This window comes from Cetobacterium sp. (assembly GCF_977044495.1).
Genome location: NZ_CDRRQU010000020.1, coordinates 1 through 44278 on the forward strand (window position 1 = coordinate 1; position 44278 = coordinate 44278).

A 44278-nucleotide genomic window follows, 5' to 3' on the forward strand; every position below is an offset into this window, starting at 1 on the left:
GCCAGGATCAAACTCTTCATTCAAATATATTTAAAGTCCAAAGACTTTACGTTTACACCATTTATTGGTTTGCCATTTCTGGCATTTTGTTATTTTCATAACTTCTGACTATTTTCTCTATTCGGTTGCTAATGTCCTTCAATAATTCTTGCCGGCGGTGTTTCCCGCTGACAAAAATTATAGTACCATAAATTTTGAACTTCGTCAACAAGTTTTTTTATTTTTTTCTTAAATATAAAAAAAAGATAGAAAATTATTATCTTTTCTACCTTCAAAATCATTTTTTATTTTCTTAAATCGTCAATCAACTTTGTTTTTTCGTCTGTTTTCTCATCTTTTAATTTTACAATTTTAGCAGGATTTCCCGCTACAACAGCACCCGCAGGAACATCTTGTAAAACAACAGCTCCTGCCGCTACAACAGCACCTTTTCCTACTCTCACTCCTTCAATTATAACCGCATTCGCACCAATCACAACATCATCTTCCACTATCACTGGTTGAGCTGATGGTGGCTCTATTACACCAGCCAATACCGTTCCTGCACCTATATGACATCTTTTTCCTACAATAGCCCTCCCGCCAAGTACAGCGTTCATATCTATCATAGTTTCTTCCCCAATCTCTGCTCCAATATTTACAATTGCGCCCATCATTATGACAGCATTATCACCAATTTTTACTCTATCTCTTATTACTGCACCTGGTTCAATTCTTGCGTTTATATTTTTAATATCAAGAAGAGGAACTCCTGAATTTCTCGCAATATTTTCTACAAAATAGTTCTTTATATTTTGTTTATTTTCTTCTATTACAGCTTCAATCTCTTTCCAATCTCCAATTAAAATGCTACTCTCTTCGCCTTTAAATAAAAAAATATTGTCATTTTTAAATTCTATTACTCCATTTATATAAGCCTTCGATAGCGTTTTTTTCTGAGAATTTTTTATAAAACTTATCAACTCTTCGGATGTTTCTAATTTCATTTTTGTACCACTCTCCTAATCAAAAATATCTTTCATTGTATATAATTCTGGTTGTTTTCCTATAAGAAATTCGGCACATTTTAAGGCACCAACTGCAAATATTTTTTTAGATAAAGCCTTATGTGATATCTCCACTACTTCATCTTCTCCTGCAAAAATAATTGTATGTTCGCCTACAATCGTTCCACCTCTCACTGAATGAACACCAATCTCTTTCTTTGCTCTTTTACCCACACCCTCTCTACCATAAATAACACTATATTTTTCACGTAAAGAGTTCTGAATATTTTCTGTAAATGTAACCGCTGTTCCGCTAGGCGAATCTATTTTTTTATTATGATGTTTTTCTATTATTTCTATATCGAAACTTTCTTCTAATTTTTGAACCAATTCTTCCAACACATCATTTATAGCGGCGATTCCTAGAGATGTATTGGATGATAATAATATAGGTATCTTTTTGGAGGTTTCTATAATTTTTTCTAAAACTTCCTCGCTATATCCTGTTGTGCATATCACTAATGGATACCCTCTCTCCACACATCCATCCAATAAATCGTTTATCTTACTAAAATGTGAAAAATCTATAACAACATCTATTTTTTTTTCAATATCTATCTCTTTGATATCATCTACAAAAGCAACTATTTTATCCGCTCCAACCTTTTTAAGAATTTTTCCCATTGCCCCTGTCCCGTGTACAGCTACTTTCAAAGCATTTCACCCACTTCTCCAAGTTCTTTTCTCAATATAGATATGTTCTTTTCATCCATATCACCTAAAGGTAAACGACATTTTCCAACATTTCTTCCTAAAATATTCATTGCTTCTTTTACTGGAATAGGATTGACCTCTACAAATAATGACTTAACTAAACCGTTGTATCTCAGCTGTATTCTTTGTGCTTCTTTTACATCCCCATTAAAAAAACTATAGATCATATTATGAACCACTTTAGGCTCTATGTTGGCTAAAACTGAAACTGCTCCAACAGCACCAATTGACATTAAGGGTATAATTATATCATCATTTCCTGAATACAATGCCAACCCAGGTACTGATCTTGCAACTTCACAAGCATATGATATATCACCACTAGCCTCTTTTAAAGCTACTATATTTTTATGTTTGGCCAACTTTTTTAATAGATTAATTGACAAGTTAACCCCTGTTCTTCCGGGAACATTGTATAGCATTATTGGTAAGTTCACAAATTCAGCTATAGATACAAAGTGTTTATATATACCATCCTCATTCCCTTTATTATAATAAGGAGTTACCAATAATAATCCATCAACACCTAATTTTTCATATTTTTTTGCTATCTCTATCGCTTGAATTGTGTTATTACTACCTGCTCCAACTATTATCGGTAGTCTCTTTCTATTTACTTCTATCACAGTTTCCACTATTTTAACTTTTTCATTATCTGTGAGTGTACTCGCTTCTCCTGTTGTTCCCAGTATTATAAGAGCATCTGTATTATTTTGACAATGATATTCCACTAATTCTGACACTTTTGAATAATTCACACTCATATCTTCATTAAATGGTGTTACCAGCGCTACTCCTGATCCTTTAAACATTCGTCTACCTCCATCACTGAATTATTCTTTACCACTATCCTTATCTTATCTTTTATGTTTAAAAATTTCAATTCATTTCTCACTTTTTTCTTACTCTACTATATAAGTTCCTTTTTCACTCCCAAGGCTTTCACCCACAAAAATTGGAACTCCATACTTTTTGCCGATCATTACCGCCTTTGCTTCCATAACTTTCGCACCATTTCTTGACATTTTTGCCATCTCATCATAAGATATTTTTTCAATTTTAGTAGCTAAACTATTTTTTTTTGGATCGTCAGTATAAACTCCATCTACATCTGTATAAATTTTACACTCACATCCTAAAATTCCGGCTAGAGCTACTGCTGTTGTGTCTGACCCACCTCTTCCCAAAGTCGTTATATCTCCACTTTCATTAACCCCTTGAAATCCAGCTACTATAACTATCTTTTGCTCTTTTAATTGATTTTCTAAGAACTCTTTATCTATACTCACAATCTCACTGTTACCATGTTCACCAAATGTTTTTAAACCAATCTGATATCCTGTATACGAAATAGCATTACATCCTATCGAATTTAAAGACAGCGATAATAACGCCGCACTTTGTTGCTCTCCTGTACTTATCAACATATCAATCTCTCTTTTGTTAGGAACACTCGCCAAAGAATATGCTTTTTTTAACAATTCATCTGTTGTTTTTCCCATTGCTGAAACCACTACCACTATTTCATCTATTTTTTCTTTCAATTCCTTTATATAATTCGCTATCTTTGATATCTTTTCCAAAGTAGCTACCGAACTTCCACCATATTTTAATACTATCCTCACAATAAATTCACCTCTTTTGCTATTTTCTATATTTTACTTCTTTTATGAGTGATTTTTAATTTATCAATTTTTTATTTTTTTTGTTCTATTTTTTTACTCTAACCGTTTTTAATAACTATATCTACAATCTCTAATCAGTTCATAAAATATGAATTATTAATATATATATTTGTCTTTATAAAAAAATAATACTATTATTTAAATAATTATACAGAGGAGGTAATTATGAATTTCTTGTTAGATGAAATTACAAAATATAGAAGAGACCTACATCAAATCCCCGAAATAGGTTTTAAAGAGTTTAAAACTCAAGAGTATATAATAAGTACATTAAAAAGTATGGGATATTCTCCAAATACAATTTGTGAAACTGGTGTTTACCTATATATTCCAGGAATAAAAAAAGAGTGTATTGCTTTTAGGGCTGATATAGATGCACTTGCAATTCAAGAGGAAACTAATTGTACGTTTACTTCAAAGCACAACGGTTTTATGCACGCTTGTGGACATGATGGACATAGCGCTACTCTTTTGACTTTTGCCAAATATTTAACAACAAAACCAACACAAAACTATAGCATCTTATTGATATTTCAACCTGCTGAAGAAGGACCAGGAGGAGCCAAATTCATATGTGAAAGTGGAATTTTAGAAAAATTCAATGTTAAAGAAATATATTCTTTCCATCTATTTCCAGATTTAGAAGAGGGAACTATTTCAACTAAGGCAGGTCCTTTTTTTGCTCAAGCTACAGAATTTGACTGCAGAGTTATCGGGAAAGGTGGTCACGGAGGAATGCCTCAAAAAACAATCGATCCTCTTATACCTTTCACTAAAATTATAGATTCTTATCAAAGTATTATTTCTAGAAATCTCTCTCCATTCAATGCTGGAGTCATAACGGTTGGTAAAATAAACGGTGGAACAACCAGAAATATAATCTCTAGCTCTATAGATTTTTATGGTACAATTAGAACATATTCCCAAGAAGATACCGATTTGATCATAGAAAGAATGAAAAAAATACATAACGGAATTGAAATCGCATTCAACATTAAAATAGAGGAAGAATTTAGAGTTCTTTATCCCCCTGTTATAAATGATGAAACTCTTTATAATAATTTCCTAAAAATTTCCAAAAGTTTTAATTTTATTCAAGGAGAAACTTTAGCTTTAGCTGAAGATTTTTCTTTTTATCAAGAAAAAATCCCCGGAATATTTTTTCTATTAGGAACTAGAAATAAAGAGAAAAATTTTATTTCACCTTTGCATAGCTCATCATTTAATTTTGATGAAAAAGTTCTTCTTGAAGGAGTTAAACTCTTTATAAAACTTTTGGAGGATAAAAATGAAATATAAAATGATTGTTAGTGACCTTGATGATACTCTTTTAAATTCTCACGGTAAAATATCTGATAAAGATAAAGAAGCCATAATAAAAGCTCAAGAAAATGGAGTTATATTTGTCCTTGCTTCTGGCAGACCTACATATGCAATGAGGGATTTAGCACAAGAATTAAAACTGGATAAATTCGGTAGCTTTATTCTTTCCTATAACGGTTCTATTATAACTAATTGCAAAACTAATCAAAATATTTCAGAAGAGACTCTCACTAAAGAAGACATCCACCTTCTGTATGATTTCAGCAAAAAAAATAATGTTGAAATAATTACCTATTTGGATGACTCAATTGTCTCTGAAGATTATAGCTCATATATTGAGGTTGAAGTTGAACTGACTAAAATGCCCTTTGAAAAAGTAAAAAATTTCAAAGCTACTATCGATAAAGATTGTGTTAAATGTATTTTACTAGCAGAACCAAAATATTTAAAACAGGTTGAAGAAAAATTAAAAGATGAACTTGGAAATGAATTTTCTATTTCTATATCTAAACCCTTTTTTTTAGAAGTCACAAAACTTGGTATTGACAAAGGCAGTTCACTACTCAAACTAGCTAAAAAATTAGGTATAGCTCAAAATGAAATAATTGCTATAGGTGATTCTTATAACGATTTACCTATGCTTAAAATAGTTGGTATGCCTACGTGTGTTGGAAATGCAAAATCTGAAATAAAAAATATTTGTAAATTCATTTCAACTTCGAATAATAATAGTGGAGTAGCGGGAATTATAGAAAATTTAATATTCAAAAAATAAAGTGGATTATCACTTTATTTTTTTATAAAAATACTTTGATAATAAAAATAATTGACATTTAAAATATGTTGTGTTAATATTTATATATCAAATTTTTGGAGGTAATCTATGGAAGTTTTTATTCATCATATATATGAATTTGAAAAAGGGATAAGAAATCTAATATTACACACTATTTCTGAAGACTTATTAAGTTTTGTAGAAAACAAATTAGAGACAAAAAAGATTGCTTATAAAATATATAAATTGAAAAATGGGAGATACAACGTTTTTTTTGGTGACGAATCTTGTATCAATGTTATAAAAAAGATTGACAAACCTAATTTATCTGAATATTCAGCTGAAGAAGACTTTATTCTTGGAATAATGTTAGGATATGATAGAAAAAAACAATGCGATAGATATATACAATTTAAAAATAAAAAGAATATAAAAGTTTCATAAAAAAGGGAGGTAAAGGAAATGATTGCTATTGTTGGTGGCTTAAAAAGGGGAGAGCGAGAGTACTTAGAACTATTAAAATCTTATAATTTAAAAGGAAAAGTTTACAATACTCAATGTCCAAATTTCTGTAAAAAAATTAAAAATTGTGAAATGTGCATAATCTTTACTAACTTAGTTAGTCACAATCTTTTAAATAACTGTAATAAAGTTTGTAAAACTCAAAATATACCAATCGTACACTTAAATAATAACAGCATCTCAAAACTAAAAGAAAATTTAGATAAAATGTATAAATGAAAAAATTATAAGTAAATGACTGTCAAATTATAAACATTTGATAGTCATTTTTTCTTTTTTTTGAACTAGTTTGTCCAAAAGACTTACTCATCAAAAAAACCCACACGTATTAAAGCTTCTAAAAACTCGTGTTCTCCATCAGCTTCTAACTTTTCTTTAAAAACTTTATTAACTTCGATTACTTCATCCTCTAAAAAAATATCTTTTTGGCATAAAGAGTTATAATAAAGTTGATACTCATTAAATCTGTTCTTATTCTTTAAACTTACCTCTATTTCTTGGAGTTTACCTTGAAAATCTAATTCTACAAATTTATCCACTATAAAACCTCCTTTTTTAATAAAGTATTTATATAATAAACAGCTTCATAATTACTTATACTATAATCTTTTTTTCAATTTTTTCAACAAATTTATCGTAATTATTATTAAAACAATTTTCTGTGGCTTTATTCGAGTATTTTCCTTTTAACAATATTAGGGCGAGAAGTCTCTCGCCTCTAGATGAACCTTCTTGACACCCGTTTGTATTAATGCTAAAATCAGTTAAAAAGTAAAAATAGAAAAAAAGTAATTAAAGTGCTTCCAGTAAACTCATAAAATAGGGTAAGAATTCAAGCAGAAACCTCTATGGGTTATAAAGTTGCTTATGAAATAGATGGAGGAAAAAATGTCAAGTACACAAAGAGCTGAATTACAATCACAAATTTGGAAAATAGTCAATGCTGTTCGTAGTTCAACAGGTGAAATCGTATGAGTAAATTGGAACAACTTATCAACAAGCTTTGTCCTAATGGAGTTGAGTATAAAACTTTATCAGATGTTCTTAAAATAAAAAATGGAAAAGATTACAAACAATTTAAAGAAGGCAATATTCCAGTTTATGGTTCTGGAGGTATTATAGCATATATAGATGTTTTTGTTTTAAATAAACCATCAGTATTAATTCCTAGAAAAGGGTCTATAGACAAATTATATTATGTAGAAAAACCATTTTGGACAGTAGATACAATTTTTTACACAGAAATATATACAGATATTGTAATTCCAAAATTTGTTTTTTATTATCTGCAAAAAGAACATCTTGAGAAATATAATATTGCTGGTGGAGTACCAAGTTTGACACAAGCAGTGTTAAATAAAATTTCTTTTCCAATCCCACCGCTACCAGTACAAGAGGAGATTGTGCGTATTTTAGATACATTTGCTGAGCTTACAACTGAGCTTACAACTGAGCTTACAATGAGAAAACAACAGTACGAATATTTTGAAACAACTCTTTTATTTGATTCAAAATATCCAAGAGTTTTATTAAAAGATGTTTGTACTGTTAATCAAGGATTACAAATACCAATAAATCAAAGAAAAACAGAAAATGGAGAGAATAGGTATTTTTATATAACAGTTCAATTTCTTAAAGGCGATAACGAAGACAAGTACTATATTGAAAATCCTAATGAAAGTGTAATTTGTATCTTAGTTACTCGTACGGGGAGTACAGGAAAAATTATAACTGGGGTTCATGGATGCTTTCATAATAATTTCTTTAAAGTAAATTGTTTTAATACAATTAATAAAAGGTATATGTATTATTTTTTAAATAGTCAAGTGATGTTTAGAAAATTATTACATACTGCATCAGGAGGTACAGTTCCTGATTTACCCCATAACAAATTTTATAAGTTAGAAATTCCCTTACCCTCTCTTGAAGAGCAACAGCGTATTGTGGATATCCTTGATAGATTTGATACTCTTGTAAATGATATTAAAATAGGATTACCGGCAGAGATAGAGGCACGTCAAAGACAATATGAGTATTATCGTGATAAGTTACTTACCTTTAAAAAATAAAAAGATTGCACTAAATATGCAATCTTTTTTTTATCAATCCAATCCAACTTAAAATTCTCTTATTTTTCAATACAATAAGTATAGAGAAATATAGAATTCCATATATTACAGGAACTGTTAATAAAGATACTAAATTTCCAAAATTTCTGATGTATCCAACTTTTAAATATATTCCATAGGCTATTGCAATTCCAACAAGAACTGTAATAACTCTATCTTTTGTCAAAAGTTTATAATCCTTATACAATTTCTTCATTTTTCTAACTTTGATTAATGCAACTATTATTTCAGTGATCAAGGTTGCTAAAGCTGCTCCATTCCTCAAGTAAACTGGAATAAAAAAATAGTTCAGTCCTATATTTAAGATTACACCAAGTATGGATATTATCAATATATCTTTTTCTAAATCATTTGGTAATAAAACCTGTCCACCAATAAAAGAACCCAAGGCTAAAAAACCTAAACATGGCGACATTATAATCATTGTTTCTATTGCCCCTTTAAAATCTGGACCAGAGAATAAAAGTGTGAACTCTCTGGCTAAAATCATCATTAATAAAGTCGCTGGAACTCCAACTATAAAGCAGTAATCTATAAAAATATCCATATTTATATATATATTCTCTTTTTCCTTTTTCTTGATAGCTCCAATTATTCTAGGCGATAACACTGTCCCTAAAGTTAAAATCACTGGTAACACCATCTTATACATTTTAACAGCTGCCGTATACAATCCAACTTCACTATCGTCCACCATAATCCCCAACATTGTTGTATCAATACTTCCATATATACCTATCGTAAAAATATATAGAAAAATTATTAACATACTCTTCGTATGTCTTTTGAAATTCAAATTCTTAAAATAAAAATATTTTCTCATACTAATTACATCTATGATTCTTGCCAATACCTCTGGAACCACTAAAAGTGAAGCATATAGATAATAATCCTTTGGAGTTTTTATAAAATAAAACAAAAATCCCAGTGATAAAATTCTAATTGTGAATGATCTTATTAATCTTCTTTTATGATTTTCCATAACAACAAAAAAATGATTTATATGAAAACACTCAAACAAGACTTGAATTGCAAAAATATAAAATATTAATCTCTCTTGATAGAACTTTCCATATATTTGAACTGTGATTAATAAAAGAGCTAAAGAACCCACACTGCTTAAAATTGTCATTACAAATAACTCTGTAAATATTTTTTTAAATTCGAGCCAATCTCCGATTCCTCTAGCTTTAGATAACTCCTTTATTCCATAATTTGGAGCTCCCAAGACTGAAAGGATTAAAAAATAGGCTACAACACCTTGTACAAAGTATACCTTTCCCAAGTACTCCGGCATCAATACCCGAGATACATATGGAAAAGTTATTATTGGAAAAATTGTATTACTTATTATTAGTAGAACGTTATAAAGATAATTTTTAGAAACTGACATCTGACATCTTCCTCTTTACGATTCTTTTGGATTATAAAATATATATATCACTGTAAATACACCCAGTATCATTTGATACCATAACAATGGTATTATATCAAACGGAGAAACTTTGCCTCCTGCAAAACTCAGCATTATAAGCATCTGAGCTCCATAAGGAATCGCTCCCTGAGCAATACACGAAAATATATCTAAAACTGACGCACTTTTTTTAGGGTCTACCCCATATTTATCAGATATCGTCTTAGCTATTGGTCCATTTATTATTATAGCTACGGTGTTATTTGCTACAGCCATATCCGTTAAAGTAACCAACAGAGCCATTCCTATTTGGGCACTTTTGACTCCTTTTATTCTTCTTTCAATTGCACTCATTATCCAATCTACTCCACCAGCTTTTGTCACCAATGAAGCCAATCCACCCGTCAAAAGAGATAATAAAAATATCTCCGTCATCCCTGTGAACCCATTGTAAATTTCCTTGGCATATCCCAACCAAGTAAAGTCTCCGTAGAATAATCCTATAGCTCCAGACAGTGCTATTCCTGCTGTCAACACCACAAAAACGTTTATCCCTATTAAAGAAAGAGTTAAAACAAATATATATGGTAGAACTTTTATTATATTAAAAGCATATACCTCAGTTTCTGGAGCTATTTCAGGTCTTCCAAAAATTATTAGAAGTATCAACGTCAAAATTGCTGCAGGTGCTGCAATTTTTATATTTACTTTGAATTTGTCTTTCATATCAACGCCTTGAGTTCTTGTTGCAGCAATTGTTGTATCAGAAATTATTGAAAGGTTGTCTCCAAACATTGCTCCACCCATTAAAGCTGCCAAAACCAATGACATTGAAACTCCACTTTTTTCTGCCAATCCAACAGCTATCGGTGCCAAAGATACAATTGAACCCACAGATGTCCCTGTGGCTGTTGAAATAAATCCGGCAATTACAAATAATCCTGGAGCTATATAATGAGAAGGTACATATGTCAATCCTAAGTTAACTGTTGAATCTACTCCACCTATGGATTTCGATACAATTGCAAAGCCACCAGCTAATAAATATATTATACACATTGTTATAATATCCTGATGCCCACACCCTTCTAAAAAAGTTTCAAATTTCTCTTTTATGCTACCTCTGAACAATAAAAAAGCTACAACTATTCCAGGAAAAATAGCAATTGGTGCTGGCAATTGATAAAACGCCAACTCTACACCCATAGAATCTAAAATAATTCCACTTCCTAAATAGAGTCCAACGAAAACTAAAAAAGGAATCAATCCCGTAAAATTTCCCTTCGTCTTTGTGTTCATTTTTTCCCCCTTTTTTTATTTTTTGTATATTTTTATGAGTATACATTATTTTTTATAATTTATCAAACTTTTACTAAAAAAAAGTTCCAGCAGAACTGGAACTTTTTTAATAGCTATTACCCTCTTATTTCGGCAACAGTCTTAATTTTATAATTTTTAAATACAATTGATCCCACATATCCTGTTGCTATACCAGCTACCGCACACAATCCAGCTGTTATTAATACCTCTTTAGCAGGATTAAATCCAAACATTACTGCGAATCCAGCGATTGGTGTAGCTGTTCCAGTTGCATTGTTGATTAATCCAAAGTAGTTTACTATCATACCAGCTATTCCTCCACCAATGAAGTTTGTAGCAAACACTGGAATTGGATTTGCAGAAATTATATCTGCTTGAGTCAATGGCTCAATAGCTACTGCTATTGTTATCGATCTATCTCCAAATTTCATTCTATCGAAGAATACATAATTCATAAATGACGATGCCATTACTGACAATGCTCCTATTGCCATTGGTAAACCAGTTAATCCTAACATTGCTGTTAAAGCCATTGAACTTATTGGAGCTGTAGCAACCACTGTTATAACTCCTCCCAAGATAAATGCCATTACGTACGGACTAGCCGATTGAGCTGCTATAATTATATCTCCAATCGTTTGTAAAGCAAATGTAACTCCCGGAGAAACAAACTGAGCTATTCCTCTTCCTAAAGGTGCTGCTAAACAAATAATTACTATTAAATCCAATCCATCAGGAATTTTTTCTTCTAATTTAGGAATAATAAATGACATTACATATCCGGCAATAAATCCAGGGATGATTCCCATTCCTCCACAAACTACACCTAACATAACGGCATAAACTGGGCTCACTCCTAAAGCTAATGGTACTAAAGTTGCTGCTGCAACTCCTCCCATTGATCCTGCTGACGCCCCAACCTCTCCTAAAAATTTAATTCCTAAAAGATCTCCACCAACATATAATTGAAAAGCTTCTACTAAGAAACTTGCTGTCGCTGCTCCTGCTAACGCTCCCATAGCTTTCATTCCTTTTGGTGCTTTTAAACTAAATCCAGTAAAAAATGCTAAAACCAATAATAATAATACTGTACCTTTTAATAATTCCATTTTCCCTCTTTCCTTCGATATACTTGTTAAAAAAATAACAATATATCAATTTTGACTTTTTTCTCACAGAATTGATTATACCTTACATTTTATAAAAAGTAAAGTATTTTTTTAAAATTTATGTTTATTTTTAAAACATTTCAACATATGTTTAACACATTTAATCTATACTTTACATTATTATTTCTTTTCAGTTTTTTATCTGAATATTTTTTATAAAAACATGAACCTTTCTTCACAAACGTTATTTCTATACCTCCTACAAATTAGTATTTTGTAGGTTGTTTATGTAATAATTTTATGTTAGAATTTGATTATCTAAATTTAACTGGGAGGTATTTATAATGAAAAAAGTTATCAACACTAGCAAAGCTCCTGCAGCTATTGGTCCTTACTCACAAGCAATCGAAGTAAATGGGACACTATATGTTTCTGGACAAATTCCATTCGTCCCTGAAACTATGACTATCGTATCTGATGATGTTAAAGAACAAACTAAACAGTCTCTAGAAAACGTTAAAGCAATTTTAGAAGAGGCTGGATACTCATTAAAAGACGTTGTTAAAGCTGGAGTTTTCATTAAAGACATGAACGATTTTGCTGCTATCAATGAAGTTTACGCAGAATATTTAGGAGAAGTTAAACCTGCTAGGGCGTGTGTTGAAGTTGCCAGATTACCTAGAGATGTTAAAGTTGAAATTGAAGTTATCGCTGTAAAGTGAAAAAGATGAGGAACCCCTCATCTTTTTTATATATTTTGAATATTCATTTTTATAGCAGAGAACTTACATTTATCATAGCACAACTGACAACCTATACATTTTGATTGATCTATTTTGTACTTCTGCTTAATCTCTCCCTCTATACACTTCATCGGACAAACTCTGGCACAAGCAGAACAACCTATACATTTCTCCTCAATTATCTCTGCCTTCTTTATCTCTTTAACTTCGCTATTGATAGCTTTAGTTGGACATTTTACAGCACACAGTCCACACTCTACACATTTCTCTGGATTTATTCTCGCCACATTATTTTTTATTTCAATTGCATCTACCGGACAGGCTTTTTGACAAAGTCCACAAGCTATACATGCAACTGTACAAGATTTTCTAGCAACTACACCCTTATCTCTTGACATACAATTAACCGTCACTCTTTTATCCAACGGTAACATCTCTATCAATCTTTTTGGACATGTTGTTACACATTTTTTACATGATACACACTTCTCTTCATCTATATTTACAATCCCTTTTTCGGTAACTGTTATCGCATCTACTGGACAAACCTTAACACAATCCCCATATCCCAAACAACCGTATTTACAAGATTTATCTCCGCCTGCATACAAATTTATCGCAGCACAAGTTGTTAGTTCTCCTTCAAATTCATATGTTTTGCTTGTTCTTGTACAGTCACCCTGACATAGTAACTTTGCTACCATTTTGGGTCCAGATGTGTCAACCGTAGCCCCCATAACTTTCGCTATTTCCTCTGCTACTGCCGGTCCTCCTGGCGAGCAGGCTGTCATTTCTGCACCATTTAAAGCGATAGCTTCAGCATAACCAGAGCACCCCGGATATCCACACGCTCCACAATTTATTCCGGGAAGTATCTCTTGAATAGCTTCTACCTTTTCATCAACCTTCACTTCAAACTTCTTAGAAGCATAGGCTAAAAATAGTCCCATTGCTAACCCTGTTCCTCCCAATGATAAAACAGGAAATAATATCGATTCCATTAACCTACCTCCAATCTATATTTGCATTCCGCTGAATCCCATAAAAGCCATTGCTAAAAGTCCTGCTGAAATAAATGCAATAGGAACTCCTTTAAATGGTCCTGGAATAGCTGCATATTCTATTCTTTCCCTTATTCCCGCCAATAGCACTAAAGCTAATGTAAAACCAATTGCTACAGCTGCTCCATTTATAACAGATTCTATAAAGTTATATTCCTGTTGAATATTTAAAATGGCAATACCTAGCACCGCACAGTTTGTTGTTATAAGTGGCAAGAAAACACCTAGAGCTTTGTATAAATTTGGTGAAGTTTTCTGAATTGCCATCTCCACAAATTGAACCAATGAAGCTATTATCAATATAAAAGCTATTGTCTGTAAATACTCCAATTGTAGTGGTACTAACAAATAGTTATAGATTGTCCAAGTTACTCCAGAAGCTAATGCCATAACAAAAGTTACTGCCATACCCATTCCAATTGATGACTCTACCTTTTTAGAAACTCCCATGAACGGACAAATTCCTAAAAATTTAGCAAATATTATATTTTGAATAAAAATTGCTGTTATTATTAAACTGAATATTTTTGCAAAATCCATTTTTTATTTCACCCCACTCTTTTTAGCTTTAATATAATTCTGAGTAGCGATTATAAAACCAATTGTTATAAACGCACCAGGTGCCAATATAAATATTAAAGCTGGTGTAAAGGACGCTGGTGTTACAGGTATTCCAAATGCTGTTCCATTTCCTAAAATTTCTCTGATTGTTCCTAATAGAGTTAGAGCCAATGTAAATCCTAATCCTGCCCCAATTCCATCCAATATTGATTTAAAAACAGTATTTTTTGAAGCGAAACTTTCAGCTCTACCAAGTACAATACAGTTAACAACAATCAAAGGAATAAATAGTCCTAAAACTTTATATAAATCTGGCAAATATGCTTTCATAACCATTTCCACTATGGTAACCAATGACGCTATTACCATAATAAAGGCTGGTATTCTAACCTTATCAGGAATAAAACTTTTTATCATTGATATTAACATATTTGAAAAAATTATTACTGACATTGTTGCAAGCCCCATTGCCATACCATTTATTGATGATGATGTAACACCTAATGTTGGACACAACCCAAGTAAAAGTACAAATACTGGATTTTCTTTTATTATTCCATTTAATAATATCTCTTTATTTGACTTTGCCATTATTTTTTATTCACCCCACTATTAAAGCTATTTAGAGCTCTTTTAATCCCTGTATAAACGGCACTTGGTGATATTGTTGCTCCTGCAAATCCATCTGCTGATTTATTGAATTCATAAGAAGCATCCTTTCCAATAGCTTTCTTTTGCCATTCTGAATCTAATATTTTTGACCCTAAACCTGGTGTCTCTTGGCTACCTATTATATTTAATCCTGTTACTCTTCCTCTTCTGTCAATTCCCAATACGAAATCTATATTAGCAGCGTATCCCGGCTGAGAAACTGTAACCACATATCCCACAGGTTTTCCATCCGATCCATTTCCAGGAATAAATTCCAATTCATCTACTTTCACTGTTGCATTTTCATCAAATGATTCAGCTTTTGGTAAAACCATTATTCTCGCTGCATTTACTGCCGCTCTTTCATTTTCTTTTATAACTTTCTGTGTTGCCCCATTGACTACGGATAAAATTCCAGCAGAAATTGACGCTATAAGCGTTAAAACGATACTATAATGTATAAATCTATTTCTTTCCATTATCTTACCTCCCCAAATTTTTTAGGGCTTGTATATCGATTTATTAATGGTACAAATCCATTCATTATAAGAATTGAGTATGCTACTCCTTCCGGGTAACCACCTTTAAATCTAATTAATGACACCAAAACTCCAATTCCAAAAGCAAAAATAGCCCTTCCTTTAGTCGTATGTGGGGAAGTTACCATATCTGTTGCCATGAAAAACGCTCCTAAAAATAATCCTCCCGAAAAAATATGTAAAAATGGATTTGCTCCTGCTATTAAAGAAGCTATAAATACTGTTCCAATCATTATTGTTGGAACTTTCCAATCTATCTGTTTTTTATAGATTAAATATAACCCTCCTAAAAGAATAGCTAAAACAGATGTTTCTCCTAAACATCCACCCATTCTACCTATAAATGTATTCAAATATAGGTTTCCTCCCTCTATTAAAGCACTATCCGTCGCTAGACCTCTTTTCATTGCATCTAAAAGGGTAGCTCCCCCCACATCATCATACATAAATGTTGTTATTGCAACTGGCCAAGAGGCTTGAACAAATGCTCTTCCAACTAAAGCTGGATTAAATATATTATGTCCTAATCCACCAAACACCATTTTCCCTAGAGCTATCGAAACTACTGCTCCAACTACAACATATATTAAAGACATATATGGTGGTATTACAAAAGCATATAAAATTCCTGTTATAATGGCACTTCCATCAAAAATTTGTACGTCTTGTTTCATTAACTTTTGACACACAAACTCAGTCACCATACATGATAGAATAGATACCGCTGTTACCACTATCGCCCTAATTCCAAAAAAATAGCATGCCGCTAAAAGTGCTGGAAGTAATGCTATTATTACATCATACATTACATCATCAACAGTTTCCTTAGTTCTTATATGAGGCGATGGCCCCACCTTTAAAATTTTCGCCACTTTTTTTTCCTCCTACTTTTTCATTGTTCTAAGTTTAGCTTTTCCAATTTTTATCGCTTCTGTCAATGGTCTATTAGCTGGACATATATAAGCACAAGAACCGCACTCTATACAATCCATCAAATGATACTTCGCCATCTCTTCCCACTGTGAAAACTCAGCTAATCTAGCATACATTACTGGTTCTAATGACATAGGACACGCATCTATACACTTTCCACAACCTATACAAGACTTAGGCTTACAGTAATTTATTTCTTGTTTTGTTAAAGCCAGTACTCCTGAAGTCCCTTTTATAACAGGAACTTCTAAAGTCAATTGAGCCATACCCATCATAGGTCCGCCCATTACTATTTTTTCCACTTCATCTTCTTTATATCTACAATTTTGCAAAAGTGCTGATATAGGTGATCCAATAGCCACTTTTAAATTTTTAGGCTCTTCCACAGCTTTTCCAGAAACAGTTACAACTTTATCTATCAGTGGTAACCCATTTACAACCGCATCATATATTGCCGCTGCTGTCGTTGTATTATTTACAACAACACCAACTGCTGAAGGTAGCTTTCCTGATGGCACCTCTTTATTTAAAATAGCTTTTATCAGTGCTTTCTCTCCACCTTGTGGATACATAGTCTTCAATGACATAACCTCTATATTCGTTCCTTGGCAAGCTTCTTTCATAGCTTTTATTGCCTCTGGTTTATTATCTTCAATTCCAATAATAGCACGGTTTACATTCAATATATGTTTTATTATTTTTATGCCTTCTACTATTTTTAAAGGTTCTTCAATCATAACTCTATTGTCAGAATTCAAATATGGCTCACATTCAGCACCATTGAGTAATAGTGTCTCTATTTTTACATCCGCTGGTGGATTTAATTTTACGTGCGTTGGAAAAGCTGCTCCACCAAGTCCTACAACTCCCTTAGCTCTTATCACTTTTAGCAGCTCATCTTTTGTTAAACTTTCCCATTTTGGAAACTTCTCTAAATCTATCCATTCATCTTGCTCATCATTTTCAATTACAATTGTTTGCACATTTCCCATTAATGGAAATGGTAAATTTTCAATTTTTTTTACTATACCACTCACTGACGCATGCACAGGAACCGATAAAAAAGCTTCTGAGTTAGCGATCATTTGCCCTTTTAAAACTCTTTCCCCTATCTCTACGCAAGGCGTTAAAGGAACCCCTATGTGCTGAAGAAGTGGGATGAAAATCATTTTTGGTGCTATTAAAATCTCTACGGCTTGATTTTCTGTTTGGATTTTATTTTCAGGTGGATGTACTCCCCCTTTGAATCCGAAGAATTTCATAAAAATATTCCCTCCTTTGTAGTTAACAAACTATATTCCATTGTTAGAATAACATATTTATTTGTATTTAACAACTTTTTTGAACTGTTTTTTTGCTTTTTTGTGTTACTTTTTGTTATATTTCTGCATAATTTTATCCATTTGAGTGTTTTTTAATACATCATCAAGTAGAGATATCACACTTAAAAACATAGGTGTTATCGCTTCTGACTCCTCTTTTGTAAATCTACCTAAAACAAAATTGATGTTTTCGTCTTTATTTTTTGCTTTTCCTATCCCGCACTTTACTCTTACAAAATTTTGACCCAAATGCGAGATTATAGATTTTATTCCATTGTGACCACCAGCACTTCCATTCACTTTTACTCTTAATTTTCCCAGAGGTAAATCCATATCGTCATAAACTACCACCAAATCTTCTACTGGATTTATTTTATAAAATTTAACAACTTGAATTATTGAATTACCACTCAAATTCATATACGTTTGAGGTTTTAATAAAATAACTTTTTCTCCATTCATCATTTTTTCTGATAGCAGTCCTTGAAATTTTTCTTTGAATGGATTAAATCCATTTTTCTTAGCAAAATCATCAACTATATCAAACCCAATATTATGTCTTGTTCCCTCGTACTCTTTTCCGGGATTTCCCAATCCAACTATTAATTTCATTTTTCCTCCTCAATATTAACTACAAAGAAAGAGAGAATCATAGATTCTCTCTTTCTAAAGGTTCTATTAGCAATTACCATCAAAATGATATTTTGCAAGTCCTCCTAGAGAAGTTTCTTTATACTCCTCCTTTAAGTCTCTTCCTGTCTCTCCCATAGTCTTTACAACTTGATCAAAAGAAATACTATGTTTTCCATCTGTATATAAAGCATACTGTGCCGCATCCAAGGCTCTTACTGCCGCTGCTGCATTTCTCTCTATACAAGGAATTTGAACATACCCTCCAACTGGATCACATGTCAATCCTAGATGATGCTCTAACGCCATTTCAGCTGCATACTCTATTTGCTCCAATGATCCACCTAGTATAAAACATGCCATTGCTGCTGCCATAGCACAAGCCGATCCAACTTCTGCTTGGCATCCACCCTCTGCTCCAGATATTGTAGCATTTTCTTTTATAATATTACCGATTAGTCCAGCTATAGCAAGACCTTTTAATACTTCTTCATTCGTTAAGTTATACTCCTCTTTTAAAGCATACATCAGTCCAGGAATTACCCCAGCAGCTCCACAAGTTGGGGCAGTAACAACTCTACCTCCCCCTCCATTCTCTTCTGACACAGCCAGTGTATAAGCAAAAATTCTTCCAACAAATCCACCTCTTGATTTATCATTTCTTGCTTTTCTGTAGAATGATTGAGCTCTTCTTTGTAATCTTATCGTTCCCGGTAAAATACCATTTTTAGAGAGCCCTGATTGAACAGACTCCTCTAATGCTGTTCTTATTTGATCTAAGAAGTACCAAATTGATTCCCCTTCACTTTCAGTGACAAACTCCCATAACTCTTTTTTATTTTTTTCACACCATGACATAATTTCAGTCATTGTTCCAAAAGAATAAACTTTTGATCCACCCTGTCTTTGTTGTCCTTCCTCCATTATAGTTCCTCCACCAACAGAGAATACTAACCAAGAATTTAACTCGTTTCCTTCATTATCTAAAGCAATAAACTTCATACCGTTAGTGTGATACGGATGAACATACTCTGGCATCCATACTATTTCTGTAGATTTTGGCTTTAACGTCTCTATTATTATAAAATCTGTTAAGTGCCCTTTCCCTGTTAATGCAAGTGACCCATATAATTCCACTCTAAAACTCGTTGCATTTGGGTTTTCTGCCTTAAATCTTTTTGCTGCTCTCTCTGGCCCCATTGTATGAGAGCTTGATGGTCCATTTCCAACCTTAAATAATTCTCTTAGTGAATCCATTTTTCCTCCTGAACTTTTAATTAAAAATTTTACTGTCTAATCTCTCCATTGTAGTTTTTAGCTATCAATTTCAAGATATTATCAACAGTTATATTGATATCGCTTTCCTCAAGAGTTCCATCCTTCTTTCTTAAAATGATGCTTATAGCGACTGATTTCTTGTCAGCCTCTATTTTCTCTCCTTGGTAAACGTCAAATATAGCAACGCTTTCAATTAGATTTGATGACTTCTTGATATCTTCTAACATCTTACCAACTAGTACATCTCTATCTAAAACAACTGCTAAGTCTCTAGTAACTTCAGGATATTTTACAATTCTCTCATACTTAACTTTTTTAGCTCTATAGTTTAATAGAGTAGTTAAATCAAGTTCAGCCACATATGTTCTTTCTCTTTTAATGTCCATATTTTCTGCTAACTCTGGATGAATCTCTCCAAAAGTTCCTATTTTAACTTTTCCTATTCTTATATCCGCACTTCTTCCCGGATGGAAGTTAGTATCTTCTGATCTATCTAATTGGTATCTGTTTACTCCCATATACTCTAAAAACTTTTCAACAAATCCCTTTATAGTGTAGAAATCCATTGCTTCTGGCTTTGGATTCCACAATGTCTTAAAACTCTTTCCTGCAAGAGCTATTGAAGCTCTCAATGTTTCATTTGCCAGTCCATCCTCTTTTGGAGTAAACACTCTAGATACTTCAAAGAATTTTAAGCCATTTTGATTTCTATTTAAGTTATCTCTTATATTTGTTAATAAGCTATAAATTAGCGTTGGTCTCATAATCGCCATATCATCACTGATTGGATTTGTTATCTCTAAAACTGGTTCTGTTATTCCTAACATCTTTATCGCCTCTTTTGAAATAAAACTATAGTTTATTACTTCTTGTAGACCTAACTTTGCTAATATCTCCTTGGCCTCATCAACTATAACTGTCGTTGTATCTTTAACTCCAGGTCTTATATTTTCTTCTGGCATTTTGTTTTCTATGTTATCAAAACCATGCATTCTTATTATCTCTTCATAAAGATCTGCTGTTCTAGTCAAATCTCCTCTATAAGATGGCGGTGTTGCTATTATTGTTGTCGAATTTAATGTTTTTATATTTATTCCTAGATTAGTTAGTATTTTTCCTACTACATCAATCTCTATATTTTTCCCCATAAACTTTCTCAATTTTTCAATATTTAAAGGAATCTCTATTTTTTCATATTTTTCAATATATTTATCAATATATCCCTCTAAAACTTCTCCACCTGTCAATTGAGAAATTAAATCTGCTGCTCTTTCTAAAACTTCAGCAGTATTTTCTATATCTAATCCTCTTTCAAATCTATAAGAAGAATCACTTGATAACCCTAACTCTTTAGATGTTTTTCTTATATTTTCTGGAGTAAAATATGCACATTCTAAGAAAATTTCAGTAGTTTCCTCTGTCACTTTACTTGATTCTCCACCCATTATTCCAGCTATTCCTAAAGGTTTTTCAGCATCTGCAATGACAAGTTCACCTTTATTTAACTCTCTTTCAACTCCATCTAGTGTTACTATTTTTTCACCATTTAAGGCTTTTCTCACAACTATTTTTCTGTCGTTGATTTTTGTTAAATCATAGGCATGTAGAGGTTGGTTACATTCAAATAGAATATAATTTGTCGCATCCACAACATTGTTTATTGGTTTTAGTCCCATTGAAATCAATCTATTTTTTAACCACTCTGGCGACTCCTCTACCTTTATATTTCTTATAACTTTCCCTGAGAATCTTTTACATCTCTCTTTATCCTCTATTCTTACATCTATATGTCCCGTATTTATACTCTCTATAATTTTTTTAGATTCAAACTCAGGACATTTTATTTTTCTTCCATAGTAAGCTGCTATCTCCCTAGCTATTCCTATATAAGATAAACAATCTGGTCTATTAGGTGTTATTTCTAATTCAAAAATTACATCATTTAATTTTTTATAAACTCTGTATTCAACACCTAATGGTGCATCTTCTGGAAGAATTATAATTCCATCCCCATCATTTCCAAGTCCAAGTTCTACCTCAGAACAAAGCATTCCTTGGGACTCTATACCTCTTATTTTACTCTTTTTTATTTTGAAATCTCCAGGTAAAACCGCTCCAATGGTTGCTACAACAACTTTGTCTCCTAGCTTATGATTTGTAGCTCCACATACTATTTGTAGTTCCTCTTCAACACCTATATTGACTTTTAAAAGCGTTAACTTTTCAGCTTCAGGATGTTTTTTATACTCTGTTATCTGTCCTATAACTACTTTTGCTAATTCTTTCCCTTGCTCTTCTACAGCTTCAACCTCTTGACCAATCATAGTCAAAGTTTTTTCTAGCTCTTTTATGTCCTCTTTTATATCGACATATTGCTTCAACCAATCCAACGAAATTAACATTATATGCCTCCACCTTCTATTTAAATTGCTTTAAGAACCTTACATCATTTTCAAAAAATGCTCTTAAATCATCAATACCATATCTTAACATTGCAATTCTCTCTATTCCCATTCCAAATGCAAATCCCGATACTTCTTCTGGGTCATATCCTACACCTTCTAAAACAGCTGGGTCAACCATTCCACATCCCATTATTTCTAACCAACCACTATGTTTACAAAGTCTACACCCTTCACCTTTACAAATTACACATTGAACATCCATTTCAGCACTTGGCTCTGTAAAAGGGAAAAAATGGGGTCTAAATCTAACTTTAGTTTCACCAAATACTCTCGTCACAAACTGTTCTAGCATAGCTTTTAAATTAGCAAAAGATACCTCTGGACCAACCATTAATCCTTCCATTTGATGAAACATTGGTGTATGAGATATATCGTAATCATTTCTATACACTTTTCCCGGACAAACCATTCTAAAAGGTGGATGATTCTTTTCCATATATCTAGCTTGTACTGGTGATGTATGCGTTCTTAAAACTACATTTTCACTCATATAGAATGTGTCCTGCAAATCTCTTGATGGATGCGTTTCTGGGATGTTTAATGCCTCAAAATTATATGAAGTAAATTCTACTTCTGGTCCTTCAGCGACATCAAATCCCATCTCCACAAATATATTTTTTAAAAAATTCATAGTTTCTGTTATTGGATGTAATCCACCCGTAGAAACTTCTCTTCCTGGTAAAGAAATATCCAATGTTTCAGTTTCTAATTGTTCTTTTTTTACTTTATTTCTAATCTCTATTGTTTTCTCTTCTATTAAAGTTGTTATAATTATTTTTACATCATTTACCATTTGTCCAAAAGCAGGTCTTTCCTCTGGTGATAACTCTCTCATAGACTTAGAAATTTCAGTGAACTCACCTTTTTTTCCTAAATATTTAATCCTAATTTCATCCATTTCTTGTAGTGTTACTGCTTTTTGGATACTTAAACCAGCTTCATCCTTTAAAGCATTCAGCTTATTTTTCATTTGTTTCCTCCTAAAACAAGGCTTATTATTTTATCTCTCCATAACTAAAGATTATCTCTTTATTTTCAATTGACAATATACCATACCTATTATCTTTCAAAGCTCCCGGGTTAAAATATTTTATTTTATTCTTCTCTTTGTAATATGGCACATGAGTATGTCCAAAACAAACAACATCCACGCCATATTTTTCAGCTATCGCTTCCAGAACATCCATATCTTTTTTTACATTATAGAGATGTCCGTGCGTTATAAATATTTTTACTCCATCTATATCCAATATTTCATTGTCATTAAATTTTCTGTCAAAAATGTCACAATTCCCTCTGACAATATAAAACTTTATATTTGGGAAAGCGAAAGAGCACTCCTCTGCATCCCAACTATGATCACCTGTCCATATTATTGCATCAGGTTTTTCATCTGATATTATATCATAAATTTTATTTGTGTTTCCATGGGAATCTGTAATTATTAATATTTTCATATTCATTCTATCCTATAAATATTGATGTTTGAGATTTTTCCATAATATTTAATCCTTTTTTTCCTGTAATTTTTTCAAAGAAATAACCCCTACTCAAATTTCCCATAATTAAAAGGTCTAAGTTATCAATCTCCTTCAAGTACTCTTCTTTAGCTGTTTCTCCATCAAAATTTTTCCATTCTACAATTTTCCCTCTCTCTTTTAAATATTTTAACAGTGTATTGTCCTCTATTTTATATAACAAAGTCAACATTATAAAGTTTTTTATCTCTGGAAAAATATTTATAAAAGAAAACATACTTTTATTTATTTTTACACCATCATCACTTGAAATTCCAATTTTTTCTAGAGATGTTATAGCTTTTTCTCCTATCATAACAATGGGCTTAAAATGATTTTTTAGTACTGCCACCGCCGACTCCGATAGAGCTTCACCCTTTTCAAACATCAATAAATCTGCAAGTTTCATATAGTCTTTAATTATATCCCAAGGAAAGCCAAACTCTACATTTAATGTCGAATTTATTCCTCTTATTCTCAATTTTTCTTGTAAATGTTTAACCTCTTCCTCTTCAAAGGTATCCCTTTCTTGTGAAAAGGAATTATTACTTAAGTTTACTATCATTCCATCCATTGTTGCTGGTATAATCTCATCCCTTCTAACATCTTTCACATATAGTGGGACTATCTCGTATCCAAATTTCTCTTTAAAAAATATTGCACTGTCTATTAATACATTATTTTCTGTTCCTTCTCCAAATACAACTAAAACTTTTTTCATAATAATTCCTCCTCCTATAGATTTAAATTATTCTTGAGTTGATTCTTCTGACTCCTCTTCTTTAAAACTTGCTATCGATACAACTTTTTCCGATTCTGATTCATTTACTCTCATAATTTTTACACCTTGAGTTGCTCTTCCGATTATTGAAATTTGATCTACCGAAGTTCTTATAACAACTCCTGATGATGTTATTACCATTAGCTCCTCTTCATCTTTGACAGGTTTAACCGCTACAACTTCTCCATTCTTATCACTACATCTTATATTTATAACGCCTTTTCCACTTCTAGATTGTAATGGATACTCATCTACTCTTGTTCTTTTTCCATAACCATTTTCTGTTATAGTTAAAATAGTCTCATTTGCTACATCATCTATCAGTAGCGCCGATATAACTTTATCCTTAGCTCTAAGAGATATCCCTTTCACTCCACTCGTATCTCTTCCAGTTGCTCTTACATCATCTTTTGAGAATCTGATTGAATGTCCTAATTTTGTTGCTAAGAAAACCTGCTCTTTTGAATCGATTGGCAAGATTCCAACAAATATTATGTCATCTCCATCTCTTAGTTTAATCGCTTTTAATCCAGCAGTATTTATATTTTTGTACTCACTTAGATTTGTTTTTTTAACCATTCCATCTCTAGTTACAAATACAAGCTCTTTGTCTTCACTAAATTCTCTTATTTTTATTATTTCTCTAACTTTTTCATCTTCCTTTAATTTGATTAAGTTTCCTATTAATCTTCCTCTAGCTTGTTTTGAAGATTCTGGTATCTGGTAAACTTTCAAATGGAACACTCTTCCTTTATCTGTGAAAACCATCATTGTATCTAAGTTTGACATAACTTCCATTCTTTCAACAAAGTCATCTTCTATAGTATTTTGAGTTGAAACGCCTTTTCCACCTCTTTTTTGAGCTTTATATTTATCTAGCTCCATTCTCTTTACATACCCTCTATTTGTTATAGTTACAAGAACACTATCATCTTTTATTAAATCTTCTGGTCTTATCTCTAATCTCTCTTTTTCAATTGTTGTTCTTCTAGGGTCATCATATCTATTTTTTATATCGTTTAACTCTTCTTTTATAATTTCATAAACTTTATCATCATCTGCTAAAATCTTATTCAATTCTATTATTAAAGTCTTTAGTTCCTCGTGTTCTTTGTCAATCTTCTCTCTTTCAAGTCCTGTTAATCTTTGTAATCTCATATCTAGTATCGCTTTTGCTTGTTCATCACTGAATCCGTATTTATCAATCAAAGCTACCCTAGCCTCGTTACCGTCAGCCGAACCTCTAACTATTTCAATTACTCTATCAATATTTTCAAGAGCTATTATAAATCCTTTCAAAATATGGGCTCTTTTTTCAGCTTTATTCAGATTGAATTTTGTTCTTCTAGTTATAACTTCAAATCTATGTTTTAAATATTCATCTAAAATCTCTTTTAAATTTAATACTCTTGGAACATTATTTACCAACGCTAACATAATTATTCCAAACGTCGTTTGAAGCTCTGTATATTTATATAGTGAGTTTAGAACTAATTCAGCTTCTTCACCTTTTTTTAACTCTATCACTACTCTGATACCATCTCTATCAGATTCATCTCTTAAATCCGATATCCCAACTATCTTTTTTTCTTTCACCAAATTTGCTATTTTTTCAATTAAAGAGGCTTTGTTTAACTGATAGGGAATCTCTTTTATTATTAAACTTTCTCTACCATTTTTTCCCTCTTCTATTTCAATTTTTCCTCTGACTCTAACTCTTCCTCTTCCAGTTGTATATGCGTCATAAATTCCTGCTTCTCCATCAATTATTGCTCCAGTTGGGAAGTCTGGTCCTTTTATATACTCCATCAATTGTACTGGCGTAATATCTTTATTATCTATTAGAGCTAAGATTCCATCCACAACCTCACCTAAATTATGAGGTGGAATGTTAGTCGCCATTCCTACTGCAATTCCAGTAGCTCCATTTAATAAAAGGTTTGGAAGCTTTGCTGGTAGCACAATAGGTTCATCCAACGAGTCATCAAAGTTTTTTCTAAAATCTATCGTATCTTTATCGATATCCTCTAGTAATTCATTACTTATTTTTGACATTCTAGCTTCCGTATATCTCATTGCTGCAGCCGAATCTCCATCAATAGATCCAAAGTTTCCATGTCCATCTACAAGCTCATATCTATACGCAAAATTTTGAGCCATTCTAACCATTGTATTGTAAACTGCAGAATCTCCATGTGGATGATATTTTCCTAAAACTTCTCCAACTATTCTTGCTGACTTTTTATATGGTTTATCACTTGTCATCCCCATTTCATTCATAGCAAATAAAATTCTTCTATGCACTGGCTTCAATCCGTCTCTTACATCTGGTAATGCTCTACTAACTATTACACTCATAGAGTAATCTAGATAGGACTGCTTCAACTCTTCTTCTATATATCTATTATTCATATTAGACATTCTTTATTCCTCCTAGAACATTATTTTTATTATTGTACCTATACATTTATATATCCAGATTTTTTACAAACTCTGCATGTTCTTCTATAAACTCTCTTCTAGGTTCTACTTTATCTCCCATCAGTTTATCAAATAGTATATCAGCTTCTCTTGCATCATCAATTGTAACTTTCAATAGAGTTCTTGTGTCTGGATCCATAGTTGTTTCCCAAAGTTGTCCAGGATTCATCTCTCCTAATCCTTTGTATCTTTGAAGAGTATATCTTTTATCTTCACCTTCAAGCCCAGCTATAATTTCTTTTAACTGTCTATCAGTATATGCGTACGATATTGTTCTACCCTGTGTTATCTTAAATAATGGTGGTTGAGCTATAAATACATTTCCATTGTGAATTAAGTCTACCATATATCTATAAAGGAACGTCAATATTAAAGTTCTTATGTGAGCTCCATCCACGTCCGCGTCTGTCATTATTATTATCTTACCATACCTTCTTTTTTCAATGTTAAAATTATCTCCGATACTAGTTCCAAAAGCTGTAACCATTGCTCTTATCTCTGCATTTTCTAGAGCTTTATGTAACCCTGCTTTCTCCACATTCAATATTTTACCTCTCAGCGGTAAAATAGCTTGAAATGATCTATCTCTACCTTGTTTTGCCGACCCTCCTGCCGAATCTCCCTCAACTATATAAACTTCGCATTCATCTGGGTTTTTTGAAGAACAATCTGCTAATTTTCCAGGCAATGATCCAATATCTAAAGCTGATTTTCTAAGTACTAATTCTCTTGCTCTTTGAGCTGCTTCTCTCGCTCTTTTTGAATTTAATATTTTTTCAACTATAACTTTTAAATCATTAGGTGCATCTTCTAAGTACATCTTTATCTGAGCTCCCGCTACAGTAGAAACAATTCCCGTTACTTCGCTATTCCCTAATTTTGTCTTAGTTTGACCTTCAAATTGTGGTTGTGGTACTTTAACTGAAACAATTGCCGTTAAACCCTCTCTAATATCTGACCCTTGAAGTTTTCCATCTTTATCTTTCAAAAGTCCCGTAGTTTTTCCTAAATCATTTATTACCCTTGTCAGTGCTGTTCTAAATCCACTTACGTGAGTTCCACCTTCATGGGTATTTATATTATTAACAAACGAATAAATTGTCTCTCTTTGATTTGTGTTATATGTCATCGCTATTTCCACAGAAACATTGTCAACTTCTCCACTCATATAAAAAGGAGTTTTAATTATCGGTGTACTATCTTTCTCAATCTCTTTTATATAATCTAAAATTCCACCTTCAAACTCTAAACTTACAACTTTTGCAGGCTCTTTTCTCAAATCAGATAAAACTATAGTAAGTCCCTTATTCAAATAAGCTAACTCTCTCAATCTTGTTTCTAGTATTGAAAAACTATACACTAATGTCTCAAAGATTTCATAGTCCGCTTTAAATCTAACTGTAGTTCCGCTATCCTCTGCAACTCCAATTTCTGCTACATCTTTTTCCGGTACTCCTCTATTGTATTTTTGATAGTAAACTTTACCTGCTTTTTTTACTATAACCTCTGTCCATTCAGAAAGAGCATTCACTACAGAAACTCCTACTCCGTGCAATCCTCCAGAAACTTTATAGTTATTATTTTCAAATTTTCCTCCTGCATGAAGAACTGTTAACACTATCTCTAAAGCTGATTTTCCATACTTAGGATGTATATCAACTGGAATTCCTCTTCCATTATCCACAACTTCTATTATGTTATCTGGTAATATCGACACCTCTATTTTTGTTGCATATCCTGCTAACGCTTCATCTACTGAGTTATCTACAATCTCCCACACCAAATGATGCAGACCTCTTTCTGAAGTTGTTCCTATATACATTCCAGGTCTTTTTCTTACAGCTTCTAATCCTTCTAAAACTGTAATATTTTCTGCTTGATAATTATTTGTTGTCATCTCTATCCTCCAATATCTTATCTGCAACATTTTTTAAAGAACACGGTTTACAAGTATCCCCTTCTCCAAAAAACATCATTCCACAAATATCACATTTTTTATAGCCTTTCAATCTCAAGGCATCTTCTCGCTCTTTTGCTCGTTTTTTTAAAACTTCTATTTTTTTTTCTAAAGTTAAATCCTTAAGCTCCGAAATAAAACTCTCTTTTTTCTCCTCATCAGTTTTTTTATCTATATACTCTACATAGTTACAACTTTGAACTTTTGAAATTTTAAATCTAATATCTTTTACATAATCTTTTTTCAAAATTTCTTGAACTTTTTTTAAATATTTATTTTTGTTCATAGACATATGGTGAAGGTAGATACTATCCTCAACCAATACATACAGAATCCCCTCTTTTATCCAAAAAGGTTCGCTTTTTTTAGAAAGTTTCCCAACAATATCTCTCCAATGCCCTCTTACTATACCTTCTTTTAACTTCCTACTTTTTACAATAGCTTCTTCCACTGCCTCACTTACATTCATAATGTCCATCTTGAATCTCCCCTTTATCAATTCTAAAGTTTTTAGATTCTATATTTAAATCAGTTGTTGAACTAATGAAAACCTGTAACTCTCTTTTTTTTAAGTAATTTATAATACTCTCTTTTCTTATGGAATCAAAATATGATGATATATCATCTATTAAAAAAATTGGTGTTTCTCTTTTTTCCTTTATTACCATGTCTATTTCGGAAAGTTTTAAAGAAAAAATTATTGATTTTTTTTCTCCTTGGGACGAATATGATTTAGCCTCTTTTCCATTCAAAAGAAATTTAAAATCATCTCTTTGTGGTCCTACTAAAGAATACCCATAACGAATCTCTTGATATTTTAGTTCCTGTATTTTAAACTTTATTTTCTCTTCCAAATCCAATAATGCTAGACCTTTAACCTCTCCGAGAAAGCTTTCATACTTCAAATTTAGCTCTTTTTTATCATCAAAAAGTTTTCGATAATTTAGATTTAATATTATAGATATATTTTTTACATATTCGATCCTTTTTAAAATCACCTTGGCTGCCAATTTAATAAATTCTTCCTCATAAATCAGGAACATCTCATCTTTTACATTTTTTTCCTTTAAGTATTTATTTCTTATCTTCAAAAGCTTATTGTAATCTTTTAAATTTTTAAAATATTCATAATTGCTCTGAGCGATCTCTCCATCAAAAAATGCTCTTCTAAAACTTGGGCTCCCTACTATTAACTCTATATCTTCTGGGATAAATGTCACAATATTTACCTTTCCATAAAACTCATCAAAAGGGGTTTTTTTTCCATTATATTTGTACTCCTTATGTTTTTTATCAATCTTAACACTCAAAGTTTTTTCAGAAACTAAATCTCTGTAAGATATATAACTTCCCATTTTCTCTTTTGTATATTTTATCAACTCTATATTTTTTGAGGTTCTAAAGCTTTTTCCAGTAGCACTAAAATAAATAGCTTCCAGTATACTTGTTTTTCCTTGACCATTTTTTCCAAAAAATAGATTAAATCTTGAAGAAAATTGTATATTTCTATCTTCCAAATTTCTAAAGTTTATATAATTCATTTCAAGAATTTTCAATGTTTACTTCACCCCAAAGCTATAATAGATTTAAGCTACTACAAAAACCAATCCTAAAAATTCAACCTTATCCTCTGGATAAAGCTTTCTTCCACGTCTCTCTTCAACCTCTCCATTAACCTTTACTTGACCGTCTAAAATAAGCTCTTTAGCTTGACCTCCAGTGCCAATTTCACCAGTAAATTTAAGAAATTGATCCAATTTAATAAATTCTGTAGAAATTTTTATCTTCTGCATCTTTACCTCCTAAAATATTTTTAGCCTATTATACATTTTACCATAAAACTAACTTTATTTCTATAAGATTTCTCATGGTTTCATGAGGGTTTATCTATAAAAAATAATCTTTTTATATTTTTTTTATTATTTTTCAATATAAATACATATAGTTTAATTATAACTCTTTTTTCTAAAAAAATTTTCTTTTTTTTACTATTTCTTAAAGAAAAAACCTTTTATTTTACTACAATAAAAAAGTGTACATTTTATTTTTTTGTATGTTGTTTTCATAACTTTTAGTTTAAATTTTGTTGATTTTGTTATATTTATAAATTAAAAAAAATATAATTTTCAATTTTATTTTCATGTATATACATATATTTTTTTTACTAGGTAAATTGTCCTATGTATATTATACGTTTTAGAATATAATTAACAAGATAAAAAAATTTTGATAACAATATCAAAATAATATAAATATTTGTAGAGGAGCTGGTAATGTGTCTATACTGAGAAGTATATTCGGAATTTTTGTAATTTTATTTTTAGGTTATCTTCTGTCTTATGATAGGAAAAATATTAAATGGAGAACTATCATAGCTGGTTTTGCACTGCAATTTGGTTTTGCTTTTGTGGTGATGAAAACATCTGGTGGAGCTTATATTCTTGAATCCATTTCCAATGGTTTTAACAAAGTTATTGCTCAAGCTAATGAAGGAATACAATTTGTTTTCGGAGGCTTATACACTCCTGGAACTAATATTGCGTTTGTTTTTGCCTTTAATGTTCTACCTCTTATTGTTTTCTTTGGTGCTTTAATATCTGTACTATATCATCTAGGAATTATGCAACTAGTTATCAAGTATATCGGTGGTGGAATTTCAAAACTTTTAGGAACTAAAGATGCTGAATCTATTTCTGCTGCTGCAAATATTTTTTTGGGACAAACTGAAGCCCCATTAGTTATTAAACCTTATATTGCTAACTTAAGTAGATCGCAACTCTTTGCAGTATTAACTTGTGGTGTTGCATCTGTTTCAGGTTCAACTCTAGCTGCTTATGCTGCTCTTGGTGTTCCAATGAAATATTTAATTGCAGGATCTTTCATGGCTGCACCCAGTGGCTTAGTTTTTGCTAAATTAATTATGCCTGAAACTCAAGCCGACTCAGAAGATGAAAGAATTGAATTTACAAAAAGTGATTCTGTAAATGTTATCGAAGCTGCTGCAAAGGGTACTATTGACGGTATGAATATCGCTCTTGTAATAGGAGCTATCTTAATATCCTTTATTGCTTTAGTATCTTTAGTAAATATGATTTTAGGTGGAATTGGAGATTTATTTGGAATACAATTAACTCTTCAAATAATTTTAGGTTACATTTTTGCTCCTATAACTTACGCCATGGGGATTCCTTGGCATGAGGCTATCTACACAGGAAGTTTATTAGGGCAAAAGATGGTTCTTAATGAATTTGTTGCTTATGTAGATTTTACAAAAAATATAGCTGAACTTTCCGAAAAAACAATAGCTATCATGAGTTTTGCTTTACTTGGTTTTGCCAATGTTGCTTCTTTAGGGCTTCAAATTGGAGCTTTAGGTGCTATAGCTCCCAATAGAAGGAGTGAAATTGCTCAGGTAGGTATGAGAGCTGTTTTAGCAGGTTTCCTAGCTTCTCTTTTAAACGGAGTTATAGCTGGAGTATTTTTCTAAAAACTATATGTCACTTAAAAAAGATAAGAAAATTTTCTTATCTTTTTTTACTATATATTTTTAATTTTTTTTATTAACTATTGTTTTTTTAAATTTTATATTATATACTCGTACAAACAAAAATAATTAACTAGGAGGAAAAAAATGAAGAAAAAAATCAGAATACCTGATACATACGTCATTATCTTTTTTGTAGTTGTCTTTGCTGCAATACTTACTTATCTTATTCCTGTTGGTAGCTTTACCATGGATAAGATTCAATATGCTACCGAAGCCGGTATGAAAACTAGAACAGTCCCTGTTCCAGGAAGTTTTAAATATGCATTGAACGACTTAGGTGAACCACTTACTAAAGGAATTCCGCTATTCGCTGCTGGAGGCGATATGAGTGTCACTAACTACATCTTTGAAGGTCTTGTTAGTGGAGATAAATGGGGAACTGCCGTTGGTATAATTGCATTTATACTTATTACTGGTGGAGCTTTTGGTATTATTTTAAAAACTAAAGCTGTAGAAGCTGGAATATTAGATATGATTAAGAAAACTAAAGGGTCTGAAGCGCTATTGATTCCTGTTGTTTTCTTCCTATTTTCTTTAGGTGGAGCAGTATTTGGAATGGGAGAGGAAGCAATTCCTTTTGCTATGATACTTATACCTATAGTTGTTGGGATGGGGTACGATTCTATCACCGGTGTCTTTATGTGCTACATCTCAACTCAAATTGGATTTGCTACATCTTGGATGAATCCTTTTAGCGTAGCTATCGCACAAGGAGTTGCAGGGGTACCGGTTCTTTCTGGAGCCATGTTTAGAATCGTTATGTGGATATTCTTTACAGCTTTTGGAATTATCTATACTATGAACTATGCAAAAAAAATTAAAGCAAATCCTGAACTATCTATCTCTTATGAAACAGATAAATTCTTTAGAGAAGATTTTAAAGCTGATGAAGCTGACGATTTAGAATTTAAGTTTGGACATAAACTTATATTCTTAACAATATTTTTAGGTATGTCATGGATTGTATGGGGAGTTGTTTTTCACGGATATTATTTACCTGAAATAGCTGCACAGTTTACTATCATGGGTATTGTATCTGGAATTATTGGAGTTATATTTAAATTAAATAATATGACTGTCAACGATATCGCTATCTCTTTTAGAAAAGGAGCAGAAGATTTAATCGGAGCGGCTCTAGTAGTTGGAATGGCAAAAGGTATAGTTTTAGTTCTAGGGGGTATAGATGCCGGAACTCCTACAGTTTTAAATACAATACTTAATTCAGTAGCAGGAATATTGAGTGGACTACACGCCTCTGTCTCTGCAGTCGCAATGTACTTCTTCCAGTCTGTATTTAACTTCTTTGTTGTGTCAGGTTCTGGACAAGCTGCTTTAACAATGCCAATTATGGCACCACTTGCGGATTTAGTTAGTGTTCCAAGGCAAGTTGCTGTATTAGCTTTTCAACTTGGAGATGGATTTACAAATATGATTGTACCAACATCTGGTATTTTGATGGCTATTTTAGGAATTTCGAAAGTTGAATGGGGAGTTTGGGCAAAACAGCAGATAAAATTCCAAGGAATTTTATTTATACTTGGATGCGTGTTTATTGTCATAGGTGTTTTAATTAATTTTCAATAGTTATAAAAGGATAGGACATATTGTTCTATCCTAATTTTTTATCTATCTTTTGTAAATAAAAAATAAAAAAAAGATGTATCTCTACATCTTTAAAAATCTTTTAATGGCGGGAGTGACGAGGGTCGAACTCGCGACCTCATGCGTGACAGGCATGCGCTCTAACCAACTGAGCTACACCCCCATTTATGGTGGAAACAACTGGACTTGAACCAGTGACCCCCTGCTTGTAAGGCAGGTGCTCTCCCAACTGAGCTATGCTTCCTTATAGATTTTTTAGTGGTGCCCAGAGGCGGAATCGAACCACCGACACGGGGATTTTCAGTCCCCTGCTCTACCGACTGAGCTATCTGGGCATATCTTTGTAACTTTATTGTAGGCACCTTTATGGCGGAAGGTCAGAGACTCGAACTCTGAAGTCTTGCGACGCCGGTTTTCAAGACCGGTTCCTTACCAATTAGGATAACCTTCCATAATTAATGGTACCCCGTAGGGGAATCGAACCCCTGTTTATAGAGTGAAAATCTATTGTCCTTACCACTGAACGAACGGGGCAGGTGAGTGGTGGATCCAGCTGGAGTCGAACCAGCGACCACTCGGTTATGAGCCGAGTGCTCTAACCAACTGAGCTATGGATCCGTTAATGGCGTGTCTGAAGAGATTCGAACTCCTGACCCACGCCTTAGAAGGGCGTTGCTCTATCCAGCTGAGCTACAGACACATTAGATGGTGCGTCATACTGGGCTCGAACCAGTGACAACACGATTAAAAGTCGTGTGCTCTACCATCTGAGCTAATGACGCATTTTTATGGAGCGGGAGACGAGGGTCGAACTCGCGACATTCAGCTTGGAAGGCTGACGCTCTACCAACTGAGCTACTCCCGCATATTTTCCATCTTTATTATTTGATTGTTTTGGTGGCGGGGGCTGGATTCGAACCAACGACCTTCGGGTTATGAGCCCGACGAGCTGCCAACTGCTCTACCCCGCGATATATTAAGTGGTGCCTGGGGCCGGAATCGAACCGGCACGCTATCAGATAGCTCAGGATTTTAAGTCCTGTGCGTCTACCTATTCCGCCACCCAGGCTTCCTAGTTGAAGGTGCTCCTCGCTGTCACGATTTGCTGTCCCTCACGGACATTAATAATAATATCATAAATTATAAATAAAGTCAACAAGTTTTTTTATTTTTTTTAAAGTTTTTTTATTTTTCTTTAAAAGTCTTGAGTTTTCAATAATATTTTAAAGTATATCACTATACTTTTTTTATAAATTTTTCATAAATTTTTCTGGCAGGTTCTAGAATATTAAAAAAAATAAGAAAATTTATCATTTTTTTCTTATAACCTTTTAAAGTTTTAAATTCTAAAAAATAAAGTTTTTTATTGTTACCATGCCAACTCTTTCCCCACCAGTGTATACCATATGTATTTTTAGTTATTTTCTCATAGGAAAACTCCTCTGTAAAATGATATGGATAAAAATATTCATAGGGATAAACTCTTATTCCATCCTTCAACTCTATAATTTTATTCTGACCCACAAAGCCATAATCTTTTTTTAATGTATATTGAATCACTGCTGGTATCGTATATATATTGATATTCCAAATATCCTCTTCATAAAAATCCAACATTTTTTTTAAAAATATATGCCCTTTCTCTGCACCTATTATCCCTGCACTTGCTTGATTTTCATCTTCCATACCCAAAAACATTCTGTCTGATAAAAAAGAGTTTAATGATTTTAAAATCTGCATATCTGAATCTAAATAGATTCCTCCATTTTCGTATAAAACTTTAATACGGAAGTAATCAGATAAAAAAGCCCATAATTTTCTTTTATAACACTCTTTTAAAAATCTATTTTTTTCTATCTCACTATAAAAATTCAAATTATCCTCATTCCACTCTATTATCTCATAATCTGGAAGTTTTTCCCTCCATGAATTTATACATATATCCATTATATTGGGTTTTGTCCCTTTTCCTAACCAAATGTAATGTATCTTTTTTTCCATGATTCCTCCTAAAAATTAGGTATTTTTTGAGTGTTTCCTATATCTTTTCCCATCACTTTTCTCAATAAATTAGAGATTTTTGGCGCTATATAAACTAATATTTCTTCATAATTTCTATTTTTTATCCCTTTCACAGCTCTAAAAATCACTCTATAATTTCTTAGCTTCTCTTTATAATCTTTATTGTTATTTATATATCTATAGATAACAACTTTATAAAAACTTGGTAAAAGTTTTGATAATGCCTCTCTTCCATAATCGTCTGTTTTACCATATTCATTCAAAAGCATAAAACAAATCTTTTCCAAAGAGCCTATACTTTTTTCCGTTACAACACTCATTATGCTTCCGGTTCTTTGCCTATAATAGTAAAATGCAATATCAATATACTTAACTCTTCTAGCCTTTAAATATGCCATTGGAGTGAAATAACTATCCTCGTGTATTAGGCTATCATGAAAATACAATCTATTTTCACATATAAAATCCCTTCTATATATGTCATCTACAACTTCTTCTCTGAAACACTTCGTTCCCTGAAAAAGTGTTAAGAAAAATTTAGTTCCTTTCCCAGCTGTAAACTCCTTTATCTCCTGAGATCTAAATAAAGGTTCTCCAATTTTTCCAGCAGAAAAATACCTCATATTTCCAACCATTATATCTAAATCCAATTTTTTCCCCTCTTTAAAGAACATCTCAAAACCTTCAGAGTCAATTATATCATCACTATCTATAAACGATAGATATTCCCCCTTTGCATCTCTTATACCAGCATTTCTCGCTGATGATAGACCTCCATTTTCTTTATCTATAATTTTAGTTATTTTAGGATATTTTTTTTTATAATTTTTTAATATCTCTAAGCTACTATCTGTTGAACCATCATTTACTAAAATAACTTCATATTCTATATTTTTTACTCTATATATGCTGTCTAAACACTCCTCCAAAAAAGTTTCAACATTATAAACGGGTACTATAAATGTAAGTTCCATAATTTTCTCCTATATATATCTACTATTATTTTTTCATCAAACTCATCCAATATTTTTTTACGCCCATTTTTGCCCATTCTCTCTCTCTCTTCATTTGATAAACCAATAAATTTTTCAATTTTTTCTGATAAATCTACAGAATCTTTCACGTTAACTAAATACCCATTTTTATTATTTTCAATAATCTCTTTACAACCTGTTACATTTGTAGCAATTATCGGCTTTTCCATACTGGCAGCTTCCATCAAAACTTTAGAAATTCCCTCTCTATAAGATGGCAATACTACGCAGTCAGATAAGCTTATAACATTTTCTACATCCTTCCGATGTCCTAAGTACTCCAATATCCCTTCTTTTTCGTATTCAGACATTTTGCTATCATCTATACCGTTTGTGGCATTGCCTCCCAAAGCTCCTAAAAACCAAAATTTAACTTTATAATTTTTATCTTTTATTATCCTAGCAGCTTCTACATATTCCCTGACACCCTTATCATAAAAAGCTCTAGCTACCATTAAAAAAACTAACTCTTTATTTTGTTCTCTCAAAATAGGTTTAAACTTTTTTGTGTCTACTCCCTCTCCTGGAAGAATAAATATTTTTTTCTCACTCACAATATTTTCCTCTATTAAACGCTTTTTATCATCTTCATTCAAAACCCAAACCTCTTTCGAAGATTTTAAAGATATTTTATATAAAACCTTAGCTACTTTAGATATAATACCTCCCTCAACAAAAGAATAGCCTAGTCCTGTCAAAACAGCAACACTTGGAATATTTGCACATTTAGCTGCCAAACTTCCATAGATATTCGGTTTTATTGTATAATGAAAAATAATATCAGGCTTTTCTTCTCTATAAATTTTTTTCAACTGTAAAAATAGCTGAAAATCCTTTATAGGATTTATTCCTCTTAAACTTAATTCTATCGAAATATGTTTTATTCCCAACTCTTTTGGAAAATCTATTCTGGAATCTTTGGGAGCTATCGCTACAACTTCATGACCGTCATCTATTAACGCTTTTATAACTCCATATCTAAATATATATATATCCCAAAGTACATTTGCAGTAAAAAATATTTTTAGTTTTTTCATAGATACCTCTCAATTAATATTGTATTAATAGCTCTTTTCCATAGCTTTCTTTTAAGTATTTCTTACTTTCAATCAATTCCTGTTCTCTCTTTTCATAATCTAACTCATTAAAAATAGCATTTTTATATCTATAATTTATCTTATTCCCTGGAAAAGTTATACTTTTATATATTCTACCTAAACATAAAACCCATATAATTCCTATTAGAACCTTTTTATTTTCCACGTTCTCTATCGCTCTTGTTAAAACTAACCAAGCACCATAAGTAAATAGTATACCCACTCTCAATGAAACTATCGAAAGTTCCGAAGTGAAAAGAAATATACCAATCCAAACATATGCACTATTTTTTATAATCCTATTTTTTTCATAATTATAAGCTAAGAAAAATACTATTGCTCTTTCCAGATAAAATAGATTTACTCCTCTCATTAATTCTTTAGGAATCACTTCTTTATAATTGAGTAATTTGCTTTCTAAAACTTCGGGTAAAAATGCATAATCCAATTGGAAAATCAAGTGAAAAAATTTAAAATCTAGTATATAATAGATACTTCCCAATATAAAGGCACCTATTACAACTTTATTTTTATAATTGTAGTTTAAAATAAAATACATTGGTAAATACAATACTGCACTTGTGTGAAATAAAATTCCTAATAAATTTAGCGATAAAAATGGAATTACTTTTCTTTCCTCTATATATCGCATAGAAAACAAAAATAAAACAATTGCTTTCATGTTTCTCAATAATTCAACTTCTATATGTAGTCCCTGAAGACTAAAAAATATTGCAAATGCCATTATTGGGTATTTACAGTATTTTTTAAATACAAAATATAAAACTATAAAATCAATCATTGTTGTTATAAATTGATAAAAAATATAGTTTTTAAAAATACCTTTAATTAAAAATGTATAAAACATATAACCTTTTTCATAAGTATATGCTGAATTCATAAAAGATGGATAGTAAAAGTACCAATCCCATCCTAAAAATCCTCTTGTTCCCAAAAATAAAATTAAAAAAACAACAATTCCTTTTAAAATGTTTTCTTTTAAAATTTTATTTTCTGAAAAAACATCATAAATTCCTAATACTAATAATACTAAAGCCACGGATATAAAAATCATTTCATTTCCTCTTTATAGACATCTATATATTTTTTAGCAGTCTCTTCAATTGAATATGTTAAACTTTTTTTTATTCCAGCCTTACTTTTTTCATAATAAAATCTAGAATTCTCTAAACTTGTAATTTTTTCAACAAGATCATCCACATCTCCCAATTTAAAGAGAAGACCGCTATCTCCAACAATGTCGGCTAGTCCCTCTATATCACTCACTACAGTAGGTGTTCCCGTTGCCATAGCCTCTAATGCACTCAATCCAAAGCCTTCAAAATTAGAGGATTGTATAGCTATATCACTTCTTTTTAAAAGTGTGGCAACAGAATTAGAATACCCTAAAAACTGGACCCTATTACTTAAGTTTAGCATTAAAACTTCTCGCTTCACAGCCTCTTGAGTCTCACCTTCACCTACCAAAGTTAACATATAGTCTTTGGGTAACTTTTCCATTGCTCGTACCACTGTCAGATGATCTTTTGATGGATGAAATCTCGAAATCATTATCATATTATTACCTTTTCTTTCTTTAGGTTTCCCTATAAATGCTCTCAATGAAACTCCATTAGGTATAACTTCTACCTTTTTTACACTCAGTTCCACCCATTTAACGAGCTCTTTAGCGGTAGCTTCAGAAATTGCTATTACTTTAACATACGATTTATATATAAATTTATCTAAAAACTTATATATCCATTTTTCTCTTCTCCTATTGTGAGTACTGTGCTCTGTCGTAATGTACACCACTTTTTTATTTAAGTATTTTGCCACACTCGTCCAAATCTGTGCATGTACAAGGTGAGCGTGGGCAATAGTATACCCGTTTTCTTTTATTATTTTGGCTATTTCAAAAGGATTTTTTAAACTAAATTTGTTATTAGGTTTTAAAGTATAAACTTTTATTCCTCTTTTTCTATACTCCTCTAAAAATTTTTCACCTTTAGTATCTAAAACCAATAGATCAACCTCTATTCCTTGTTTTTTTTGAGCTGGAATTAAGTCTAATAATAACTTTTCTGCCCCACCTAATTCCAGTGATGTTATTATGTGAAGTACCTTCATTTAATTCTCCTCTTCCCTTTTCCAATCATAGTATAACACTTGGAAAAATCTAATTAAAAACTTTATCTTATTTTTAATTGGAATTTTTTTTTTCAACATATACCGGTAATACAACTTCAATCCCTTAGGATTATTTTTCATAATTTCATTAAATCTTCTGGTATAGCCATCATTCAAATATTGATAGTAATATATTCCTTTATCTATATATCTAAATATATAATTTTCTCCCATTTGATTCCAAATATAACCTTCTGGAACAAACTTTTCATTTTTTATCTCTGGAAATGGATACTCTCTCATTATGGAACTTTTTACCACTTCAGCTTTATCTCCCAAGATTTTTTTATTATAAAATATATCCAGTGGATTGCTATCTATTTGATCTTCTCCGAATGTTTCATTTTTTCTTACAATTTCTCCATTATCAAAGACCTCAACTTTTCTAAACACCATCCCTGCATAATCATTTGGTAGTGTCACAACTTCCTCTTCTATTGTTTCTATCGCTTTTTCACTCAAATAATCATCACTGTCCACAATAAAGAAAAACTCTTTTTTAGCCAAAGAAACTCCTATATTTATAGCTCTCATTTTTCCACCATTTTTTACTTTTTTATACACTATTGGAATCTCATTCTCATCTATAAACTCTTTTATTAACTTCTCTGTTCCATCATTCGAACCATCATCTACAACTATCCATTCAAAGTTTTTCACCGTTTGATTTTTTAAGCTTCTATACAATCTCCTCAGTGTTTCTTCCCTATTATAGGTGGGTGTAAATACAGTTATCATTACGTTTACCTTCCTTTTCCAAAAACAACTGTTTTTAAAGTTTTAAATAGAATCATTATATCTAAGCATAAGCTATAACATTTTATATAATATAAATCATATTCTAATTTATTTTTTGCATCTTCAACTGTTGCACCATACGGATACATAACTTGTGCCCAGCCGGTAAGTCCCGGCTTCACCATATGCCTTAACCCATAGTATGGAATTTGTTTCTCCAATTCTTTTATAAAAACCATTCTTTCAGGTCTTGGACCAATAAAACTCATATCTCCCCTAATTACATTTAGAAGTTGAGGTAATTCGTCAATTCTTGTTTTCCTCATAAAATTTCCAAATTTTGTAACTCTTGGATCATTTTTTTGAGCCCATTTTGCTCCATCCTTCTCTGCATCTTGTCTCATACTTCTAAATTTATATACAGGAAACTCTCTCTCATTTTCTCCAACTCTATCTTGAGAATAAATAATAGGACCTGAACTTTCTAATTTAACAATTATAGCAGCAACTATCATAATTGGAAAAGTTAATACTCCTATTACAAGTGACATTCCAATATCAAAAACTCTTTTTACTTTATTTTGAAATCTGCTTCTTAAAATTTCAAACCCATAGGCATTTAACAACCACTCCTCATTTATATATGAGACTTCAATTTTTTTTTCAATTTCTAACATATAATCTAAATATCCCATCACATGAGTATTTCTTAATTTTATTTTCAATATTTTTTCTATCTCTTTTTCTTCTAACTTTATTTTTCCTAGCAATAGTAATTTTATATTATTAACTTTTACAAATTCTTCCAGTTTTTCTATATTATCAGTGAAGTCGATATACCTATATCCTTCTAACTTTTCTATACTTTTTTCTAAATTATTCTTTAGCTCTCCATCTCCGTAAATTGTAACTGGTTTAACTCTATAGATAATTATATTTATAACTGTTCTTAAAAAAATTGTAATTGTAGTAAATAAAATAAAAAATATAACTAGCCAAAAATCCCAGCTTATTAAGAACCAAATAAGAAAGAATACAAAATTTATCCCAATTACAGTTATATAATTTTTTATAGAATATTTAGGAACATCAAAGTTCATCAAATCAAATGTATATAATCCCAACATTATAAAGGAAAATACACCAACTCCTATAATACTTGTTTCTAAGGATAATCCAAGTAGATTTATTAATATCGAAAATAAAATACCTAAAATACCTATATAAAATACTCTTAACATTAATTTTCACTATCTCCTTCATAAAGAATAGTCCTTTCTCCATCCTCTATTATATTTTCATCAGCTCCATTTTTATCATAAAATATAATTGCTTTAAATACCTCATCTTTAGAATCCAATCCATATTCAGAGAATAGAGCAGTTGGATAAGTCACATCTCTATAGGACACAACTGTTAAGATGTTATTGTTTCTAACTAGGTATTTAGTCTTTCTATTTTTGCTCGCTATATCCCCATCCTCTCTACCAATTCTTCCAAGTATTTTTCCTAAAATATTTAATCTAAATTTATCCTCGTCATTCTTTACTTCCCAAATACCTGAATCCTCTTTTTCAATTTTAACTTTTCTCATCTCTTTTCCAGTTTTTAAAATATACCTAATATTCCCCATACTATCAAAAGTAAATGGTAAACCCTCATCTTTCAAATTATAAGATGCCAAATTAAAACCCGGTTGAATACTTCCAGGTACCCTTTTTTCTATATAAATTGCTGGTAATTTATCGTCTATTGGGATTGTTTTTAATTTCAATTTCTTACTTTTTATAACTTTTTTATCACTTGGATTCAATTGTTCAATCAGAACTATATTTTCCGATTTTGGGTATAATCCCACTATGGGTAAAATATCTCCAGAAGTATACTTTTTTTCGTAACTAAAATTAGGCATACCTCCCATACCCATTACTGTTACTTTTAATAAATCACTCTTATTGACAGGCTCATATTTCATTCCATAAGCAAGTGGCGTTCTCCCGTATGGGTTATATCTTAAAAATGGTTCTTCAAATGTATATTGTTTTTCTTCGTATTCTTTTTTTAACTCCTTTTCATATTTTTCATCTTGTACGTATAAATCACCATATAAAGCAGCCTTTCTAATATCAAATCCCTCTAACATCTCTTCTATCTCTATTGCTAAAACTGGATTTACATTTCCTATTTTATAAAGAGTTTTACTTATTTCAACTGTTTCCTCTAAATTATATTTTTTTATATCTTTCTTTTCTACAAATTCCACAGTTATAGGAGATTTTGATAAAATCTCGCTTATTTCTATTAATTTTTCTTCTGAAAGTTGGTCAAAAGTATCTTTGCTATTTCTTATTGGTAATAACTTTATTATTCTATCTTTGATTTTTATAACCTCAGGTCTATTTTCAATGGTTTTAATACTGTGATCAAAGTTATTTTTTATTAAATCCTCTTTAAAATATTTACCCAACTCTGGTGATAGTAAACTCAAATCCTTTAGTCCTTTTATAACTTTTGCGTTCTCAAGAGCTTTATTGTAATCTTTATTTTCCAGATAAAAAGTAATATCGGGATTATTTAAAAAATAAACCAATTTTCCATCTTTTAGGATAGAAGCTGCCATTCCCATCTTATCTGGAGACAAACTCTCTAAAATTCTTTTTAACTTATTATCTTTTAATTTTATATCAAAAATTTTCGCATTTTTTTTCTTTTCACTGTTCTCATATATTTTAGAAATATTTTTATTGTTTTTTAATATACTTTCTATTTTTTTTCTATTGAATAACAACATAAATCCTATTACTATTATTAATATAGAGACCACTATTACTATCACTCTATCTTTTTTTATCATCTTTTACTTTATTCACCTCGTTTTTAAATTTTTACTCTCTATTATTATACACTATATCGAATTAATTGCATAAAAAAAAGAGCTAAAAAGCTCTCTAAATTTAAACTTTTCCAAAAAATAAAAAAATGGCGCTTCTTGCTGGGCTCGAACCAGCGACAACACGATTAACAGTCGTGCGCTCTACCAACTGAGCTAAAGAAGCACATTTTTTAAGATTGGCAACTTCCTATCCTCCCAG

General features: G+C 31.5%; 41 protein-coding genes and 12 tRNA genes. 8 read left to right on the forward strand and 45 right to left on the reverse strand.

Features of this window, described 5'->3' with window-relative positions; translation table 11 throughout:
* Positions 1-284: 284 nt before the first annotated feature.
* From dapD to ACWI69_RS06365, 4 genes are all read right to left on the reverse strand, one after another.
* Positions 285-986 carry a 2,3,4,5-tetrahydropyridine-2,6-dicarboxylate N-acetyltransferase gene (gene dapD, locus ACWI69_RS06350; RefSeq protein ID WP_448821009.1) on the reverse strand — a complete coding sequence of 234 codons (702 nt, stop codon included), beginning with the start codon at positions 984-986 and terminating at the stop codon, positions 285-287.
* Positions 987-1001: 15 nt separating this feature from the next.
* Entirely contained in the window at positions 1002-1700 is a 699-nt protein-coding gene (gene dapB / locus ACWI69_RS06355) for a 4-hydroxy-tetrahydrodipicolinate reductase (RefSeq protein WP_448821010.1), read from the reverse strand.
* Positions 1697-2572, reverse strand: coding sequence for a 4-hydroxy-tetrahydrodipicolinate synthase (gene dapA / locus ACWI69_RS06360; RefSeq protein WP_448821011.1), 876 nt, complete (start codon positions 2570-2572; stop codon positions 1697-1699). The genes dapB and dapA overlap by 4 nt, the downstream gene beginning before the upstream one ends.
* A gap of 90 nt (positions 2573-2662) precedes the next feature.
* Positions 2663-3385: an amino acid kinase family protein gene (locus ACWI69_RS06365; protein ID WP_448821012.1), complete on the reverse strand. Its 723-nt coding sequence runs from the start codon at positions 3383-3385 to the stop codon at positions 2663-2665.
* Positions 3386-3610: 225 nt separating this feature from the next.
* Here ACWI69_RS06365 and ACWI69_RS06370 point away from each other — a divergent pair, with 225 nt between their 5' ends.
* From ACWI69_RS06370 to ACWI69_RS06385, 4 genes are all read left to right on the forward strand, one after another.
* Complete coding sequence (locus tag ACWI69_RS06370) at positions 3611-4744, forward strand: M20 metallopeptidase family protein (protein WP_448821013.1); 1134 nt, start codon at positions 3611-3613, stop codon at positions 4742-4744.
* On the forward strand, positions 4734-5543 hold the full coding sequence (locus tag ACWI69_RS06375; RefSeq protein ID WP_448821014.1) for a Cof-type HAD-IIB family hydrolase: 810 nt from the start codon (positions 4734-4736) through the stop codon (positions 5541-5543). The genes ACWI69_RS06370 and ACWI69_RS06375 overlap by 11 nt, the downstream gene beginning before the upstream one ends.
* Positions 5544-5651: 108 nt before the next feature.
* Positions 5652-5987 (forward strand): DUF2023 family protein, encoded by a 336-nt coding sequence (locus ACWI69_RS06380; RefSeq protein ID WP_448821015.1) that lies wholly within the window; start codon positions 5652-5654, stop codon positions 5985-5987.
* A gap of 18 nt (positions 5988-6005) precedes the next feature.
* Positions 6006-6284, forward strand: coding sequence for a DUF2325 domain-containing protein (locus ACWI69_RS06385; protein WP_023050799.1), 279 nt, complete (start codon positions 6006-6008; stop codon positions 6282-6284).
* Between the two features lie 83 nt (positions 6285-6367).
* Here ACWI69_RS06385 and ACWI69_RS06390 read toward each other — a convergent pair whose 3' ends face one another.
* Positions 6368-6604: a hypothetical protein gene (locus ACWI69_RS06390; protein ID WP_448821016.1), complete on the reverse strand. Its 237-nt coding sequence runs from the start codon at positions 6602-6604 to the stop codon at positions 6368-6370.
* A 432-nt stretch (positions 6605-7036) separates the two neighbouring features.
* Here ACWI69_RS06390 and ACWI69_RS06395 point away from each other — a divergent pair, with 432 nt between their 5' ends.
* Positions 7037-8134 (forward strand): restriction endonuclease subunit S, encoded by a 1098-nt coding sequence (locus tag ACWI69_RS06395; protein WP_448821017.1) that lies wholly within the window; start codon positions 7037-7039, stop codon positions 8132-8134.
* Positions 8135-8144: 10 nt separating this feature from the next.
* On the opposite strand, the gene ACWI69_RS06400 is transcribed toward ACWI69_RS06395, so the two are convergent.
* The 3 genes from ACWI69_RS06400 to ACWI69_RS06410 form a co-directional block, all read right to left on the reverse strand.
* Complete coding sequence (locus tag ACWI69_RS06400) at positions 8145-9587, reverse strand: flippase (RefSeq protein ID WP_448821018.1); 1443 nt, start codon at positions 9585-9587, stop codon at positions 8145-8147.
* Between the two features lie 15 nt (positions 9588-9602).
* Positions 9603-10907 carry a Na+/H+ antiporter NhaC family protein gene (locus tag ACWI69_RS06405; protein ID WP_448821019.1) on the reverse strand — a complete coding sequence of 435 codons (1305 nt, stop codon included), beginning with the start codon at positions 10905-10907 and terminating at the stop codon, positions 9603-9605.
* A gap of 116 nt (positions 10908-11023) precedes the next feature.
* A complete protein-coding gene (locus tag ACWI69_RS06410; protein WP_448821020.1) occupies positions 11024-12037 on the reverse strand; it encodes a PTS sugar transporter subunit IIC in 1014 nt (337 codons plus the stop codon).
* Positions 12038-12381: 344 nt separating this feature from the next.
* On the opposite strand from ACWI69_RS06410, the gene ACWI69_RS06415 reads away from it, so the two are divergent.
* The gene (locus ACWI69_RS06415) at positions 12382-12759 is read left to right on the forward strand and encodes a RidA family protein (protein ID WP_448821021.1); all 378 of its coding nucleotides are present in this window, start codon (positions 12382-12384) and stop codon (positions 12757-12759) included.
* Positions 12760-12785: 26 nt separating this feature from the next.
* Here the strand turns inward: ACWI69_RS06415 and ACWI69_RS06420 are convergent, their stop codons facing one another.
* The 17 genes from ACWI69_RS06420 to yaaA form a co-directional block, all read right to left on the reverse strand.
* Positions 12786-13781 (reverse strand): RnfABCDGE type electron transport complex subunit B, encoded by a 996-nt coding sequence (locus tag ACWI69_RS06420; RefSeq protein WP_448821022.1) that lies wholly within the window; start codon positions 13779-13781, stop codon positions 12786-12788.
* A gap of 15 nt (positions 13782-13796) precedes the next feature.
* Entirely contained in the window at positions 13797-14381 is a 585-nt protein-coding gene (rsxA, locus tag ACWI69_RS06425; protein ID WP_448821023.1) for an electron transport complex subunit RsxA, read from the reverse strand.
* A gap of 3 nt (positions 14382-14384) precedes the next feature.
* Positions 14385-14993, reverse strand: a complete 609-nt coding sequence (locus tag ACWI69_RS06430) for an RnfABCDGE type electron transport complex subunit E (RefSeq protein WP_448821024.1) — start codon at positions 14991-14993, stop codon at positions 14385-14387.
* Positions 14993-15532 (reverse strand): RnfABCDGE type electron transport complex subunit G, encoded by a 540-nt coding sequence (locus ACWI69_RS06435; RefSeq protein WP_448821025.1) that lies wholly within the window; start codon positions 15530-15532, stop codon positions 14993-14995. The genes ACWI69_RS06430 and ACWI69_RS06435 overlap by 1 nt, the downstream gene beginning before the upstream one ends.
* Positions 15532-16464 (reverse strand): RnfABCDGE type electron transport complex subunit D, encoded by a 933-nt coding sequence (locus tag ACWI69_RS06440; protein WP_448821026.1) that lies wholly within the window; start codon positions 16462-16464, stop codon positions 15532-15534. The genes ACWI69_RS06435 and ACWI69_RS06440 overlap by 1 nt, the downstream gene beginning before the upstream one ends.
* Before the next feature lie 12 nt (positions 16465-16476).
* On the reverse strand, positions 16477-17787 hold the full coding sequence (rsxC, locus tag ACWI69_RS06445; protein WP_448821027.1) for an electron transport complex subunit RsxC: 1311 nt from the start codon (positions 17785-17787) through the stop codon (positions 16477-16479).
* A gap of 105 nt (positions 17788-17892) precedes the next feature.
* Entirely contained in the window at positions 17893-18459 is a 567-nt protein-coding gene (gene pth, locus ACWI69_RS06450) for an aminoacyl-tRNA hydrolase (protein WP_448821028.1), read from the reverse strand.
* Between the two features lie 66 nt (positions 18460-18525).
* Positions 18526-19734: an L-serine ammonia-lyase gene (locus ACWI69_RS06455; RefSeq protein ID WP_448821029.1), complete on the reverse strand. Its 1209-nt coding sequence runs from the start codon at positions 19732-19734 to the stop codon at positions 18526-18528.
* Positions 19735-19763: 29 nt separating this feature from the next.
* Positions 19764-22157: a phenylalanine--tRNA ligase subunit beta gene (gene pheT, locus ACWI69_RS06460; RefSeq protein ID WP_448821030.1), complete on the reverse strand. Its 2394-nt coding sequence runs from the start codon at positions 22155-22157 to the stop codon at positions 19764-19766.
* Positions 22158-22173: 16 nt separating this feature from the next.
* The gene (gene pheS / locus ACWI69_RS06465) at positions 22174-23190 is read right to left on the reverse strand and encodes a phenylalanine--tRNA ligase subunit alpha (RefSeq protein WP_448821031.1); all 1017 of its coding nucleotides are present in this window, start codon (positions 23188-23190) and stop codon (positions 22174-22176) included.
* Positions 23191-23215: 25 nt separating this feature from the next.
* Positions 23216-23683 (reverse strand): metallophosphoesterase family protein, encoded by a 468-nt coding sequence (locus tag ACWI69_RS06470; RefSeq protein WP_448821032.1) that lies wholly within the window; start codon positions 23681-23683, stop codon positions 23216-23218.
* Between the two features lies 1 nt (position 23684).
* Positions 23685-24458, reverse strand: coding sequence for a hypothetical protein (locus ACWI69_RS06475; protein ID WP_448821033.1), 774 nt, complete (start codon positions 24456-24458; stop codon positions 23685-23687).
* A gap of 27 nt (positions 24459-24485) precedes the next feature.
* Positions 24486-26939 carry a DNA gyrase subunit A gene (gyrA, locus tag ACWI69_RS06480; RefSeq protein WP_448821034.1) on the reverse strand — a complete coding sequence of 818 codons (2454 nt, stop codon included), beginning with the start codon at positions 26937-26939 and terminating at the stop codon, positions 24486-24488.
* A gap of 46 nt (positions 26940-26985) precedes the next feature.
* Positions 26986-28896 carry a DNA topoisomerase (ATP-hydrolyzing) subunit B gene (gene gyrB, locus ACWI69_RS06485; RefSeq protein WP_448821035.1) on the reverse strand — a complete coding sequence of 637 codons (1911 nt, stop codon included), beginning with the start codon at positions 28894-28896 and terminating at the stop codon, positions 26986-26988.
* Positions 28883-29434 carry a DUF721 domain-containing protein gene (locus ACWI69_RS06490; protein ID WP_448821036.1) on the reverse strand — a complete coding sequence of 184 codons (552 nt, stop codon included), beginning with the start codon at positions 29432-29434 and terminating at the stop codon, positions 28883-28885. The genes gyrB and ACWI69_RS06490 overlap by 14 nt, the downstream gene beginning before the upstream one ends.
* Positions 29412-30512: a DNA replication/repair protein RecF gene (gene recF / locus ACWI69_RS06495; protein ID WP_448821037.1), complete on the reverse strand. Its 1101-nt coding sequence runs from the start codon at positions 30510-30512 to the stop codon at positions 29412-29414. Before recF ends, ACWI69_RS06490 begins: the two co-directional genes overlap by 23 nt.
* Before the next feature lie 30 nt (positions 30513-30542).
* A complete protein-coding gene (gene yaaA / locus ACWI69_RS06500) occupies positions 30543-30749 on the reverse strand; it encodes a S4 domain-containing protein YaaA (RefSeq protein WP_448821038.1) in 207 nt (68 codons plus the stop codon).
* Between the two features lie 482 nt (positions 30750-31231).
* Between yaaA and ACWI69_RS06505 the strand changes: the two genes are divergently transcribed.
* Positions 31232-32443 carry a NupC/NupG family nucleoside CNT transporter gene (locus tag ACWI69_RS06505; RefSeq protein WP_448821039.1) on the forward strand — a complete coding sequence of 404 codons (1212 nt, stop codon included), beginning with the start codon at positions 31232-31234 and terminating at the stop codon, positions 32441-32443.
* 144 nt (positions 32444-32587) lie between these two features.
* Positions 32588-34087 (forward strand): putative basic amino acid antiporter YfcC, encoded by a 1500-nt coding sequence (gene yfcC, locus ACWI69_RS06510; protein ID WP_448821040.1) that lies wholly within the window; start codon positions 32588-32590, stop codon positions 34085-34087.
* Between the two features lie 104 nt (positions 34088-34191).
* Here yfcC and ACWI69_RS06515 read toward each other — a convergent pair.
* The 20 genes from ACWI69_RS06515 to ACWI69_RS06610 all read right to left on the reverse strand — a co-directional run bounded on the left by ACWI69_RS06515 (position 34192) and on the right by ACWI69_RS06610 (position 44242).
* A tRNA-Asp gene (locus ACWI69_RS06515) sits at positions 34192-34268 on the reverse strand.
* Positions 34269-34273: 5 nt separating this feature from the next.
* Positions 34274-34349 (reverse strand) — tRNA-Val (locus tag ACWI69_RS06520).
* 15 nt (positions 34350-34364) lie between these two features.
* Positions 34365-34440 (reverse strand) — tRNA-Phe (locus ACWI69_RS06525).
* A gap of 32 nt (positions 34441-34472) precedes the next feature.
* Positions 34473-34556 (reverse strand) — tRNA-Ser (locus ACWI69_RS06530).
* Positions 34557-34564: 8 nt separating this feature from the next.
* Positions 34565-34639: transfer RNA gene (locus ACWI69_RS06535), tRNA-Glu, on the reverse strand.
* A 7-nt stretch (positions 34640-34646) separates the two neighbouring features.
* A tRNA-Ile gene (locus ACWI69_RS06540) sits at positions 34647-34723 on the reverse strand.
* A 5-nt stretch (positions 34724-34728) separates the two neighbouring features.
* Positions 34729-34805, reverse strand: a tRNA-Arg gene (locus ACWI69_RS06545).
* A gap of 6 nt (positions 34806-34811) precedes the next feature.
* Positions 34812-34887: transfer RNA gene (locus ACWI69_RS06550), tRNA-Lys, on the reverse strand.
* Between the two features lie 7 nt (positions 34888-34894).
* Positions 34895-34970, reverse strand: a tRNA-Gly gene (locus ACWI69_RS06555).
* Positions 34971-35000: 30 nt separating this feature from the next.
* Positions 35001-35076 (reverse strand) — tRNA-Met (locus ACWI69_RS06560).
* A gap of 10 nt (positions 35077-35086) precedes the next feature.
* A tRNA-Leu gene (locus ACWI69_RS06565) sits at positions 35087-35174 on the reverse strand.
* 167 nt (positions 35175-35341) lie between these two features.
* Positions 35342-36106, reverse strand: coding sequence for a glycosyltransferase (locus ACWI69_RS06570; RefSeq protein WP_448821041.1), 765 nt, complete (start codon positions 36104-36106; stop codon positions 35342-35344).
* 8 nt (positions 36107-36114) lie between these two features.
* Positions 36115-37101 (reverse strand): glycosyltransferase, encoded by a 987-nt coding sequence (locus ACWI69_RS06575; protein WP_448821042.1) that lies wholly within the window; start codon positions 37099-37101, stop codon positions 36115-36117.
* Positions 37083-38198: a glycosyltransferase family 4 protein gene (locus tag ACWI69_RS06580; RefSeq protein ID WP_448821043.1), complete on the reverse strand. Its 1116-nt coding sequence runs from the start codon at positions 38196-38198 to the stop codon at positions 37083-37085. The genes ACWI69_RS06575 and ACWI69_RS06580 overlap by 19 nt, the downstream gene beginning before the upstream one ends.
* Before the next feature lie 13 nt (positions 38199-38211).
* A complete protein-coding gene (locus ACWI69_RS06585; protein ID WP_448821044.1) occupies positions 38212-39333 on the reverse strand; it encodes an EpsG family protein in 1122 nt (373 codons plus the stop codon).
* The gene (locus ACWI69_RS06590) at positions 39330-40388 is read right to left on the reverse strand and encodes a glycosyltransferase (RefSeq protein ID WP_448821045.1); all 1059 of its coding nucleotides are present in this window, start codon (positions 40386-40388) and stop codon (positions 39330-39332) included. Before ACWI69_RS06590 ends, ACWI69_RS06585 begins: the two co-directional genes overlap by 4 nt.
* Positions 40389-41186 carry a glycosyltransferase family A protein gene (locus ACWI69_RS06595; RefSeq protein ID WP_448821046.1) on the reverse strand — a complete coding sequence of 266 codons (798 nt, stop codon included), beginning with the start codon at positions 41184-41186 and terminating at the stop codon, positions 40389-40391. It abuts the gene before it with no gap.
* Between the two features lie 5 nt (positions 41187-41191).
* The gene (locus ACWI69_RS06600; protein ID WP_448821047.1) at positions 41192-42427 is read right to left on the reverse strand and encodes a sugar transferase; all 1236 of its coding nucleotides are present in this window, start codon (positions 42425-42427) and stop codon (positions 41192-41194) included.
* A complete protein-coding gene (locus ACWI69_RS06605) occupies positions 42427-44040 on the reverse strand; it encodes a hypothetical protein (protein WP_448821048.1) in 1614 nt (537 codons plus the stop codon). Before ACWI69_RS06605 ends, ACWI69_RS06600 begins: the two co-directional genes overlap by 1 nt.
* 126 nt (positions 44041-44166) lie before the next feature.
* Positions 44167-44242, reverse strand: a tRNA-Asn gene (locus ACWI69_RS06610).
* Between the last annotated feature and the right edge of the window lie 36 nt (positions 44243-44278).

Coding starts and splice junctions, on each gene's coding strand:
- dapD (WP_448821009.1), bottom strand. CDS start 986: ATGAAATTAGAAACATCCGAAGAGTTGATAAGTTTTATAAAAAATTCT.
- dapA (WP_448821011.1), bottom strand. CDS start 2,572: ATGTTTAAAGGATCAGGAGTAGCGCTGGTAACACCATTTAATGAAGAT.
- ACWI69_RS06370 (WP_448821013.1), top strand. CDS start 3,611: ATGAATTTCTTGTTAGATGAAATTACAAAATATAGAAGAGACCTACAT.
- ACWI69_RS06375 (WP_448821014.1), top strand. CDS start 4,734: ATGAAATATAAAATGATTGTTAGTGACCTTGATGATACTCTTTTAAAT.
- ACWI69_RS06380 (WP_448821015.1), top strand. CDS start 5,652: ATGGAAGTTTTTATTCATCATATATATGAATTTGAAAAAGGGATAAGA.
- ACWI69_RS06385 (WP_023050799.1), top strand. CDS start 6,006: ATGATTGCTATTGTTGGTGGCTTAAAAAGGGGAGAGCGAGAGTACTTA.
- ACWI69_RS06395 (WP_448821017.1), top strand. CDS start 7,037: ATGAGTAAATTGGAACAACTTATCAACAAGCTTTGTCCTAATGGAGTT.
- ACWI69_RS06400 (WP_448821018.1), bottom strand. CDS start 9,587: ATGTCAGTTTCTAAAAATTATCTTTATAACGTTCTACTAATAATAAGT.
- ACWI69_RS06405 (WP_448821019.1), bottom strand. CDS start 10,907: ATGAACACAAAGACGAAGGGAAATTTTACGGGATTGATTCCTTTTTTA.
- ACWI69_RS06410 (WP_448821020.1), bottom strand. CDS start 12,037: ATGGAATTATTAAAAGGTACAGTATTATTATTATTGGTTTTAGCATTT.
- ACWI69_RS06415 (WP_448821021.1), top strand. CDS start 12,382: ATGAAAAAAGTTATCAACACTAGCAAAGCTCCTGCAGCTATTGGTCCT.
- ACWI69_RS06420 (WP_448821022.1), bottom strand. CDS start 13,781: ATGGAATCGATATTATTTCCTGTTTTATCATTGGGAGGAACAGGGTTA.
- rsxA (WP_448821023.1), bottom strand. CDS start 14,381: ATGGATTTTGCAAAAATATTCAGTTTAATAATAACAGCAATTTTTATT.
- ACWI69_RS06430 (WP_448821024.1), bottom strand. CDS start 14,993: ATGGCAAAGTCAAATAAAGAGATATTATTAAATGGAATAATAAAAGAA.
- ACWI69_RS06435 (WP_448821025.1), bottom strand. CDS start 15,532: ATGGAAAGAAATAGATTTATACATTATAGTATCGTTTTAACGCTTATA.
- rsxC (WP_448821027.1), bottom strand. CDS start 17,787: ATGAAATTCTTCGGATTCAAAGGGGGAGTACATCCACCTGAAAATAAA.
- pth (WP_448821028.1), bottom strand. CDS start 18,459: ATGAAATTAATAGTTGGATTGGGAAATCCCGGAAAAGAGTACGAGGGA.
- ACWI69_RS06455 (WP_448821029.1), bottom strand. CDS start 19,734: ATGGATTCACTAAGAGAATTATTTAAGGTTGGAAATGGACCATCAAGC.
- pheT (WP_448821030.1), bottom strand. CDS start 22,157: ATGTTAATTTCGTTGGATTGGTTGAAGCAATATGTCGATATAAAAGAG.
- pheS (WP_448821031.1), bottom strand. CDS start 23,190: ATGAAAAATAAGCTGAATGCTTTAAAGGATGAAGCTGGTTTAAGTATC.
- ACWI69_RS06470 (WP_448821032.1), bottom strand. CDS start 23,683: ATGAATATGAAAATATTAATAATTACAGATTCCCATGGAAACACAAAT.
- ACWI69_RS06475 (WP_448821033.1), bottom strand. CDS start 24,458: ATGAAAAAAGTTTTAGTTGTATTTGGAGAAGGAACAGAAAATAATGTA.
- gyrA (WP_448821034.1), bottom strand. CDS start 26,939: ATGTCTAATATGAATAATAGATATATAGAAGAAGAGTTGAAGCAGTCC.
- gyrB (WP_448821035.1), bottom strand. CDS start 28,896: ATGACAACAAATAATTATCAAGCAGAAAATATTACAGTTTTAGAAGGA.
- ACWI69_RS06490 (WP_448821036.1), bottom strand. CDS start 29,434: ATGGACATTATGAATGTAAGTGAGGCAGTGGAAGAAGCTATTGTAAAA.
- yaaA (WP_448821038.1), bottom strand. CDS start 30,749: ATGCAGAAGATAAAAATTTCTACAGAATTTATTAAATTGGATCAATTT.
- yfcC (WP_448821040.1), top strand. CDS start 32,588: ATGAAGAAAAAAATCAGAATACCTGATACATACGTCATTATCTTTTTT.
- ACWI69_RS06570 (WP_448821041.1), bottom strand. CDS start 36,106: ATGGAAAAAAAGATACATTACATTTGGTTAGGAAAAGGGACAAAACCC.
- ACWI69_RS06575 (WP_448821042.1), bottom strand. CDS start 37,101: ATGGAACTTACATTTATAGTACCCGTTTATAATGTTGAAACTTTTTTG.
- ACWI69_RS06580 (WP_448821043.1), bottom strand. CDS start 38,198: ATGAAAAAACTAAAAATATTTTTTACTGCAAATGTACTTTGGGATATA.
- ACWI69_RS06585 (WP_448821044.1), bottom strand. CDS start 39,333: ATGATTTTTATATCCGTGGCTTTAGTATTATTAGTATTAGGAATTTAT.
- ACWI69_RS06590 (WP_448821045.1), bottom strand. CDS start 40,388: ATGAAGGTACTTCACATAATAACATCACTGGAATTAGGTGGGGCAGAA.
- ACWI69_RS06595 (WP_448821046.1), bottom strand. CDS start 41,186: ATGATAACTGTATTTACACCCACCTATAATAGGGAAGAAACACTGAGG.
- ACWI69_RS06600 (WP_448821047.1), bottom strand. CDS start 42,427: ATGTTAAGAGTATTTTATATAGGTATTTTAGGTATTTTATTTTCGATA.
- ACWI69_RS06605 (WP_448821048.1), bottom strand. CDS start 44,040: ATGATAAAAAAAGATAGAGTGATAGTAATAGTGGTCTCTATATTAATA.